Here is a 57,399-nt window from a genome sequence, read left to right as displayed (position 1 = left end):
CGCCTTCGGTTCCTGGGTCGACCTGGTCCGCGACTGACCCCACCCGTCCGGCCACGGGAGACGGCCCCGGTGAGTTATTCTGTTCCTCAGAAACTGTTACCGGCGCCACTATCGGGAGTGTCCCATGGTCCGACGAGTGTCTCCGTCCCTCGCGGCGGTGGTCGGTGCGGCCCTGCTGACCCTGGCCGGCGCCCCGTCCGCCGGAGCATCCCCCGCTGACGCCTCGGCCGGTGCCGCCGTCGGCGCCGACCCTGCCGTGGACGCCCTCGACACGGTCGTCGACGCGTTCGCCACCCCGGCGGGGGAACGGTGCCCGGAGGTCGTGGTCCTGGCCGCCCGCGGCAGCGAACAGAATTCCGGGCTGGAGCCGACCCGCTACAGCGAACAGGCCCCGTGGGTGTCGAACGGCTTCGAGGGGCCCAACCTGCGCGCCTTCCTCCAGTTCGCCGAGCAGCGCCACCTCGAGCACACCGGTGAATCCCTCCTGGCCGAGGTGCCGGTCCTCGCCCTGAACGCCGACGTCTACCCGGCCGCCCTGCCGCTGCCCGCGCTCGCCGAGCAGGGCGAGGAACTCAATCCCGTGGAGACCGCCCGGCGCCTGGGCGGGGTGCTGGAGGAGACCCCCGCCCACGTGATCGCGGGCCAGGCGCTGCACGCCTTCCGCGCCAGCGTGGAGGGGGCGGCCGCCGGGGTCGGTGGCGTGCTCGCGGACTTCGAGGCGGCGAGCGGCTGCGAACCCGGTTACCTGCTGCTCGGTTACTCCCAGGGCGCGATCGTGCTCACGCTGCAGGAGCAGTGGCTGCACGACGCCGGCCGGCTCGCCGGCGCGGTCTACCTGGGCAACCCACTGCTGGCCCCCGGTGACCCGGGGACGGTCACCGGCCCGGTGCGCGGCGGGGCGCTGCGCGCGGTGCCGCCCGGGCTGCGGCCGGGGGCCGAGGTGCCCAACCGGCTCAACTACTGCCTGCCCGGCGACTTCACCTGCGACGTGGACCTCGATTCGCTGGGCACCGCCCTGACCTCCCACGGGGGGCCGCACACCCGGTACTTCCTGGTCGAACCGGCCTCCCCGTGGGACGCGGCCGTCGCGGACCAGTTCGCCGCCTGGGTCACCGGCTATACTTCCCACCCATGAGCACGCTCAAGCGCATCGGCATCATGGGTGGGACCTTCGATCCGATCCACAACGGCCACCTGGTGGCCGCCAGCGAGGTCGCCCACTGCTTCGAGCTGGACACCGTCCTGTTCGTGCCGACGGGCCAGCCCTGGCAGAAGGCCGGCCGGCAGGTCACGGCCGCCGAGCACCGCTACCTGATGACGGTGATCGCGACGGCGTCCAACCCGCGCTTCTCCGTCAGCCGCGTCGACATCGACCGCGGGGGCGACACCTACACCGTCGACACCCTGACGGATCTGCGGGCGCAGTACCCGGACGCGGAGTTCTTCTTCATCACCGGCGCCGACGCGATGGGCTCGATCATCTCCTGGCGCGACTGGGAGGACATGTTCGAGCTGGCCCACTTCGTCGGGGTGACCCGCCCGGGTTACGCGCTCAGCGACGAGATCCTGCCGGAGGTCCACCGCGAGCGCGTCTCGCTGATCGACGTGCCGGCGATGGCGATCTCGTCGACGGACTGCCGGGAGCGCTCCGCGGAGGGCCGGCCCGTGTGGTATCTCGTACCGGACGGGGTGGTGCAGTACATCGCCAAGAATCGGTTGTACGGTTCGGACTAGCTCCGGGCGCCTCCGACTAGGATATTTCGGCCGGTTCATGGAAAACTGGACCGCAACACGCACTAACAGAAGGAAGACTGAGTGACAGTTTCTGACGAGTCCCGCCGCCTGGCCGGCATCGCCGCCCTGGCCGCCGACGAGAAGCAGGCGAGCAACATCGCGGTCATCGACGTCTCCGACGTCATGGCCATCAGCGACATCTTCGTGGTGGCCTCCGCCGACAACGAGCGCCAGGTCCGCGCCATCGTCGAGGAGGTCGAGGACCGGCTGACCGAGGCCGGCGCCGAGCCGCTGCGCCGCGAGGGCAACCGCGAGAACCGCTGGGTGCTGCTCGACTACGGCATCTTCGTCGTCCACGTCCAGCGCGAGGCCGAGCGCGAATTCTACGGCCTCGACCGCCTCTACCGCGACTGCCCGCTGATCGAGATCGAGGGCGTCGAGGTCCCCGAGCGCCCCGGCAGCTGGTCCGACGACGTCGACGTCCGCAGCGTCCGCTCCATCGACGAGATCCCGCTCGCGGACGAGGCGCCCGGCGACGACGACGAGGAGTACTAGACCGATGAGCCGTCGCCTGATCCTGATCCGCCATGGACAGACCCACTACAACGCCACGCGTCGTATGCAGGGTCAGCTGGACACGCAGCTGTCCGAGGTGGGCCGGGACCAGGCGTGGACCGCGGGCGAGAAGCTCCGCAATGCCGATATCCAGCGCATCATCGCCTCCGACCTGTCCCGCGCGCAGGACACCGCCGAGATCATCGCCGGGATCCTCGGCGTGGAGGTCGGCACGGATCCCCGCCTGCGGGAGACCCACCTCGGGCAGTGGCAGTCGAAGACGCACATGGACGTCGACGCCGAATCGCCCGGTGCCCGCGCGGTCTGGCGCCACGACGCCAGCTGGGCCCCACCGGGCGGCGAGTCCCGTCTCGACGTCGCGAAGCGCGCCCGCCCGGTCGTCGACGAGCTGATGGCCGACTACGACGGCTGGGAGGGTGGCAGCGTCCTGTTCGTCGCCCACGGCGGCACGATCTCCGCCCTGACCTCGAACCTGCTGGGTTTCGAGGCGGGGATGTACCCGATTCTCTCGGGCCTGCGCAACACCTGCTGGTCTCAGCTGACGGCGCGCCCGCGCTTCTTCCCGGGCAGCGCCGAGGCGGGTGACGAGGTGCGCCCCTCCGTGGAGTTCACCCCGGGCACCGTCGGCGATCCCCAGTGGTACCTCGACGGATGGAACATGGGATAAATGCCGGTCCGCATCGTCACCGACTCATCCTCCGGCCTGCCCGACGCGGTCGTCGAGGAACTCGGCATCACCGTCGTCGACCTGCACGTCATGGGTGGCGGCGACGAGGAGGCCTCCACCGCCGGCCTGTCGTCGCTGGAGCTGACGGCCGCCTACGCCCGCCAGCTGGAGCGCGGCGGCGACGACGGCGTGCTCGCCCTGCACCTGTCCAAGGAACTGTCCTCGACGTGGTCCTCGGCGGTCCAGGCCGCGGCCGTCTTCCCCGACACCGTCCGGGTCGTCGACACCGGCTCCGTCGGCATGGCCGTGGGCGCGGCGGCGATGGCGGCCGCCACGCTCGCGCTCGAGGGCGCGGACCTCACGGCCTGCCACGACATGGCCGTTGACATCCTGGAACGCTCGGCGACCTGGGTCTACCTCCACCGCATCGAGGAGATCCGCAAGTCCGGGCGCATGTCCGCCGCCACCACGCTGCTCTCGGCGGCCCTGCTGGCCACGAAGCCGATCATGGAGATCCGCGACGGCAAGCTGGAGTTGGCCGGCAAGACCCGCACCCAGACCAAGGCCTTCGCCCGGCTGGTCGAGCTCGTGGGCGAGCGCGCCGACGACGAGCCCGTGTTCCTGGCCATCCAGCACAACGACGCCCGGGAGGCCGCCGGGGAACTGCAGGAACTGCTCGAGGACGCCCTGCCGGACGACTCCAGCTTCATGTGCCTGGAGATGGAGAACACCCTGGCCGTGCACGTCGGCCCCGGCGCGGTCGGGGTCTCCGCCGTGTTCGCCACCGCCCCGGTGGAGTAGTCCACAGCTCGGTGATGTTTCACCGAATCCGTCCACAGGTTTTGCCGCCGACGCTCGCCCGGTGGGGGCCCGCGCCCTAGCGTGAGCGCCATGAGCGCTGTGAGCCGTCTGAAGGAACTGACCCGCCCCACCGGGGAGGAGGACCTCCTCGACGTCGCCTATCCCGCCCCCCGCTGGTCCGTCGCACCCCGCCACGCGGTCTTCGCCGCCGCCGTGGTGCTCATTCTCGTGCTCGGCTGGTTGGCCCTGCGCCCGACACCTGAGACCGGGGCTGAGTCCGGAACCGGAACCGGGACCATCGGCACCCTCGCGCCCGGGGAGCCCGCCGGCGTCGGGCTGACCGGTGTGCCCGGGTTGCCGGAGGCCACCGCCGCCGGGGAAGGGGAGGGGGAGCTGGTGGTCTCCGTCGTCGGGGAGGTCACCCGCCCGGGGTTGCTCACGCTGGCGCCCGGCGCGCGGGTCGCCGACGCCCTCGCCGAGGCCGAGCCGCTGCCCGGCGCCGAGCTGCTCGCCCTCAACCAGGCCCAGCGGCTGACCGACGGCCAGCAGCTGGTGGTGCCCGCGGCCGCCGAGGCCGGGGAACCGGACGGGCAGGCGCCGCAGGCGGCAGCGGGAGGAACCGGGGAGGGGCCGGTCTCCCTGAACTTGGCCTCCGCGGCGGAGCTGATCACCCTCGACGGGGTGGGGGAGAAGACCGCTGAGGCGATCATCGCCCACCGCGAGGCCACCGGTGGTTTCACCGCCCCGGAGCAGCTAATGGACGTCAAAGGCATCGGGCCCGCCAAATTCGAGGCGCTGCGGGACCAGGTGAGCCTGTGAGCGAACTGCGGCTCGTCCCCGCCGCACTCGTGGTCTGGGCCGTCACGCTCCTGCTGCTGCTCACCGGATCCCTTCCCGCGGCCGCCGGGCTCGTGGTGGTGGCCGCGGCCTGTCTGGCGGTGCTGCGTCAGCCGGGGCAGGCCGTGCTGGCCGCGGTATTGGGGGCCGCGGCGCTGGTGCTCACCCGCACCCGCCAGCGAGGCGCCGGAGAGGCGGAGCTCGGCGACGTCGTGACGGGCACGGTGGCCGCCCAACCCACCGGGATCGCCCCGGAGCGCCACCTGGTGCGCCTGCACGTGCCGGGCCACCCCGCGGAGCTGCCCGTGTTCACCGGGGAGCTGCCCGCGGGGGTGGTGGCCGGGGCGCGGGTCACCGCCGAGGTGGCGCTGTCGCCGTCGGACCGGCCGGGCCTCGGCGCGCACGTAGCTTCCGGTGAGCTGCGGGTGGAGGCGGAACCGGCCGGGATGGCCGCCTTCGCCGCGCATGTGCGCCAGACCTTCGGGGAGTCGGTGGCGGCGGTGGTCGGTCCCGCCTCGCAGGGGCTGGTGCCCGGAATGGTGCTCGGTGACACCTCCGGGCAGTCGGCCGCCGAACAGCAGCTCTACATCGACACCGGCCTGTCCCACCTGAGCGCGGTCAGCGGGGCGAATGTCGCGATCGTCACCACCGCCGCCGTGGTGGTCTGCCGGCTGCTGACCCTGGGCCCCCGCGTCCAGGTCGCGGCGGCCTCGGGCGCGCTGCTGGTCTTCGTCGGGCTCGTGGGCACCGAACCGAGCGTGCTGCGCGCCTCGGTCACCGGACTCGTGGGGTTGCTGGCCGTGCTGAACTCCGCGCGGATGGAACCGGTCCACGGGTTGTGCCTGGCGGTCATCGGGTTGATCCTGTGGGACCCGGATCTGGCCGTCTCCTATGGCTTCGCGTTGTCGGTGGCGGCGACCGCCGGCATCGTCGCCCTGCACCCGCTGCTCTACCGGCCGCTGGCGCGTACCCGACTGCCCGATATCCTCGTGCGCGCCCTGGCCGTGGCCGTGGCCGCCGATATCGTCACCATGCCGATCATCGCGGTGATGGCCGGGGAGGTCTCGCTGGTCTCCGTCGTGGCCAACGTGCTCGTCGCCCCCGCGGTCGCCCCGGTCACCGTCCTCGGGCTCATCGCGGCCGGTCTCTGCCTCCTGCCCGGTGGGCTGGAGATCCCGCCCCTGAAAATGCTCGAGCCGTGCACCTGGTGGATCCACACGGTGGCGCAGTGGTGCGCGCAGCTGCCGAACGCGACCGTGCCGGCCGACCCCGGCTGGGTGCTCGTGGGCTACGGCTGGGTGCTCGCGGCGGTGCTCGCCGGCCACCCGTGGAAGGTGCTGGCCGGGGTGGGGGTGTTCTTCCTCTGGTCCCTGCACGCCGGGGCGGGGACCGGCACCGGGGCCGCGGAGATCCCGCTGGAGACACTGCCGGAGCGGGCGGTCGCGGTCGTCGGCACCGTCGGGGAGGTGGACACCGCCCCACCCGGCACGCAGGTGATCATCGTCCTCGACGACACCGGGCGGGCGTCGGATCGGCCCACCGTCACCCGGGCGGGTGTGCCCGTGCTCTTCCCCCACCGCGACGGGGAGGTCAGCCTGCACCGTGACGGCACCCAGCACGCCCGCGACGGCCGGTTCTGACACCCCGGTGTGGCACGATGGAGGTCATGTCCGTGGCACCCGTTCACCTCATCCTCGGCGAGGAGGAGTTCCTCGCCGAACGCACCCGCCGCCACCTCACCGAACAGGTCCGGGCCGAGGTGCCCGAGGGCGGGGAACTGGAGATCACCACCCTGCGCGCCGTCGATCTGAGCGGCCCCGAGCTCATCGACGCCACCAGCCCGTCGCTGTTCGGCGAGGACCGCGTCGTCATCATCACGAAGACGGAGCAGGCCGGCAAGGAACCCGTCGAACTGCTGCTGCAGACCTGCCGCAATCTCGCGCCGGGCATCCATCTGATCATCCAGCACACCGGCGGCGGGCGGCAGAAGGCCCTGGTGTCGAAGTTCAAGAAGGTCGCCGAGGTCCACCCGGCCGACCCCGTCCGCCCCTCCGAGCGCGTCAGCTGGGTGACCAACGAGTTCCGCACCCACGGCGTGCGCCCGACCCCGGACGTCGTCCACGCCCTGCTCGAGGGCGTCGGTTCCGATCTGCGCGAGCTGGCCTCGGCCGTCTCCCAGCTGGTGGCCGACACCGACGGGGAGATCACCGCGGCCACCGTGCGCGAGTACTACGCCGGCGTCGCGGAGGTCTCCGGCTTCGACATCGCCGACCTGGCCGTGACGGGCCAGACCGCGCGGGCGGTGGCCAGCACCAGGCGTGCCCTGCAGCTGGGCATGCACCCGGTCATGCTCGCCTCGGCGCTGAGCTCCAAGGTGGGTACCATCGCCCGGCTGTACTCCACGCGCACCACCGATTACCGCCCGCTGGCCGGCACGCTGGGGCTGCCGCCGTTCGTCATAGAGAAGACCGCCAAGGTCGCGCGCCGCTGGTCCGGGGACGCCGTCTCGGAGGCGGTCATCGTCGTCGCCGAGCTCGACGCTGAGGTCAAGGGGCAGGGCGGCGACCCCGAGTTCGCGATCGAGCACGCGGTCCGGCGGATCAGCGAGCTTGCGGGGTAGTTGCGGTTTACACTGGCACGCATGACTGATATTCCCCAGGATGTACAGGAGCTGGCCACCCAGCTCTTCGACATGGCACGCAAAGGCCACCAGGACCTGCTCGAGATCATCGACCAGGGGCTCAACGTCGACCTGATGAACCAGGAAGGCAACACCCTGCTCATGCTCGCCGCCTACAACGGCCAGCCCACGCTGGTGCGCGGCCTCATCGAACGGGGCGCGGACATCAACAAGCTCAACGACCGCGCGCAGTCCCCGCTGGCCGGGGCGATCTTCAAGAAGGAGAACGAGGTCGTCGACGTGCTCATCGACGCCGGCGCCGATCCCACCATCGGCCACCCCACCGCCGTCGACTGCGCCCGGATGTTCGGCCGTGACGACCTGCTCGGTCGTCTCGGCGTGGAGGAGTGAACCTCGCCCAACTGGGCACCCTCGTCCTGATGAACCTGGTCGGGGCCGCCTCCCCGGGGCCCGACGTCATGTTGGTGACCCGGATGGCCACCCGTTCGCGCCGGCACGCGATGGCCACCACCCTCGGCATCCACGTGGGTGTGGTCTTCTGGTGCAGTCTCACCGTCCTCGGGGCGGCGGCGGTGCTCAACGCCTTCCCGGCGGCGCTCGGATTCGTGCAGCTGATCGGCGGCGCGTGGCTGATGTGGATGGGCCGCGGCATGCTCATCGCCGGCTGGGCGGAGCGCGGCAGCCCGCCCCGGAACCTCGAGGACGCCGCCGCCCGGCTCGGGCCGCTGCGCTCGGCGTTCTGGCGTGGGCTCACAACGAACCTGTCGAACCCGAAGATCGTGCTGTTCCTGTCCGCCATGATCGCCCCGCTGCTGCCCGCCGAACCGGGTGCCGGGGTGGCGGTCCTGGTTATTGTGGCGCTCTCACTGTCGTCGCTGGCGCTGTTCACGTTCATGTCGCTGCTGATCTCCACCCCGACGATGCGGCAGAAGCTGCTGAACGCGGGACCGTGGATCGACGTCTTCGCCGGAATCTTCTTCCTCATCGCCGGCGGCGTGCTCGCGGTGCGCGGGCTGGGGGAACTGGTCTGACGGCCCGCGTCGGCGGTTCACGCCGGATGGGCGGGGCTACCACCGACCCCGGAACGCAGAAAGTCCCCGCCCGAGGGCGGGGACTTCCGGGAAGTCAGAGGGCTGCTTAGGCCATCTTGTTCAGGGCCAGGGCCATGCTGGACTTCTTGTTGGCGGCGTTGTTGCGGTGGAACACGCCCTTGGAGACGGACTTGTCCAGCGCGCGGGAAGCAACGCGGAGCTGGGTCTCAGCGGCGGCCTTGTCGCCGGCGTCGACGGCGGCACGGAACTTGCGGATCTCGGTGCGCACGGCGGAGCGGACGGCCTGGTTACGCTGACGAGCCTTCTCGTTGGTGAGAACGCGCTTCTGCTGGGACTTGATGTTTGCCATCGTGAAATACCTCTTGGATTAGAAGGATCGGTGTCAGTGACCCACCAACCGGACATGTCCCGGACCGTGTGGCCCTTGGCGCCGGTGTTCGAAGAGCGGACCCAAGGTCCTGCCCGCCCCGACCGGTGCGCCCGGAGATGAATAACAGCGAAATTCTAGCAGGTGGGGTACCAGTTGCCCAAAAGCGCCTCACGCCCACTGGTAGGAGGAGCGCAGCTTGTTGGCGATGCGCTCGAACCGCGGTTGCGGGAACAGGGTGCCCTGTCGGCGGATGCCGCGCTCGGGGGCCTCGAGGACCCGGTCCAGCCGGATCCAGCACTGGCGGCCCGAGGCGTCCCATTCGCCGGCGCCGATGTCCAGCCAGTGCTCCTCACCGTCGTGCTCCGGATTCGGGGAGATCAACAGCCCCAGGATCGTGTGGCGGGTGCGGCCGACGACGAGGACGGCCCGCTCGCGGGGCGGATGCGCCGGGCCGTCGCTCGGCGCCCAGATCCACACGACCTCGCCGGGCTCGGCCTGGCCGTCCATGTCCGGGGCGTAGTAGATGCTGCGCGAGAGCCGGTGGGTGGGTTCGACCCGGATGGTGGTGACGGGGCGGGCGGCGTCGGACCGGGACTCGGAGTGGAGGCCAAGGCGCTCATTGATGCGGGCCAGTCCGTTGTCGAGCGACTCGCTCGGCTCGGGCGTGGACAGGCGGTTTCGCAGCTTCGCCCTAGTCTTGCCGAGCTGCTTTCTGATGCGCTGTCCGAGCCCCATGTCCTTCGATCCTATGTCCTGAAATATCGCGTAGAAATGTGACGCCTGCCGGGAGGTGCCCCTATTGTGTTGTATCGACGCGGTAGTGGAGAACGTTTCATCCGCCCCACCCGTGCCAATGGACGGGTGGGGAGACGGGTCGGGTGGGGAAGCTGCCGCTACTGCGCCTGGCGTTGACCCCATGGTAGCCCCAGACCAGAAAAGTTGAAACGTCCACTAACTGGGAACGGGGGTGGCGGGCGAGTGAGGGAAATCCCGCCGTCACACCCGGGACGGGGCGGACGGGGGAATCTGACGGAGGCGGTTGGTTGAAGCCCTGCCCGCGCACAGGCAGTGCCGTGCCGGGCTCAACGGCTGAACAGCAGGGGGCCGGTCATTCCTCCGGGAGCTCGACCCATCCGGTGTCGTGGCTGCGGAAACGCGTGAGCTTGTGCGTGCCATCGCACAACGGCTTGATGCCCGAGGCTCCGCAGCGGCACAGGGCCACCACGCGGCGGTCGGGGCGCTTCGGATCCGCGCCGGGTTCCAGGGCGATGGCGATGTCGCCGCGGACCAGCAGTGGTCCGTCGGGGCAGGCGGTGATGACGGTGGGCTGATCGTGCTCAGACATGGGTCAGGCTCCTGTTCTCTTCCCGGGATTTCAGCGCGCGCAGGGAGTGCGCCGCGGTCAGCAGGCGCGAATCGCGGTAGCGCACGCCCCCACGGGCCCGTTCGATGAGCGCGAGCCAGATGCACAGTCCACGCTCCGTGACCCACAGCGGGGCCCACAGTGCGGCGGTGCGGTCGAAGATGCGGTCACCACCGCTGCGGCGACGTCCGACCTCGGCCGCGGCGGCCGTGCCGGCGAAACCGATGAGCAGCCACACCGGGCGTCGTGAAGCGAGGAGTGCCGCGGGCAGGATCGCCAGTTCGGCCGCGAGCCGGGTGGGCTGGGCGAAGCTGTCGTAGGCCTGACGGACGCGCTGGCCGAGGAAGCCGCGGGTCGAGGGCGGGCGGCGGACGACGAAGAGGTCGTCGGCGGCCAGCTCGCGGCCGCCGCGGGCCAGGACGGTGCGGATCAGTTCGAGGTTCTCGAAGAGCAGGTCACCGTCGTAGCCGCCGGCCAGGTACTCCAGCCGCACCCCGAGCGTGCCGGGGTAGTCGGAGCCGAAGGCCCGGTTGAGGAGCGTGCGGCCGGTGTCCCAGCGGGCGTGCCAGGGCAGCGGGGAGCCGTCCGCGGTGACGAAATGGTTCTGGGGGCGGACGATGGCGTGGTCGTCGAGCGCCTCGGACATCCGGGTCAGGGTGGTGGCGGTGTAGCGCACATCGTCGTCGGCGATGATGACCTTCTCCGCGCGCAGCGTCGGGATGGCGGTGAGCACGCCGGCGACCTTGCCGTTGCGGGCCAACTCAGGGTCGGCGGGGATGACGTTGACCTCGTCCGGCAGCGCCGCCTCGTGGCGGGCGCGCGCCTCGGGGCTGGAGCCGTCGACGAGGGTGACGCGGGCGTGGGTGACCACCCGGCCCAGGTACTCGGCGAGTTCGGCGAGTTCCGCCGGATCGGCGTCGTCGCTCCACTTCAGCGGCAGGAGGTATTCGAGCACGGGTGTGGGGACGGTCATCGCGCCTCCCGCAGGGCCGAGTGGCCTTCCGTCCACGCGGTCTTCAGGTGGGCGCCGACCAGGTCGTCCATGTGCAGACTGGCGCAGGCACCGAAGACGATGTCGGCGGCCACCTCAGGATCGTCGTCGGCCAGCGAACCGGCCAGGTCACGTGCGGCGATCTGCTCGTGCACCGCGTCGGCCTCGACGTGCTCGTCGTAGTACCAGGTGACCTCGGGTCCGTGGCCGAGACGCCGGAAAGCGTTGCCGTAGTGCTTGTTCGGCAGCGAGGAGGTCATCTCGAAGGCGGCCAGGTGCCCGACGATCGCCCCGCGCAGTCGCCGGTGCAGCCCGAAGAAGCTCATTGTGTTCACCGACGCCAGTGTGACCGCCGGGACCAGGTTGAGATAGGCGTCGGGGGTGTCGCTGAGGCCCATCCCGCGCAGGGTGCGGGCGAAGATCGACGCGTGCAGCCGCTCGGGGCGTCCGCCGCCGTACTCGTCGGACTGGATCTCCACCAGCGCGGCCTTCGCCCGGCCCCGCAGCCGCGGGATGGCCCAGGAGTGCGGATCCGCCTCGCGGAGCGTGTAGATGCTGCGCAGGATCAGAAACTCCCGCAGCTGTTCATCGGTGGCGTGGCGGGCCGCCCACATGGCCAACTCCGGTCTGGCCACCTCATTCGTCAGGTCGAACAGCATCTGGGTGACCTCCGCGCCGGTGGGGGCGTTGTCGCCCCGGGCGGCGTCGGGAAGCTGCACGACCTTCCGCAGGGCGGTCTCGAACTCCGCCTCGATGCGGGCGCGGACTGCCAGCAGGCCGGGGTGCCACTCCCAGTCGCCGACCACGAAGGGCACCGGCCCGTAGTGGAGGAGATAGAGGATGAACAGGGTCAGCTGCAGGTCGTCGTCGGTGAGCAGGTCCCCGGAGTCGGCCAGGGCGCGGTCGACGGTCTCCGCGAGGTGGCTGACGTCGGAGGCGGGGGAGCCCGGCTCGCGGGACAGCAGCTCAAGCAGGATCTGGCTGGCGGTGCCGCGTGGGGCGGGTGCGGTGGTGGAGATGGTCTCGACGGTCGTCATTCTCGGTTGTCATTTCTCTGAAAGGCTGATGGGAATGCGATCAGGCGCACCGGGTCATGCGGCCTTGCGGACAGTGAGTCGGTGAGGCGGGGAGACTGCCCCACCCCGGTGCCATCGTGGGATGGGGGCGGGGCGGGGCGGTGTCGCTGAGCGTGCCTCTGGAACGGAAGTTACCGGAGGAGCCGCCCCGATTTACTCCTTATTGAACTTTTCCTGGACCCGGCCGGCCACCTTCTCCATGGTGTTGGGCAACTCGGTGGTGCCGTAGAACCGGGCGTCCGGATGGGTCGGCGGGTTCATCGGCGCTCCCTCCGGCGGGGTCTCGACGTAGGTGAAGTTGGCCAGGCCGTCCGGGGCCGGGCCCGAGGCCCAGGAGCCCTCCGCCATGTGCTCACCGTCGGAGAAGTTGATGGCCTGGTGGGAGAACTCCTCGTGCTCCTTGCTGCGCGGGAAGTTGCTCGGCACCGGCAGGTTCTCGTTGCCCTCCTTCTGCAGGTCGCGGGCGGCGGCCAGCCACTGGTTCTGGTGCATGGTGTCGCGCGCCAGCAGGAAGCCCAGCATGTCCTTCACGCCGCGGTCGTCGGTCATGTGGTACAGCCGGGCGACCTGGGTGCGACCCTGCATCTCAGCGTTGATGTTGGAGGTCATATCGGCCAGCAGATTGCCGCTGGCGGTCACGTAGGAACCGCTCCACGGGTTGCCCATGCTGTCGAAGGGACGGGCGCCGGCACCGGAGACGATGGCGTGCTGCAGGTCGGTGCCGCCGATGACCGCCGCCACCGCCGGATCATCCTGGATGGCCTTCTCGGTGATGCCCAGCGGGGAGTCCTCGAGCAGCTGGGCGACCATGGTCGCGAGCATCTCGATGTGGCCGAATTCCTCGGCGGCGGTGCTGAACAGCAGGTCGCGGTACTTGCCCGGGATGTGGGAGTTCCAGGCCTGGAAGCTGTACTGCATGGCGACGGTGATCTCGCCGTACTGGCCGCCGATCACCTCCTGGAGCTTGCGCGCGTAGTCGGCGTCGGGCTTCTCCGGCTTTGACGGGTACTGCAGTGTCTGCTTGTGAATGAACATGCGTCATCTCCTCGGTTCTCGCTTCGGACTGTCCGCGCAGCCGCCGCGGCGACGACGCGGGCAGAGTCGAGCTCGGTCCCTCTCCACCTGCCCTGATCGATTGTCTGTCAGGGGCGCCGGTTGTGAGGGGTTGATGTACGGGTCGGTCATGTCAGGCGCAACTCACTGCCTCAGTGAGTGTGGCCCATGCTATACGCGGGGCGGGCGTTCGTGCCGCGCATTTGCCGGAGCCTGATGGGGCCGGAGCCCGCCCCTGCGGTCGTCGCGATCCCCTGCGGGAGCGGGGCGCGGATGGCGGTCGGGAACGTGAAGTGCTGGTCATCGTCTTTCTGTCATCCGCTCAGGGCCCCTGTGGCATGCAGGGGTGGGCAACTGGCGGTTCTGAATCGGGTGCGGGATTTCTTATATTCTTCCGGCGCCTTCCACTCCACCCTCCGAAGTGATGGCCGCGGGCGTCGTCGTCGCGCGCCGTCCCGCAAGCCTCGGCGCTTGAGGGGGGAGCTGACGTTCCGGCGGTGCGGCTCGCCCGGTCCGCCGCGGTCCTGCATCGGGAGATGGGCACGTTTCCGCTGCTCAGCGAGGTGCGGGATGGTGGATGTGATTGCCGTGCACGTGCGTCGGGCCCGGAGATGTAACGCCAGCTGGGAAGCGGGCCAATCAGCCGGGAGGCGTCAGGTAAGGTTGGAGAAGCTATAGAGAAAGGTGCCGCCACTTACATGACCACCAACTTTGCGGAGAAGACGTTCACCGATCCGGCCCGGATCCGTAACTTCTGCATCATCGCGCACATCGACCACGGCAAGTCGACGCTCGCGGACCGCATCCTCCAGCTCTCCAATGTCGTCGCCGCGCGTGACATGCGCGACCAGTACCTCGACAACATGGACATCGAGCGCGAGCGGGGCATCACCATCAAGGCGCAGAACGTGCGCCTGCCGTGGGTTCCGCGATCCGGCCCCCACGAGGGGGAGGAGATCGTCATGCAGATGATCGACACCCCCGGCCACGTCGACTTCACCTACGAGGTCTCCCGCGCCCTGGAGGCGTGTGAGGGGGCCATCCTGCTTGTCGACGCCGCCCAGGGCATCGAGGCGCAGACGCTGGCCAACCTGTACCTGGCGATGGAGAACGACCTGGAGATCATCCCGGTCCTCAACAAGATCGATCTGCCGGCCGCGGACCCGGAGAAGTACGCCCTCGAGATCGCCAACATCATCGGCTGTGAGCCGGAGGAGGTGCTGCGCGTCTCCGGTAAGACCGGTGTGGGCGTGCCCGAGCTGCTGGACAAGGTCGCCGAGCTCGTCCCGGTCCCCAGCACCGACGCCCCCGACGACGCCCCGGCACGCGCCATGATCTTCGACTCCGTCTACGACACCTACCGTGGTGTGGTCACCTACATCCGCATGATGGACGGCCGCCTGGCCCCGCGTCAGAAGGTGCGGATGATGAACACCGGGGCCGACCACGAGATCCTCGAGATCGGCGTCGTCTCGCCGACCCCGAAGAAATGCGAGGGGCTGGGCCCCGGCGAGGTCGGTTACCTCATCACCGGTGTGAAGGACGTCCGTGAGACGAAGGTCGGTGACACCGTCACCTGGGCGAACAAGGGCGCCACCGAGCCGCTGAAGGGCTACGCCGAGCCGGTGCCGATGGTGTACTCGGGTCTGTTCCCGGTGTCCCAGGCCGACTTCCCGGCCCTGCGGGAGGCCCTGGACAAGCTGCAGCTCAACGACGCCTCCCTGACCTTCGAACCGGAGACCTCCGTGGCGCTGGGCTTCGGTTTCCGCTGCGGGTTCCTCGGACTGCTGCACATGGAGATCACCCGCGACCGCCTCGAGCGCGAGTTCGACCTCGACCTGATCTCCACCGCACCGTCGGTGACCTACCGCGTCATCGCGGAGGACGGCAGCGAGCAGCGCGTGCACAACCCCTCCGACTGGCCGGAGGGCAAGCTGCGCGAGGTCTACGAACCGATCGTGAAGATGACGCTGATCGTCCCCTCCGAGTTCGTCGGCCCGACAATGGAGCTGTGCCAGTCCAAGCGCGGCCAGATGGGCGGCATGGACTACCTGTCCGAGGACCGCGTCGAGCTGCGCTACACCATGCCGCTGGGTGAGATCATCTTCGACTTCTTCGACATGCTCAAGTCCCGCACCAAGGGCTACGCCTCCCTGAACTACGAGGAGGCCGGCGAGCAGCAGGCGGATCTGGTCAAGGTGGACATCCTGCTGCAGGGCGAGGCCGTGGACGCGTTCTCCGCGATCGTGCACCGTGATCACGCCCAGGGCTACGGCAACAAGATGACCGTCAAGCTCAAGGAGCTCATCCCGCGCCAGCAGTTCGAGGTCCCCGTCCAGGCGGCGATCGGCTCGAAGATCATCGCCCGTGAGAATATCCGTGCGCTGCGCAAGGACGTGCTGTCCAAGTGCTACGGCGGCGACATCTCCCGTAAGCGCAAGCTGCTGGAGAAGCAGAAGGCCGGCAAGAAGCGCATGAAGAACATCGGTTCCGTCTCCGTGCCGCAGGAGGCCTTCGTGGCCGCGCTCTCGACGGATGAAGGATAGGTGAAGCCCGTACTGAAATGGGCGGGTGGGAAAACGCAGCTTCTTCCTCACCTGCGCCCTTTCTTCAATCCTGAAAAACGGTACATCGAACCGTTTCTCGGTGGCGGGGCCCTGCTCTTCGACCTCATGCCGGAAGCGGCCGTGGTCAATGACAGCAACCGGGAGCTGATGGCCACGTACCGGGCGATCCGGGAGGAACCGGACGCGGTGTTCGAGGCCGTCCAGTCCCACCGCAACGAAAAGGAGTACTTCCTCGAGCTCCGCGCGGTGGACCCGGAGACCCTGGATCCCGTGGCGCTGGCCGGGCGGATGATCTTCCTCAACAAGACCTGCTTCAACGGTCTGTACCGGGTGAACAGGCAGAACCGGTTCAACGTCCCCTTCGGCAACTACCGGCGCCCGTCGTTGCCGGGTCTGGAGTACCTGCGGGAGTTGTCCGCCTTTCTCCAGCGGGTTGAGATCCACGACGGTGACTACCGCGATTTCCTCCGGAAGGTCGTGCGGCCGGGGGACCAGGTGTTCCTGGACCCGCCCTACGACCCGATCTCCCGCTACTCCGACTTTACCCGGTACACCCCGGCGAAGTTCTTCGCCGACGACCAGTCGGAGGTCGCCGAGCTGGCCCGGGAGCTGAGCGAACGGGGCGTGTTCGTGGTGATCACCAACAGCGACACCGAGCTGATCCGTTCCCTCTACGAGGGTTTCCGCATCCACGAGGTGGCGGTGCGCCGGGCAATCAACAAGGACCCGGAGAAACGGGGCGGAAGCGAGCTGATCATGGTGGGGCAGGCGGCATGACGACGACCCCCGTGTACCCGGAGACCCGCTACATGGGCTCCAAGGAGAAACTGACGGCCCGGATCATGGAGACCGCCGCGGAGTTTGGCAAGGACGTCTTCGTCGACGTCTTCTCGGGCTCCGGGGTGGTCGCCCACGCCGCGAAGCGGCACGGCTACGCCGTCCACACCAACGACTACCTGCGGTTCTGCGCCACCTACACGAAGGCCATGGTGGAGAACAGCAGCGAGCGGCTCAGCGACGAACTGGTCGAGCGCCTGGTCGCCCACCCGGATCCCGGTGACGGCTTCGTCGAACGGACCTACACGGACATCTTCTACCACCGGACCGACACCCGGGCCATCGACCGGATCCGCACCGGCATCCGGGAACTCGGGCTCAGCGAGTACGAGGCGGCGATCGCCGTGTCCGGGCTGGTGCGCGCCTGCCTCAAGAAGCGTCCCCGCGGTATCTTCACCTACACCGGGCTGCGCTACGACGACGGGCGGAGGGACCTGCGCCTGAGCATCGAGGAGCACTTCCGCATCCAGGTGGCCAAGGTCAACGCCGCGGTCTTCGACAACGGCCGGCGCTCCTACTCCACGAACCTGGACTTCCGGGAGCTCGAGGTGCCCGAGAACGCGATCCTCTACCTGGATCCGCCGTATTACTCGCCGGTCTCCGACAACCAGTACGTGCGCCGCTACCACTTCGTCGAGGGACTGTCCCGCGAGTGGCGGGACGTCGAGATGCAGCCGCACACCAAGACCAGGAAATTCGCGAACTTCCCCACGCCGTTCAGCACCCAGAACGGAACACTGGAGGCCCTGCGGGAGATTCTCTCCGCCCACCCGGGCAATGACGTGATCCTGTCCTACAGTTCCAACTCCCTGCCGACGAAGGAGGAGCTCGTCGAGCTGTTCATTCAGGTCGGCAGGACGGTCCGGGTGGCCGAGGTCAACCACCGCTACAGCTTCTCGACGCGGGAGAAGACCACCAGGAACCAGGTCAAGGAATATCTCTTCACGTCCCCGGGGGTCTGATACCTGAGCGGCGTGCACGGCAGCGCGGCACCACGGCGTCGTCACGCAACAGGCCCCGGAACCGGTGCACATCCAGTTCCGGGGCCTGTCTTCTGCGCGCGTCTCAGGCGTTGACCGGTTCCCGGACCTCCGGGAAGGGCATGTGGGAGACGTCGATGTTGGGGTCGGTGTCCTGGTGGGCGACGACCTCGCGGGCCTCGCCCGGGGTCTCCACGGTGGGGAAGGAGCCCGTCAGGGGCTTCTGGGAGAACTCCGGCAGGAAGAACAGGGCGACGCCGGCCAGCAGGGAGAAGAACATGATGTAGAAGGCCGGGACGATATCGAGGCCCGTCTTCTGCAGCAGGTACTGGGTGAACAGCGGGGTGGTGCCGCCGAAGAGGGACACGGCCACGTTGTAGCACAGGCCCATGCCGCTGAACCGGGAGGCGGTGGGGAACAGCGCCGGAAGCGCCGCGGCGGAGTGCGCAATGTACAGGGCGTAGATGAAGCCCAGAATCAGCAGGGCGACGGTCACGCTGGCCACTGTGCCGCGGTTCATGATGATGAAGGCCGGGACCAGCAGGACCAGCGCGCTGATCACCGCCGCGAGGTAGACCGGCTTGTGTCCGAAACGGTCGGTCGCCTTGCCGACCACGGGCAGGAACAGCGCTGTGGCGGCGAACACCGGCACGGTGACCGCGGCGGCGGAGATCGACCCCAGGCCGACCTGCTCCTCCAGATAGACGGGCATGTAGGCGGTCAGGGCGTAGCCGACGGTGTTGGTGGCGGCGACCAGGGCCATGCCGGTGAGCAGGGCGCGCCAGTGGTGGCGGATCACGCCGGACAGGTTGAGCCGGGCGTAGGGGTCATCCTGGTCCTCCTCGACGGGCTCGACGACGTCCTCGTCCTCCCGGGTGTTCTCGAAGGCGGGGGTCTCCGGGAGGCGGGTACGCACCCACACGGCGATGATGCCCAGCGGGATGGCGGTGAGGAAGGGGATACGCCAGCCGAAGTCCTCCATTGCGCCTGGGCCGGCGAGCGAGGTGGTGATCCAGTTGGTCAGGGCGACCACCGCCGCACCGGCGGCGAAGCCCAGCAGGGACCCCATGTCGAGGAAGGAGGTGAAGTAGCTGCGGCGTTTGTCCGGGGCGAATTCCGCCACGTAGGTGGCGGCACCGGCGTATTCGCCGCCGGTGGAGAAGCCCTGGACGAGCTTGAGGAGGTAGAGCAGCACCAGCGCCCACCCGCCGATCGCGGCGGCCGTGGGGAGCAGGCCGATCAGGGCGGTGGCGACGGCCATCATCGCCATGGTGCCGTAGAGGACCTTCTGCCGGCCGATGCGGTCGCCGAGCGGTCCTAAGACGATGCCGCCGAGCGGGCGGACCAGGTAGCTGACGGCGAAGCCGAGCAGCATCGCGAGCAGCCGCCACTGCTCGGGCAGGCCCTGGGTGAAGACGGCGGTCATCGTGACGGTCAGGTACCCGTAGATGCCGAAGTCGTACCACTCCATGAAATTGCCCACGACGGTGCCGGTGATGGCGGGCTTGAGTTTCTTCGGCGGGACGATGTTGATGTCGTCGTAGGTCAGTCGCGGGGTGGTCTCGGGGGGATATTCAATTGTGTTCTTCTGCGTGTGCTCTTCTCGCACGTGCTCTCAACCTCTCAAGGTGATCCTCAGTCGTTCTGGTGGTCTTCCAGGGTCCTGATCTGGTCCTTTCGCCGGCGAGCAGGGGTCGGGGCACGCAGGCGGCCGACCCCGGGGGTTTTGATGATGGCTGAAAAGATTACCTATGCGCGGGGTCAAAGTCAGATCGATTGTGTGATTCACGACACGGGAATCAGAGGGTAAGTGCTGGCCAACAGGGGTGCATAACATTTCTGTAACACGTCTACGGCACGGGGCGTGGACCCGGAATCCCCCTACCAAATGGGGGAGCCCCCGAGGGGCCGAGGAGGTGCTTATCGACGCCTCGGCCCGAGCGCCGCGTACAGCGCGCGGTGCCGGGCCCGCACCTGGCACCAGGAGGCGTGCGCGGCCGGGTCCGGCAGGACGGCCTCCCCGGCGGCGTTGCCCTGCACGAGCGGGGCGACACCCGTGTCTGTGAGGCCCAGCGCGTCGGTCGCGGCGAGGGCGCAACCATTGAGCGCGGCGTCGACGCCACTGATCACGCGGACCTCGCGTCCCGTGACGTCGGCGACGATCTCCATCCACGGCCGCGAGTTCGTGCCACCGCCGACCACGGGCAGGGGCCGGTCGCCGTCCTCCGGCAGGCTGTGACTCAGCCCGAGGGCCACGCCCTCCAGCACGGCGGCGTAGATGTCGATCGGTCGGGTGCCGGCGCGCATCCCGGTCACCGCCGCCCCGAGCGCGTCATCGCGGACGGGGAAGCGCTCGCCGTGGATGGACGGCAGGCTGAGCAGGCCGTGGAAGCCACGGATCCCACGTTCGACGAGCATGCGGTCGGCGTCCTCCGGTGGTAACCCACCCAGGAACGTCGACCGTGCCCACTGTGCCGTGGCTCCGGCACTGAGCACCGCGGCAATCCGCAGGATCCCGCCATCGGGCAGCGCGAGCTGGTGGACCGCGCCGGGGCCACCCATCGTGATCTCCTCCCGGACTTCCGCGTGCCAGCCACTGGAGCCCAGGTAGAGGTAGTCGTCGCCCGGAGCCACGCCCACGATTCCGGCGGTGGTGGCGGTCGCGTCCCCCGGGGCCAGGACCACCGGTACCCCGGCCGGGAGGCCGAGCAGCTCGAAGGCGCCGTCGCCCGTGTCGCCGACGTGGCCGCTGCGCACCTGCGGCAGCACGGCGGCGTCGATCCCTGCGGCGGCGGCGACCTGTCCGGAGAACCCGCGGATGCGGATGTCGAATAGTCCGGTGGTGCCGGCGGTGGTCTCGTCGACGACCGTGCCGAGGCCGAGCCGGTGGATCAGGTACCCGGCGGGGGAGAACAGCAGGGTCGCGGCCTCGGCACGCGGGTCGTTCAGCTGGGCCAGCCGGCGGAACATGGCCGCGTTGCTCGTGGCGTTGTGTTCGTTGCCGGTGATCTCCTCCCAGTCGGGTACCACCTGCGCAATCTCCGTGGCCTGCCGGCTCGCGCGGGTGTCGCTGTAGAGCACCGCGGGACCCAGCGGCCGGCCGGAGGCGTCCAGACAGATCAGATCCTGCATCTGGCCGGTCAGCGACAGCGCCGCGGGGCGCACGCCGTCCCCCAGGCATCCGGTGATCGCCGCGCGGGCCGCGTGCAACCAGTCCGCGGGATCCTGCTCCACCCCACCGCCGGGCAGGTTCCGGGTGGGGTAGGGACGGAAGGCGCTGGCGGTGGGGCGACCCGTGCGGACGTCGATCAGGGCGGCCTTCGCCCCGGAGGTCCCCAGGTCGAGGGCGAGAATCGCGGGCGTGGTCACCCTGTGGATCGTAGCAGCGGGGGAACGGGTGCACGGGCGGCCGGACAGCCCGGCCGAGGCCGCGGTGCCGTTACTGCCGCACCTTCTCCGCGGCCAGCGGGACCATCTTCTCCAGGGCGTACGGGATGGAGAGCACGGAGTTCAGCGAGTAGGCCTGGCTGATGGCCTGCTCCTCCGGATCCCCCTCGTCGAAGACGATGGCGTGGCCGCCCTCGACGGCCGGGAGGCGCTGGAATTCGGCCTGTTCGGTGACCTCGGAGGCGGGCAGGTAGATCGGGAAGACCACCAGCAGGTCGGCGTCCAGGACGTCGAGCTGCTCCTGGGAGACCGGGGCGGTGAAGCCCTGCGCGGTCAGGGCCGCGACATCCTCGGACTGCTCGAAGCCGAGCTGCTGCATGAACTGCACCCGCTCGGAGCCCTCGACATAGGCGCCCCAGCCCTCGGAGGTGAAGGAGGCGACCGCCACGGAGCTGCCCTCGAACTCGGGGTGCGCGTTGCGGGCCTGCTCGAACTGCGCATCGAGGTCGTCGAGCAGCTGCTCGCCCTCGTCCTCCTTGCCGAGTGCCGTGGCGATCATCTCCACCTGTGCGTCGAGGGGCGTCAGGTAGGAGTCCCCGCCCTCGGGCACCCCGACGGTGGGGGCGATCTGGGAGAGGCGCTCGTAGCGCTCCTGGTCCCCCGAGCTCTTGACGTCGAGGATGAGGTCCGGCTGCAGGGCGGCGATCCGCTCGTAGTCCGGCTCCAGCGTCCCGATGATCTCCGGGGGCCGGTCGTAGAGGCCCTCGGCCCAGGGGCCGACCCCGTTACCGCCGAAGTCCAGCCAGTCCGACGCCCCGACCGGCTGGACGCCGAGCGCCAGCGCCGTCTCGGCGTCGCCCCAGCCCAGCGCGACGACGCGCTCGGCGTCCTCCGGCACGGTGACGTCGCCGAACTTGGTGCTCACGGTGGCGCCGGCGGCCTGCTCCCCGGTGGAGGTGGTGTCGACGCTCGAGGTGCAACCGGTGAGCAGCAGCGCCGCCGCCCCGACCGCACCGGTGCCGACGGCCATCTTCCGGAGGGTTCGCATGATGCTGGGAGTTTTCACGGTCCGTGACCTTTCGGTAGGGACTCGCCCCACTGCTGGGCGAATTATCAAGTGTTGCCAGTCATCATATAGGGTAACCTAAGTTATTTGAGAAAAAGGCTGTGCGGGCCGCCGGCCCCCTCCCGTGCCCTCCCGCCTCCGGCCCGACCGACCTCAAGGATGAGATGTCTGCCAGCTCTGTGGCGTCGACCCACGGCACGCCCCCGACTGTCCCACCCTCCGCGGCGGGGCGGTCCACCGGCGCGCGTCTGCTGCTCGCCGCCCTGGGGGCCGTCGTGCTGCTGGTGGTCCTCGCCGCGCTGAGTCTGCTGCTCGGCTCCCGTGACCTGCCGCCGCGGGAGGTGTGGCTGGCACTGAGCGGCACCGTGACCGACGCCAACTCGGTCGTCGCCACCCTGCGCCTCCCGCGGACGGCGGCGGCGGTCTTCGCCGGCGCCTCCTTCGCCGTCGCCGGCGCCCTGATGCAGGCCCTGACCCGCAACGCCCTGGCCGAACCGGGGCTGCTGGGCGTCAACGCCGGGGCGGCGTTCGCCATCGCCCTGGGGGCGGGTTTCCTCGGAATCACCGCCACCGGCGCGCTCCTGCCGTTCGCGTTCCTCGGGGCCTTCGCCGCGGCGCTGCTCGTCTTCGTCATCGGCGGCGTCACCGGTGGGAACGCGGCCCCCGCCCGGCTGGTGCTCACCGGTGTGGCACTCGGCGCGGTGCTCTCCGGCATCACCCAGGCCCTGGTGCTCAGCGATCCGGCGTCGTTCACCGTCATGACCGCCTGGACCGCCGGATCGCTTGAGGGCCGGGCCTGGGGCGACCTCCTCCCGGCCCTGCCGCCGGCCGCGCTCGCGGCGGTCGTCGCACTCGGGATGGCACGGGCGCTCAACGTGCTCTCCCTCGGCGAGGAGTCCGCCCGGGCACTCGGCGTCAACACGGTGCTCATCCGCGCCGTCACCCTCGCCGGCATCACGGTGCTCGCCGGTTCCGGTACCGCCGTGGCCGGGCCCGTCGGCTTCGTCGGCCTGCTCGTGCCGCTGGTCGTCCGCGCGCTGGTGGGCCCGGAGCTGCTGCGCGTGCTGGCGTTGTCGCTGCTCATCGGACCGAGCGTCGTACTGGCCGCCGACATCATCGGCCGCCTGATCCTGCCCAACGGGGAGGTGCCCGTCGGCATCGTCATGGGGGTGGTCGGCGCCCCGGTGCTCATCTGGCTGTCACGCCGACGGGAGCTGGCGAAGCTGTGAGGGGGAACACCACGAAACCCGGATCCCCGGCCCGCCCGCCCCGGCACCGGTTCCCGCGCGCGGTGACCCGCAGCCGCGTCGTCACTGCGGTGCTGGCCGTCGCGGTCGTCTGCCTGGTGATCGCCGCGCTCGGGATCGGAGAATTCTACGTCGCCCCGCAGGACGTGATCCGCTCCCTGCTCGGACGGGACACCGGCTTCGCCGCCGTGGTGGTCAACGAGTGGCGCGCCCCACGGGTCGCCGCGGCCTGCCTCTTCGGGGCCGCCCTGGGAATCTCCGGCGCGTTGTTCCAGACGTTGACCGACAATGCGCTCGGCTCCCCGGACGTCGTGGGCTTCTCCACGGGGGCGTACACCGGGGCGCTGATCGCCATGACGGTGATCGGGGCGGGCGCGGGTGGGACGGCCGTCGGCGCGCTGCTGGGCGGGGTGGCCACCGCCCTGCTGGTCTACCTCTTCGCCTTCAACCGCGGGGTGGAGGGGTACCGGTTGATCATCGCGGGCATCGGCACCACCGCGGCGCTCAGCTCCGTCAATGTCTGGCTCCTGCTGCGGGTGGACGCCGGGGAGGCGATGAACGCCGCGATGTGGGGCGCCGGCACCCTGTCGGGCATCACCCTCGGGTCCGTGGCGATCGCCGCGGCCGTCATCGTGCCGGGCCTGCTCGGCACCGGTCTGATCGCCCGCCCGCTGCGTCAGCTCGAACTCGGCGACGACGCCGCCATCGCCCACGGCGTGCGCGTCGAGCCCGTCCGCCTGCTGATCATCGTCATCGCCGTCGCCCCGGTCGCCGCGGTCACCGCCTTCGCCGGACCCATCGCGTTCATCGCCCTGTCGGCCCCGCAGATCGCCCGGCGGCTGCAGCGCAGCGAGGGGCTGCCGCTGATCGGCAGCGCCCTGACCGGTGCGCTCCTGCTGCTGCTCGCCGACCTGGTCGCCCGGCACCTGCTGCCCGGCGGGGTCCCCGTGGGCACCGTCACCGTCGTCATCGGAGGTATCTATCTCATGTGGTTGCTCGTTCTCCAGACCCGACGGAGCGGAGGTCGACGGTGATCCGCCCGCAGCAGTATCCCGCCGGCCGCTCGGATGAGGGCCTGTCCGTCCGGGGCGTCAGCCTCGGCTACGGCGGGGGGACGATCGTCGACCACGTGGACCTCGACGTCGAACCCGGCTCCTTCACCAGCATCATCGGTCCCAACGGCTGCGGGAAATCCACCCTGCTCAAGGGCATGAGCAGATTGCTCACCCCCACCACCGGACAGGTGCTGCTCGACGGCTCGCCCCTGCAGAGCTGGAAACCGAAGGCCGCCGCCCGCCGGGTGGGCCTGCTGCCGCAGACCTCCAACGCACCGGACGGCTCGACGGTTTACGGGCTGGTCCGGCGCGGACGGTTCCCGCACCAGGGCTTCCTAGCACCGTGGAACGACGCCGACGAACGGGCCGTCACCGCCGCCATGGCCCGCACCGGCGTCACCGAGCTGCGCGACGCCCAAGTCGGGGAGCTCTCCGGCGGCCAGCGTCAGCGCGTGTGGGTGGCGATGACCCTGGCACAGGAGTCCGGGATCCTGCTGCTCGACGAGCCGACCACCTTCCTCGACATCGCCTACCAGCTGGAGCTTCTCGACCTGTTCGCCGAACTCCACCGCGAGGGCCGCACGATCGTCGCCGTGCTGCACGACCTCAACCTGGCGGCCCGCTACTCCACCCGGATCGCCGCTATGCGCACCGGCCGGATGCTGGCCTACGGCACCCCCGGGGACGTGATCACGGAGGAGACCATGGCCGCCGTGTACGGGGTGTCCTGTTCCGTGATCCCCGATCCGCACACCGGCGGCCCCCTGGTCGTCCCCGTCTCCCGGAGCCCACAGTGAAGCCCACAGTGAAGCCCACAGTGAAAGACGCGGTGAAGCCCGCGGCGACCGGCACCGCCCCGCCCACCGGCGGCGCCATCCTGCTCCGCAGCCTGCGCCGCCGGTGGCGCACCTGCCTGCCGGGCGCGGTCTTCCTGATGCTGTGGCAGCTCAGCGAGGCGCTCGTCCCGGTGGCCATCGGGCTGATCGTCGACCACGCCATCGGCCCGCGCGACGCCCGCGCCCTGCTCATCGGCCTGCTCGGGATGTCCGCGCTGTTCGTCGTGCTCAGCTTCGCCTATCGCTTCGGCTCCCGCGCCCTCAACCGCGCCGCCCACCACGAGGCCCACGACCTGCGCGTGGAGGTCGCCACCCACGCGATGACCGGCACCGCTACCGGGGAGCTGGTGCCGGGCGAGGTGATGTCCCGCTCCACGGCCGACGCCGACAAGACCGTCACCGTCTTCGACCAGCTCGGGATGGGGGCGTCCGCCCTGGCCGGCTTCCTCGGCGCAGCCGTCTACCTGCTGGTCACGGACTGGCTCATCGGCCTGCTCGTGCTGGTGGTGACGCCGGTGATCTCGGTGGTGATGTCGCGCTTCGGCCGGGGCATCTCCCTGCGCAGCCGTGACCAGCAGTCCGCCACCGCCGAGGCCGGGGCCCGCGCCGGGGACATCATGGCGGGGCTGCGCGTGCTCAAGGGACTGGGCGGCGAGGCCTGGGCTCGGGAGAACTACCGCGCGGCCTCGCAGGACTCCGCCCGGGCGGCGGTGGGCACGGCATCGGTCACCGGCAAGGTCGCCGGGATCGGTGAGCTTGCCGTCGCGCTGACCCTGGGGGCCGTGCTGCTCCTGGCCGGCTGGCGGGTCATCGACGGGGACCTCGGCGCCGGTCAGCTCGTGGGCATCGTCGGGGTGGCCGTGTACCTGTCCGAACCCATCCGGCTGCTCGGCAACACCATCGCCCTCACCGCCGTCGCCCACGGGGCGGCCACCCGCATCGCCGAGTTTCTGGGCCGGTCGGACCCGCGCCGGGCCGGTACCGCCCGGATCCGGCGCGGCGCGGTCACCCTCGGGCCGCCGGGGACGGGTACGCGTGTCGACCTGCCCGTCGGCGGCCTCTGCGTGCTCGACGTGCCCGACGCCGCGACCCACGACGCCGTGCTCGCGGCCATCGCCGGCACCGCCCCGGGGGCGGTCATCGACGGCCGGCCGGCCGCGGAGTTCGCCGTCGGACCGGCCGGGGGAGTGGTGCTCGCCCCGCACTCCGCCGACCTGTTCGAGGGCACCCTGCGCTCCAACATCACGCTGACCCATGACGGGAACGCCCCGGTCGACCCGGCCGTGCTCGAGGCCTCCGCGGCCCGCGAGGTGGTCGACGCCGACCCCGCTGGGCTGGACGGGGGGATCCGCGAAGCGGGGTCGAACCTCTCCGGCGGGCAGCGTCAACGCATCGCGCTCGCCCGGGCGCTGCACGCCGATCCGGTCCTCCTGGTGCTCGACGATCCCACCAGCGCAGTCGACTCCGTCACGGACCACGCCATCGCCCACGGGGTGCGCCGCCTGCGGGCCGGGCGCACCACACTGGTGATCAGCGACTCCCCGTCGTTCCGCGCGGCCGCCGACACGGTCATCGAACTCGCCGGCGCAGGCGCGGAAGGACGACGACCGTGAGCGGAATCCTGCCGGAGGCCCCGGCCCGGCGCGCCGCGCGCCGGGTGGCGGCGGATCTGCGGCCGGGGTGGCCTTATCTGGTGGCCGTGGTCGTCCTCGGCCTGGTGACCGCCGTCGCCGGGCTCGCGGGCCCGTGGGTGGTCGGACGGCTCGTCGACACCTTGTCCGTGAAGGACTCCTTCGCTGTCGTGGCGGGCGCGGCCGGCGTCGTCGTCGCCGCAGGCGTGGTTTCCGGACTGGGCACCTGGCTGGGGCAGGTTTTCCTGAGCCGGGCGCTCGAGTCGGCGATCGCCCGGCTGCGCGAGGCCGTGCTCTCCGCGGGGCTGTCGCTGGATTCCCGGGCGGTGGAGAGCACCGGCCGCGGTGACCTCGTCTCCCGCATCGCCGACGATTCCCGCGAGGTCTCGGCCGCGGCGACGACCGTCCTGCCGCTGGTGGTGCAGTCACTGTTCACCGTCGTGGTCTCCGCGGGGGGGATGACGGCGGTGGACTGGCGGCTCGGCGTGATCGGGCTGGTGGCCATCCCCCTGTACTGGTCCACCCTGCGCGCCTACCTGCCGCGGTCCGGGCCGTTGTACCGCCGGGAACGGGAGGCCTTCGGCGTGCGGACCCAGCGGCTGCTCGGCGGGATCGGCGGCGTGCGCACCCTGCGCGCCTACGGCGCCGAAGCGACGGAGCTGCGGCGCATCGACGGCGCCTCCGCGCGGGCGCGCGGCCTCTCGATCTCCGTGTTCCGGTTCGTCACCTGGGCATTCAGCCGCAATAACCGGGCCGAGGCCGTCGTGCTCGTGCTCCTCCTCGGAGCCGGCTTCCTGCTCGTGGACGCGGGCGCGGTCACCGTCGGCGCCGTCTCCACCGCGGCGCTGATCTTCCACCGCCTGTTCGGGCCGATCGGCACTCTGGTGGGCATGTTCGACCAGGTGCAGTCGGCCGGGGCGTCCCTGGTGCGCATGGTCGGGGTCATCGACGCGGCCGGGCACGCGGCGCCGTCGGGGCGGTTCACTCCCGCCCCGGCGGAGGGGCTGAGTTTGTCCGGGGTCCACCACAGCTACGACGGCGACCGTGCGGTGGTCGCGGACGTTGATCTGGCGGTGCGCCCGGGCGAGCACGTCGCGGTGGTCGGCGCCACCGGCGCGGGCAAGTCCACCGTCGCCCTGATCGCCGCGGGACTGCTCACCCCGGTCCGCGGTACCGTCCGCCTCGGTGGGGTGCCCGCCCCGCAGGTCGATCCGGTGTGCCTGCGGTCGTTCGTCGCCATGGTCAGCCAGGAGGTGCACTGCTTCCGGGGCAGCGTCCTCGACAACGTGCGCCTCGCCCGGCCGGAGGCAACCGACGCCGAGGCACACGCGGCCCTCGCCGCCGTGGGCGCGGACAGGTGGGTGGCGGGCCTCGTCGACGGCGGCGACACGGTCATCGGCGACGGCGGCCACCGCCTGACACCCGTGCAGGAGCAGATGCTGGCGCTGGCCCGCCTCCAGCTGGCCGACCCGCGGTTCGTGATCCTCGACGAGGCGACCGCGGAATCCGGATCCGGTGGTGCGGAGCGTCTCGACGCCGCGGCGGCCGCCGTGCTCGCGGGCCGGGGAGCACTCATCGTCGCCCACCGGCTGAGCCAGGCGGCGGCCGCCGACCGGGTGGTGGTGATGGACCACGGCCGGATCATCGAGGCCGGCACCCACGAGCAGCTGAGCGCCGGATCCGGCGTGTACTCGAAGCTGTGGGCGGCGTGGCAGGGCGGAACGGAAGGCCGCTGAGTGCAGGCTGCGGGTGAGGCCGGTCGCTGCGGCCCGCAGGCGGCTGGGATACTCAAGGGGTTTCCGCGCCACCCGGCAGCAACGGGGGGCGGAGCATGGGAAACGCGACGTGAGACCGGGTGTCTCACGTCGCGTTGTCAGTGGTGCGGCGGTTTCGGTCCCGCCGTCCGGTAGGGGTCGCGGTTACTTCTCGAGGCGCTTGGCCAGCAGCTCCTTGCCCTGGTCGCCGGCCTTGCGGTTGCTTTCCTGGATCTTGCGGAACCATTCCGCCAGTTCGGTGTCGCCGGCCTCCTCTGCGTCCTGGATGTAGTTCTCCATCCGGAAGACGGTGTGCAGCGAGGCCTCGAGGACCCAAATGAGGTTGTAGTTCTTGTCCTTGACGGGGCTTTGGGGTTCGGTCATCACACTCACTCCTTAAGTGGTGTCGAGATGTGCTGGTTTCCGGTCCGTTGGTTTTCCCGGTCCACTGCCCAAGCTGAGAGACGTGAATCACATTGTCAATGAACGGGGATGCTCTCTGATCCGCTCCCGGCAGATGACTAAGGGCGGGGATTGCCCTCGCCGCCGGCGGCGCCGGGGGCGTCGCGCCCCTTACCGTCCGCGACACCGGGCTCCTCGGGGCGATCCATGCTGGGGGGAGCAGCGTCATTGGTGCCCGTGGCGCCCAGCCGGTCCTCGATCGCGTCGCGGGCCTTGCCGATCTTGTCGGCCTTGTCCGCGCCGAGCCGGTCGGTGGCGGCCCGCTCCGCCTTGTCGAGGAACTCGCCCGTCTTCTGCTTGCCGGACTCGCTGTTCAGGAAGTCCTTGGCCTTGTCCATCAGTCCCATGATCTCGTCCTTTCCTCGGTACGTGTGGGTTCCGGGACAGCGTCACAGGTGTGACCCGGACACTACCGAGGGTACCGATCTTTGACTCCGGACCGGGACCTGCTGCGCAATTGGCAGGGAAAGATCAGGGGCCGCTCACCGGCCCGTCAGCCGGTGAGGCTGGCCCGTAAGGCTCAGTACAGGGCGTGCTTGACCGCGTCCCAGGCCGGCTGCAGCTGCTCGCTGTAGTTGCGCCAGTTGTGCACGCCGGGCCCCTTGTATTCGACGTCCTGGTGATTCATGCCGGCGTCGTGCATCGCGTCATCGAGGGCCTCGGTGCAGTCCAGCACCCCACGCTCGAGGACGACGCCGGCGAGCATGTTGTAGAAGGGGTCGTCGGCGTAGTCGGCGATGTCGGCCTCGGTGAGGGAACCGTTGGCCGCCGAGAGGTACACGGCCATCTCACCCAGGCCCTCGGGGTGGGAGACGACGTCGTGCTCGCGCCAGGTCTCGGAGCCGTAGGGGCCCCACATGTTCTCGGTGTCGCCGCCGCGGGAACCCACGATCAGTGAGACCGTCTGGCGGCCGATCGGATCCATCGTGGAGTAGCAGCCGGAGATGCCGATGACCGCATCGAAGAAATCCGGGTTGGTGTTGGCCAGGTGCACGGCACCGGTCGCCCCCATGGACAGCCCACCGATGCCGCGGTGCCCGTTGAAGTTCAGCTCCTCCTCGGCCTCGAGGAGGGGCGCGAGTTCCTCGGTGATGAAGGTCTCCCACATGATCCGGCCCAGGGCGGGGTCCTCCTCGAGCCAGTCGGAGTACATGGACGCCGCGGCGCCGAGCGGCATCACGACGGTGGCGTTCTCCTCGGCGAAGACCTCCGGGCCCGCGCCGTTGTTGATCCAGCCGGAGGAGCCCTTGCTGCCGCCGATGCCGTCGAGCATGTACAGCATGGGGGCAGGGGCACCCGGGTCCGCGGGCTTCAGGATCTGGACCTCGACGTTGCGCTGCATCGACGGCGAGGCGACGGTCCAGCGCTCCAGGCGCAGGTCCGCGTTCTCGATCTGCTTGTCGACGATCGCGGGGGTCTCGATCGAGGGATCCGTGTCCAGCGGGTAGCCATCCTCCGAGCTGATCAGCGGGCCCGACAGGGGGACCTCGGAGGAGCCGAGCAGGGACATCGAGCTCAGCAGGGCGTTGAGCGAGGAGCCGCTCGAGCCGGGGTCGGCGGAGGAGCCGACGATGAGATCGCGGATCGGCTCGTCCGAGGAACCGGAACTCTGGGCGGTGGCGGGGGCGGCGAGGGCGGTGGTGATGGCGGCACCGGCGATGAGGGCGCCGAAAACTGGCCTGCGCAAGGCGGTGGGACCTCCGGGAGGTGAAAGAGATGATGAACGGGGGGGAAATCTATCACGTTCCCCTTCAAATAATCCCATTCCCGGTCGACGGGGTACTCAGTCCCCGCCCAGCGCCGCCTCCGCTTCCATCCACACCGGCTCGGTGTCCCCGCGCAGCAGATCCTCCACCCGGGCGGCGGTGTGCAGCACCAGATCCCAGCGGAACTCCTCGGGCAGTGGTTCGTCGTTGCCCGAGTGCAGCCGGAACCACTCGGTGCAGGTGCGGCGGCGGGGAGCCCCCAGCCGGCCGCCGGCGAGGTAGCCCGCCGCCTCGCACTCGATGATCCGCATCGGCCCGCGGCGACGTATCACATAGGGGTTCTCCCACACCTGAGGCGAGTAACCGGAGAGAATCGAGGCGACGCACAGGCAGATCTCGGCGAAGACCTCCGGGCCCAGCTGCGGATTGAGCTCGAGGTGGTACCAGGCGTCGCGGTGCGGCAGAGCCGGGCCCGCCGGCATCCGGGATACCGCCGCGGGGTTGACCCGCTGCCGACTCGTGGCGCTTCCCAGTCCCTCGGCCCACTCGGCCACGGCCCCGATCTTCCACAGATTGCCCAGCATCGCCACGCTGTGGGCGGGCAGTTCCGCATGGAGGTCCACGTAGACGCCCGCGGCCCCCGCATCGTGGACGACCCGCCGTGACCAACCGTGGACGGCGTCGCCGGTGGCGGAGCGGAGGGAGCGGGGGGACGAGCCGGTCGTGTCTCCGGCGGCGGGGGTGCGGAGCATGTCCCGGTCGATGTAGTGGGCCTCCGTCGTCGGCTCACCCGCCGCGGGGGTCTCCCGGGGCGTCTCGAAGCGGATGGGCGTGGCGGTGGTCATCGGCCGGTGGCCGAGCATCCGCCATTCGCTCTCCGGGTACACGGGCAGACGCCAGGCCCGCTGGATGACCTGGGTCAGATCCTCGCAGCGGTGGATGTCCACGACGTCGCTGACCTGCAGGGCGACCAGCGCCGCCTGGTCCACCGGGTAGGTCGGCAGGTTGCGCACCACCTCGACGACGAACTGCTCCAGCCGCCTCCGACGCGCCGGGTCCTCCTCCTCACGCAGGCGACGGTGAATCTCGGTGAAGGTCATGACGGCTCCTACGGGTCAGGGTGGGGAAGTGCCGACTGACGCCACTTTCCACGATGCGGTCATCTACCGGCGAGGATACCGGGGAGACGGGCTCCGGCAACCACCTTTCCGGCAGGTCCCCGTCAACCGGCCCGGCGAAAAGGGGCCGCACGGTCAGTGCGGGTCGACCTGCTGACGGATGATCGTGCCGTGTCGGCGACCGTGGACGCGGACGGCGAAGGCCCCGACACTGAGGGTGACGGTCAGCGCGGCCACCACGTGCACGGCGTTGAGCCCGAGCCGGTGGTAGGCCATCGCCCCGAGGAACGCACCCGCGGTCAGCCCCGTCCACATCTTCAGGTGCCCGAGCCAGGCGGCGTGGCTGCCGCCGAAGAAGGCGTCGACGAAACGCTGGCCCATCTTCACCAGCGTGCCCGTCATGTACGTCAACGGGATGGCCACCTCTCCATCGCGTTCGAAGATGCTGTTCATGGCGCCGATGCCGAGGGAGAGCAGGACCACCGCGGTCCGGGGCAGGTCCACGAACACCAGGAGGGAGGCGAGGGCGAACAGCACGCACATATTCGCCATGACCACCTCGCGCACCCGGTGGCGCGGTAGGTGTCTCACCGCCAGGCGCCGGACCAGGGCACCCTCCATCACGCCGAGGAGGAAGAACACCACAGACGATCCGGCCAGCAGGGCCAGACCGGCATCGCCCTCCACCGTGGAGGTGGCGATGCGGGTGGTGTTGCCCGACATGAAGGACAGGAACACACCCCCGAGGAAGAGAAAACCGATCGAGTCCACGAAGCCGGCGATGAACGCGTAACTGGCGGCCAGATTCCGTTCGCCGGCGCTGTACCTCAGCAACCCAACGCTCCTTAACACTCCCGCCGGGCCCGGATCCGGGAATTGATCCGCTGCTCACGGCGCCCCTGTAAGTATCGCCCGTCGTGGCCGCGGCGGGGTGGATTATGCCGAGAGGGGGTGTGCGGGGTGGCGGTACTCACCCCTGTCGTGGGAGCGTGCCGATCTCGCGGCCTGCCGCGTCGAAGCAGTGCATCGTGTCGTCGTCGATGGTCGCGGTCGCGGCGTCGGCGAACCAGTCGTCCACGTTTTCGCAGGCCATGAGCGTGCTCGTCATGTCGACGAAGGTGATCTCGGTGTCCGCGAGATACCAGGAGCCGGTGAACTGGTTGCACCCGTCGGTGCCGTGGGCGCGGCCGTCGGCCTCCAGGGTGAGCTCGGGGTGGCCGGGCTCCCGGCTACCCCAGGTGCCCTCCGGGTCAGGCGCGTCTTCGCCCGGCGGGGAATCGCACCCGCACAGCAGGAGAGCGCCCGCCGCGGCTCCCACGGCCACCAACACCGTCCTCGTAGTCATGAAGACATGCCTGCCCGGTCCGGGCGGGAGCCGGAAGTCGGACCGCCGGCTGCGGCCCGCCGGCCCCGCCGCGGCCTACGCCGTTGCCGTCACCGTCACCGGGGCGGTGTCGCCGCGGAGCAGGTCCTCGATCTGGGCGGCGGCCTCGAAGACCACGTTCCAGCGGAACTCCTCGGGCATCGGCTCGCCGGAGACGTACTTGTGGAACCACTCGGTGCGCTTCGAGCGCATGGGCACCCAGAGTCGCTCGAGGGCGATGTAGGCCGCGGCCTCGGATTCCGGGCCGCGCAGCGAGCCCGCCGGTACCGGGCGATCCCAGAGCTGGTCGACGTAGCCGCAGAAGATCTCGCCGAGGCAGCGGGCGATCTCGACGAAACCGTCGCGGCCGACCTCGTGGTGGATCCGCAGGCGGTACCAGGCGTCGAGTTCACTCATCATCAGGTAGGGCGCGGCGCCCGTCTCGGGACGGTTGTCGATGTAGCACCAGGAGGTCGCTCCCTCCCAGTCGTGCTCCCAGGTGGCCACCGCTCCGATCTTCCACAGGTTGCCCAGCATCTCGATGCGCCGCAGCGGGCGGCCGGCCCCGAATTCGAGGTAGGCCATGGACGGTTCCGTGACATATCCCAGGCGCTTACGCCAACCGCCCACCGCGTCGCGGTAGGCGGGCAGATGCACCTGGGAGTGGTGGATGCGCTTCATGTCGGAGGCCAGATAGTGGTCCTCGAACTGGATGCGGTCGCGCCCCTCCCGCCCCTCCTGGGGCATCTCGAGCCGGACGACGGCGGCGTCGGGTTTCGGCTCGTAGCCGAAGAACTCCCATTCGGAGGCCGGGCGTAGCTGGAGCTGACTGACCATGCCGATCACGGCCCCGAAGTCCTCGTAGCGGGAGATCTCGACGGCGTCGACGAGTTGCATGGCGGCGGACACCGCCTGCGGGACGGTGAGCTGGGGCATGGCGCGGACGAGCTCGGCGGTGAACTGATCGGTGCGGGCACGCAGTTGGAGGTCCATGGTTGTCTCCCTTCCGGGATGATGGTTGAGTGGTGCTCCTCGCGGCGAAGATTCGTAATGTGGATCACACTTTACTGTGAAGTAGGTCCCACGTAAAGGATGCGATGACAGGATGGAGGGTTATCTCTCCAGGTAACAGACGGATCACGGAAACGGCCAAACCGTTATGAGTTGGCGCCCACCCGAGGACGGCCGAAGCCCGGGACACGAATGTCGTGTCCCGGGCTTCGGTCATGTCACCGGTTCCGTGCGTGGGGCGAACGGCGCGAGGTCCACCCGGCTCCTACCCGCGTGATGACGTCCGCGTCGTGCCGTCACCGTCTTCGTCGGCGTCACCAGTGTCACCGCCGCCCTCGCTGCCGGGGAGCGTGGCGGTGTCGGGGTCCTTGTCGTCATCGTCCTGAGAGGTCCATCCGTCGGCCCACTCGCCGGTGCTGTAGTCGTAGTCGACCTCGTTGCCCTCCTCGTCGGTGCGCTGGTACCACCGCGTGACGCGGTCGGAGGTCGAGTCGAAGTCCGCTCCGGCGCCGCGGCCCTCCGGGGCGGGGGAGACGCTGAGCTCGAAGTCGTCGCCGTGCTCCTCGAGGCCGCGGACGACGGCGTTCTCGACGGCCGTGCGGGCGTAGGTGCGGCGGATGGCCACCGGATCCGTGGCCAGGTCCCGGAGGAAGGCCACGATCATGAGGATCAGCACCGCCGAGAACGGCAGCGCGATGAGGATGGTGAGGTTCTGCAGGCCACTGAGTGCGGTCTCCCCACCGGCGAGCAGCATGACGACGGCGATGCCCATCATGCACAGGCCCCAGAACACCACGACGAGCTTGCTCGGGGCCGGGTCGCCCTTCGACGACATGGTGCCCATGACCACCGAGGCGGAATCGGCGGAGGTGACGAAGAAGATCGCCAGCACCAGGATGAGGATGAACGGGGTGACCGCACTGAGCGGCAGCTGGTCGAACAGGGCGAACAGCACCTGTTCATTGCTGGCGGTGCCGTCGAAGGCGTCGACGCCCTCGCGGTGGAAGCTGATGGCTGCGCCGCCGAAGATGGTGAACGCCAGGATGAGAATGAAGGTGGGCACCGCCATGGTCACCAGCGCGAACTCACGCAGGGTGCGACCGCGGGAGATACGCGCGATGAACATGCCCACGAACGGGGTCCAGGCGATCCACCAGGCCCAGTAGAAGGCCGTCCACCAGCCCTGGAACTCCAGGGTCTCCTCGCCCCAGGACAGGGACTTGCCCATCATCGGCAGCATCTCGTCGAGGTAGGTGGCCACACCCGAGGGGATGAGGTTGAGCAGGAAGAGGCTGGGGCCGAAGACGAACACGAAGGCCACCAGGGCCAGGGTGAGCGTGATGTTGATGTTGGACAGGTAGCGGATGCCACGGGCCACGCCCGAGACGGCGCTGATGATGAACGCCACCCCCAGCACGGCAATGATCACCAGGATGGTGTTGTTGGCCAGGGGTCCGGCCCCGGAGATGATCTCCATGCCCTGGCTGATCTGCACGGCGGACAGGCCGAGGGTGGCGGCGGTGCCGAACAGCGTGGCGATGATCGCCAGCATGTCGATGATGCGCCCCGCCAGGCCGTCGGTCTGCTTGGCGCCGAACAGCGGGCGGAACACGGAGCTGAGCAGGGAGACCCGGCCGCGTCGGTAGGTGGAGTAGGCCAGTGCGCCGCCGACGAGGGCGTACAGACCCCAGGCGGACAGACCCCAGTGGAAGTGGGACTGGGCCACGGCCTGGTGGAGGGCCTCCGGGGTGCCCGCCTCGACGGTGTGCGGGGGCGGGGAGAGGAAGTACGACAGTGGCTCGGAGGGACCGAAGAAGAAGATGCCCACGCCGATACCGGCGCCGAACATCATGGCGATCCAGGAGAAGCGGGAGAACTCCGGCTCCTCGTCGTCCCGACCCAGCGTAATCCGGCCCTTGCGGGAGAACGCCAGGTAGATCATGACGCCCAGGCCGAGGATCATCACCAGGTTGAGCAGCCAGCCGGTGTTTTTCATGCCCCAGTCGAAGGCGGTGGAGGAGACCTCGGAGACGGACTCCGGGTTGGTCACGCCCCAGATGATGAAGGCCACGATGAGCGCGGCGGTGACGAAGAAGAGACCGCGGTCCAGGCCGAAGCGGTTGCGCTGCTCGTCCACGCTGATGCCGGGGACCAGGCCGGGGTGGATGTCGTGCGGGTAGATGCCCACGGACGCGCCGCGCGTGGGGCCGAACAGCCGGCGGGAGAGGCCGCCGGCGAGGGTCTCGTTCGAGGGATTGGGGGGATGGTCAGTACTACTGTCGGACTGATCGGACACGGGGGTGTTTCCCTTCACTGCCCGTTCCCACGGCCAGATTTGGAGGTGAATTCTCAAGAATCGGAAGTTGTCGGACATTATTCAGCCGTTCCCCCGCTCCGGCAAATCCAGTGACCCGGGATCCGGGCGGGAACAAAGTGCTGAGCGGGGGTGTTGAATATTACTGTGAGAATCGATATCTGGTCCGATTACGTCTGTCCGTTCTGCACCGTCGGCGAGCGCCATCTCTCCCTGGCGCTGGAGAATCACCCGGCCCGGGAGGGCGTCGAGATCGTCTGGCGCAGCTTCCAGCTCGACCCGGATGCCCCGACTGAACCGGAGGGCACGATGGTCGAGTACCTGTCGCAGTCCAAGGGCATGCCGGTCGGGCAGGTCGAGGCGATGAACGCCTCCCTGGCCCAGCGCGCCGCGGCCGTCGGCCTGGAGTTCAACTGGCGCGAGGCGGTCAACGCCAACACCAGGGACGCCCACCGCCTCGGCCACCTGGCCCGCGGGCGCGGCCTGGGCACGGCATGGGACGACACCGTGAAGTCCGGCTACTTCACCCAGGGGAAGAACGTCGCCGACCACGACCAGCTGCGCGTCTTCGCCGAGCAGGTCGGCCTGGAGCGCGCGGAGGTTGACCGGGTGCTCGCCTCCGACGAGTACGCCGACGCCGTCGCCGAGGAGATCGCCCTCGCCCGGCAGATCGGGGTGCAGGGCGTGCCCTTCTTCGTCTTCGACGGCAGACTCGCCGTCTCCGGCGCGCAGCCGGTGGAGGTCTTCACCCAGGCCCTGGACCAAGCGGACCAGGCGGACCAAGCGGACCAGGCCGGGCAGAGCGTCCGGGACGACCAGTGACGGTCTGGTTCACCTCGGACCTGCACCTGGGCCACCGCTTCGTGGCCCGTACGCGCGGGATGGAGGTCGACGACCATGATGAACTGGTGCTCGCCAATCTCGCCGCGCTGCCGGCCGGCGACCGCCTGTGGGTGCTCGGCGACCTCTCACGCGGTGCCCCGGAGGACGAACAGCGGGCGCTGCGGTTGATCGCCGAGCACGCCGCGCACCTGGAGATTCATCTGGTCCCGGGCAACCACGACTCGTGCCACCCGCTGCACAAGTCGGCCTTCCGCATGCAGCCGAAGTTCCTGGAGGTCTTCGCCTCGGTGCAGCCGTATCAGAAGCTGCGCTGGGAGGGACGTGCCGTCTACCTCAGCCACTTCCCGCGTCCGGGGCAGGACCACGAAAGGACGGAGTCGCGCCACGACGACGTGCGGCTCGACGTCGACTGGCTCGTCCACGGGCACCTGCATTCGACGTCGCCGGTGAGCTGCCCCGGGCAGGTGGATGTCGGCCTGGACGCCTGGGGGATGCGGCCGGTGCCGCAGCCCCGGGTCCAGGAACTGTTGTTCCGGCCCGAGGCCGGCTAGGGCGTGTCTGACAATTAGGGGGGAAGCGCGGCATGGGATCCTCGATCCCATGCCGCGCTTCATAGTTTTATGAGACACGCCCTCAAACCAATGCCATACCAGGCGAAGCTCGAAGGAAAAATAAGGCTACCAGCAAGTTCCAGCGGTCGACTCCCCGTTCAGATATTCTCGCTCGAACGCTTCCTTAGAAGAACAGTGACCGTTAAATACCCCCGCATTAACGGCATCTTCCGCTGTCGCTCCCGGGGCAAGTTCTGCCCATACGCCAGGCGCAACCGCTACAGCCTCTCCAGTGCCTGTTCCCTCAAATGCCCACTGCATGTTTTCGGGAAGCTCCGAGATCGGGACAATCTGCGGGTAGCCTTCTGGCAAAGTGACCGTCTCTGCCGGCGCCTCAGCAACGGTCTCCGCTGGCACCTCAGTAACCGTCTGCTCACCCTCGGGGCTCGAACAGCCCGCCAACACCAAAGCCGTCGCACAGATGACGAGAATTTTCTTCACAACGCAACCATATCTCGAATAGCAGTGCTGAATGTCGAAACGCCGCCCGGAAACGCAAGGGCTCGAAGGGCGGGAGGCCACCGTCTTTCAATGCGGAGTCCTGCAAGGGGCGCAACGTGGTGGGACGGTTCTTCGACAACCTCAAGCAGTGGCGCGGGCTGGCCGCCCGGTTCGACAAACTCGTGGTTGTCTACCGGGCTGGCCTGGTGACCGTCGCGGTCGTGATGTGGCTGAGGAGATTGCTAAACACGCCCTAGCGGTATTCCGCGGCGGCGCGGACCCGGCCCGCCAGGACGACGATCTCCTCCGGGGTCATCGGTCGGCCGGGGTGGGCTGCGGCGGAGTCCAGCAACCCGTAGCCGGCCATCTGCACGGCCAGGTGCGTCTCCCAGCGCTTCTTCGCCAGCTCGGGGTGGTTGTTGGCCAGGGAGTGGGCGGCGCGGCGCTCGCTGAGCAGCTCGTACTGCAGGTCGCGCCGCTCGGTCAGGGCGTCGGCGGGGCTGGTCACCATCAGCGCGCCGAGCAGGGAGCCCATCGCGTCGAAGCTGCGCTGGACCAGGCGGGCGTGGTGGCGCGGCTCCGAGTTGGCGAACCAGACCCACAGCAGCAGGATGCCGAAGATGATCGACAGGGCCACCTCCAGGGAACGGGAGACCACCACGTCGCCGAGCGGATCCGCGATCGAGTTGCCCATCAGCAGCGCCAGCGGCGTGGTGAAGATGACGGCGAAGGCGTAGTTGCGGACGACGAAGAACTCGGCGAAGAACTGGCAGACCGCCAGCGCCAGCAGCAGGGTCACGCCCTCCACCTGCAGCAGGTGGAAGACCGCGAACAGGCCGATGCCCGCCACGGAGCCGACCAGGCGGTGCAGGCCACGGATCGTGCCCGGCACCCGGTCGGGGCCCCACTGGAGGATCAGCAGCGCGGACACGATCGCCCAGTCCGGGCGGTCGAGGCCGAAGGCGATGCCGACGGTGCTGGCCAGCAGGGTGGCCACCAGGATCCTGCCCGCCGTCAGGGAGGCGTGGCTGTACGGGTGCATCGAACGGTAGAGCCGGTAGGCGATCGTCGGCCGCGCGTGCGGGATGGAGGTGCGCGAGAGGTCGATGTAGTTCGGGGTGTCCGTCAGTTCCTCGACGGTGCCGTCGTTCGGCAGCATTACGCTGGCGTTGACCAACCGGTGATGGGCGGCCGTGGTGCGGCGGACGAGATCCTCCTGCCGGTGGTCGATGACGCGGCCGTCGCGGAGCACTCCGGCGTCCGCGAGCGAGGCCCAGGCATTGGCCAGGGCGGTCTTGGCCTGGTGATTCTTCGCCACGGCGGGCTGCGGGGCGTTCTCGAAGTCGGCGACGGCCTTCTCGAGGGTGCCGACGGCCTGCTCCTGGGGGCGGCGCGCGTTGAGCAGCGCCGGGGCCATGCCGATGATGACGCCCGAGGCGACGCCGACCAGGGCCCAGGCGCCCACCTCGACCGGGTTCAGGCCCAGTCGGGCGACGACGGTGGAACCGCCGGAGACCATGACGATGAAGAAGGAACCCGGCGGATTCAGTCGTAACGCGTTCTGGATGAACCCGCCGCCCGTGGCGATCAGTGAGGTGTAGACCGCGGCGAGCATCAGCCACCAGTGGGAGCCGCCGGCGTCGATGTTCTGCCAGACGAAGGTGCCCACGAAAGCGCCGGTGGTGGCACCGGCGGCGATCAGCAGACCGGCGGTGAGCATGATCCGCCACCGGGCGCGGAAGGGGTGGCCCTCGCCGTAGATGACGGTGAAACCGCCGGCGGCGATGAGCAGCATCTCGTTCTCCAGCCCGAACGTCAGCGCGATCAGGCCGGGGATCGTCAGCGCGAGTGCAGCCCGCAGCGAGCCCGGCCAGCGGGGGCCGGTGGAATGGAAGGCGGTCAACAGCTGCCAGGCGCGCGGGCGGGCGGGCAGGGGCTCCGTCTCGACGTTCGCGCGCTCGGTGTTGCGCGGGGCGGTGTGCGGGACAGGCTCCCGCGGGGCCGTCTCGTGCGATGACTCATCTTCCGGACGTGAATCGGACACCAGATGCTCTCCCTTTCAGTTGTGCGGTGCCCCGACTCCGCGCGTCGTGCGGAGTGCGACACGGCGAACCGCGGAAACGGATGCTTCTTCCCCCACCTTAAGCCGGGGTGGCCACGGGAGATGCCCCGGAAGTGGCGTTTCAGCAGGTGACACCACGCGGTCGCCGCCCCTGGAGTGCGCCACCTCATGGGCAGACGGCCGGGAGAAACACTTGGTCTAAACGGGGTAGACAAGACAGTCTGTCATGCTCTAGGATTCGTCACATCAACGGACACCTGAATATAAACTGGAGAAATTCATGATCCTGACCGGCCTGGCCCTCGGCGCCGTGCTCGGCATCGTCATGCAGCGCGGCCGGTTCTGTGTCACCGGCATGCTGCGCGACATCTTCCTGCAGCGCACCTGGCGCAGCTTCGTCGCCCTGCTCATCGTCATCGCCGTTCACGCCGTCGGGCTCGCCGCCCTGACCTCCACCGGCGTGATCTCCCCGAACTACAGCACCTTCGCCCCCGCGGCCATCGTCATCGGTGGCTTCGTCTTCGGCCTCGGCATCATCCTCGCCGGCGGCTGCGCCTCCGGCACCTGGTACCGCAGTGGTGAGGGGCTCGTCGGCTCCTGGATCGCGCTGATCATGTACGGCCTGTCCGCCGCCGCGATGAAGACCGGTGCGCTGAGCGGCTTCAACGGCTGGATGAAGTCCTGGGAGACGAGCGCGACCACCGTGCCCGAGACCCTGGGCGTCTCCCCGTGGTGGTTCGCCATCGCCCTGGCCGTGGTCACCTTCTTCCTGGCCCGCCACTTCCTGGCCAAGGACGCCGCCCGCCCGAAGGTCACCCTCAACCAGCCGTGGTGGAGGAAGCCGCTGCACATGTACACCGCCGGCGCGGTCATCGGCCTGATCGGAGTGATCGCCTGGCCGCTGTCGGCGGCCACCGGCCGCAACTCCGGCCTGGGCATCACCACCCCGACCTCGGACGTGGTCAACTACACCACCACCGGCGACACCGCCCACATCAACTGGGGCACCATGCTGGTGCTCGGCCTGCTGGTCGGTTCCTTCCTCGCCGCCAAGGCCACCGGTGAGTTCCGCGTGCGCGTCCCCGACGCCACCACCACCGTGCGCTCCGTCTTCGGCGGGGCCATGATGGGCGTGGGCGCCTCCCTGGCCGGCGGCTGCACCGTCGGCAACGGTATGGTCCAGACCTCCCTGTTCAGCTACCAGGGCTGGGTCGCGCTGCTGTTCATCGCGCTCGGCGTGGGCGCCGGCGCGAAGCTGTGGCTGAAGCCGAAGAAGGTCGTCACCCCGGAGCCGACCGAGACCTACACCACCGAGGAGTCCGTCCACCACACCGGCGCGGTCTCCGCCGAGGACGCGGTGCTCAATCCGACCTCCGGCGACATCGACGGCGACATCGACGGCGGCACCGAGGGCGGCGTCGTCACGAAGCCCTCCTTCGCCGTGGCCACCGGTACGGTCGCGCTCAAGGCCCCGAAGCCGGCGCGCAAGGCGCAGCCGTTGGGGGAGGGGCGCTACCTGCTCGACGCCATGGGCGCGGTCTGCCCCTTCCCGGTCATCGAGGCCAAGGACGCCATCCAGGAGATCGACACCGGCGAGGCGCTGGTGATCGACTTCGACTGCACCCAGGGCACGGAGTCCATCCCGCAGTGGGCCGTGGACAACGGCCACGAGGTCACCGACTTCCACCAGAAGGGCGAGTCCGCCTGGCAGATCACGGTGGTCAAGGGCTAACCGCCGCTGGCCGCCGCCTGTTCCGCGCCTTCCATGACACCGGGGCCCCGGGGAGTTCACTCTCCCCGGGGCCCCGGTGTCATCTGCCTCGAGGTCAGCTGCCCGTCCCGGACGCGGAAACCGTCATCCCCAGCTGCAGATCCTCGCCCGGTGCGAGCTCCACGCCGCGCTGGCGGGCACCCAGCAGCGCCGGTTCCACGCACACGAAGCGCTGCCACTCGCCGGGGCCGATGTCGGGCAGCGTGTCGGCGAGTTCGGCGCCCGGGTTCCACACGACGGTGGAGTCGGTGCCGTCCGGGGTGACGGTGATGGTGCGGTCGCGGTCGACGATCGTGACCTCCGGCGTGCCGAGCGCGATGCGGTCGAACTCGCCGTCGAAGGTGATGTCGCCCTTCTGCCGGGAGGCCTGGCCGGTCAGCCGGTCGAGCACGTCCACGCCGTCCAGGCCGCGGACCGAGATCTCCGCGACGTCGGAGACCGCGAAGTAGGGGTGGAAGGCCAGCTGCACGGTCTTCGTCTCATCGGACTCGTTGGCGGCGGACAGCTGCAGGTGCACGCCGTCGGACAGCTCGATGCCGAGCAGCTGGAGGGCGAGCCCGTCGCGGGTGAGGGAGGCGCGGAAACCGCCCTTTCCCGTGCCGGTGTCCCATTCGCTGCGGCGCGCCCAGCCGTGCTTCGGCTCAAGTCCGAGCAGGTCCGCGAACCAGGGGGCGATGACGGGCACGCCGCCGCGGATGGATTCGCCCACTCCGTAGCGGCTGGTGGAGCTGAGGTAGAACAGCTCGCCGTGCGTGGTGTCGGCACTGGTCAGATGCGCGCCGACGGGGGAGATGGTCAGTCGTCCGGAGGTGAGGAGATCACTCATGACCCCAGCCTAACGACGTTTCGCGCAGCCGGTGGTGGTGTCCGGACGGCCGCTAGACTGTCCTGAATGGAACCTGGCCACACCCCCGTTGACCTGCAGACCACGACCCGCCGCGCGTTCGGTCTGTCCGTGCGCGAACACACCATGACCGTGCCCTGGGACTGGCACAACCCGGGCGGAACGCTCGAGGTCTTCGCCCGCGAGCTCGCCGCCGAGGACGCCGGCCCGGACACCCCGGTCCTGCTCTTCCTCCAGGGTGGGCCCGGCAACCCCGCCCCGCGGCCCGTGGAACTGGGCGGCTGGCTCGGGGAGGCGCTGCGGCATCACCGCATCCTCCTCCTCGACCAGCGCGGCACGGGACGCTCCACCCGCCTGGACCGGCACGCCGACGAGACGCTTCTCGACGCCGCGCATCTGTCGCTGCTGCGCGCCGACAGCATCGTCGCCGACGCGGAGGCCCTGCGTGCGGGGCTGGGCGTCGACCGCTGGGACGTGCTCGGCCAGTCCTTCGGCGGGTTCTGCATCACCACCTACCTCTCCCGCCACCCGGAGTCGATCCGCTACGCCTACTTCACCGGCGGACTGCCGGCCATCGACGTCCACGCCGACGAGGTCTACCGCGCGACCTTCGCCAGGCTCGCCGCCCGGCACGAGGCCTTCTACCGCACCGTGCCCTGGGCGGAGCGGCGCATCCGGGAGATCTGCCACCACCTCAACAACTCCGACGAGCGCCTGCCCACCGGCGAGCGGCTGAGCTCCCGGCGCTTCCGCACCATCGGCATCGAGCTCGGCCGCGCCACCGGCTTCCACTCCCTGGCGCACCTGCTCGACGCCCCCTTCCATGATGTGCGCGGGGAGAAGCGCCTGCGCGGCGACACCCTGGCGGAGCTGGGTCAGCGGTTGTCCTTCGAGGCCAACCCCCTTTACGCGGTGGTCCACGAGTCGATCTACGGCGGTTCCACCCCCGGTCCGACCGCCTGGGCCGCCAACTGCGTGCGCGAGGAGGTCGAGGGTTTCGAGGAGAACCTCGACCCTGTCCGCGACGAGAAGTTCCACCTCACCGGCGAGCACATCTTCCCCTGGCAGTTCGAGGAGGATCCGGCGCTCGTGCCGTTCCGGCGCGTTGCGGAGGACCTCGCGCAGCGGGAGTGGCCGCGGCTCTACGACGAGGCGTCGCTCGCCGGAGCCCCCGCCACCGGCGCCGCGGCCGTCTACGTCGACGACATCTACGTGCCCATGGAGCACTCCCTGGCGACGGCCGCCCGCATTCGCGACCTGCGCCCCTGGATCACCAATGAGCACCAGCACGACGGGCTGCGCGCCGACGGGGAGAACATCTTCCGCCGCCTCCACGCGATGGTGCGGGGGTGACCGCTTTCACAAAGCGTGACGTGTGACCTATAGTGCACACGTCTCCCCACCATCCGAGACGCACCCACTGTGCCGCGCCCACCCGTGTGCGGCCTGCCGTTGTAGGCCCACGTTCTCGGAGATTCCGCCATGTCCACCACCAGTCAGTCAGCCACACCGCCCGGTACCGCCGCCGCGAAGGAGGACCGGTCCGCCGCCATCGCGGTGACCGCGTTCCCGTTGTTCATCCTCGCGGGCACCGCGCTGGCGTTCTTCTTCCCGGCGCCGTTCCTGCCGCTGTCGGGCTACATCACGTACTTCCTGATGATCATCATGTTCGCGATGGGTCTGACGCTGACCATCCCGGACTTCCGCGAGATCGCCCGTCGGCCGCTGCCGGTGCTGCTCGGTGTCATCGCCCAGTTCGTGATCATGCCCCTGAGTGCCATCCTGGTGGCCCGGGTGCTCGGCCTGAACCCCGCGCTGGCCGTCGGCCTGCTCATGCTGGGCTCGGTGCCGGGCGGGACGTCGTCCAACGTCATCACCTACCTGGCCAAGGGCGACGTCGCGCTGTCCGTGGCCATGACGAGCGTGTCGACGCTGCTCTCGCCGATCATCACCCCGATGCTCATGCTGCTGCTGGCCGACACCCGCACCGACGTCGACGGGTGGGGCATGGCGCTCACCCTCGTCCAGACCGTGCTCCTGCCGGTCGTCGGCGGCCTGGCCATCCGCTACTTCGCGGACAAGTGGATCGGCCTGGTCACCCCGGTCCTGCCGTGGATCTCCATCCTGGGCATCGGCGGTGTGGTCTTCCCCGCCGTGGCGGGCAACGCCGAGCGGCTGGCCTCCGTCGGACTGATCGTCTTCGCCGCCGTCCTCGCCCACAACGTCTTCGGCTACGCCCTCGGCTACGTCGCCGGCCGCGTGTTCGGCCTGCCCGGCTCCGCCAACCGCACGATGGCCGTGGAGATCGGCACCCAGTCCGCGGGCCTGGCCTCGGGCATGTCGGCGAAGTTCTTCTCCCCGGAGGCCGCCCTGCCGGGGGCGGTGGCCGCGGTGCTGCACAACATCACCGGTGCCGTCTACGCCTCCATCGCCCGGAAGTTCCCGCTGCCGGAGGAGGAAAAGGGCGAGGCTGCTCCCGCCGCCACCGCCGAGGAGAAGGTCACGGTCTCCTGAGCCGGTGAGGGGCGGCGGGAATTGCTTCGCACATTCTTTCCCGGGCCGGTGTCGTGGTCTAAGATCATGCTCAACTGTTATCGGGTCAGTCGACCGGAAGGTGCGGTGATAACCATGCAGATGCCGGACAACCGTGAACATGTGGCCCTGTCTGTCGAGGAGAGCTCGGAGTTCTCCCGCCTGACCGCCATTTTCGAGGTCGTCGAGGAACACGTGCTTGATCCCGAGCTCCTGCTCCAGGTCTATTCGGGGTAGTGGCTGCCGGTCCCGGGCCGGATGCCGGTACCGGAAAGGCCCCTCAGCGCTGGAAGTGCTGAGGGGCCTTGGTGATCCTCGCCGACCGGCGGGATGGAATTGCCCGCTGGTGGGGGAGTTCATCCGGCGGTGAGCCGGGGAGGTGGCGGGTCCGCCGCGAACCCCACCAGGTGTCCCGGCCGTGGGGTAGCGCCCGCACTTCGCATAATGATGCACAGCGGTCATGGGCGGCAGCACGATGCACTGCGGTTCGGTGGAACGCGGATTGGCAATCCTCGCAAGCGGGGGCACTTCAGTGTCGTACATCATGAAGTGATCGTATTGTGATGTAAGTCATTTATACGCGCCTGCTGACCTGTGAGGAGAGGATGACATGACCGCCGTCATCGATACAAAGGAGACCGCCACCCGGTGGCTCGCCGCGCTCGAGGAAGCGACCTCGGGCCCGGACGCTGATTCCGTCGCCGAGGCCGTCGGGAACCTGTTCGAGACCGAGGGCTACTGGCGGGATCTGCTCGCCTTCACCTGGAACCTCACCACGGCGGAGGGGGTCGATGACATCCGGGAGATGATCCGCGGAACCTGGCCGGCCAGCCAGCTCACTGACATCAAACTCGACGGTGAACCCGTCGACGAGGGCGACGGTGTCACCCGGGTGCAGTTCACCTGCCATTCCCGGGATTTCCGCTGCACGGGAATCGTCCGGCTGCGCGGGGGCAAAGCGTGGACGATGTTGACCTCGGCCCGCGAGCTCATCGAGCATCCGGAGCCGAAGGGGCGCAGGCGTCCGCTGGGGGCCGAGCACGGCCAGCGCACCGACAAGCGCAACTGGGCGGACCGGAAGGCCGACCGGCAGGCGGCCCTCGGTGCCACGGAACAGCCGTACGTCCTCATCGTCGGCGGCGGGCAGGGTGGCATCGCCCTCGGCGCGCGCCTGAAGCGGCTCGGGGTGCCCACGCTCATCGTCGACAAGGCGGCCCGCCCCGGTGACCAGTGGCGCGGCCGCTACCACTCCCTGTGCCTGCACGACCCCGTCTGGTACGACCATCTGCCGTACCTGCCCTTCCCGGACGACTGGCCGGTGTTCACACCGAAGGACAAGATGGGCGACTGGCTCGAGCACTACGTCGGGGTGATGGATCTGGACTACTGGACCGGTGCGGAGTGCGTGCGAGCGAGCTTCGACGAGTCGGAGAAGCGCTGGAACGTCGAGATCGACCGGGAGGGGGAGCCGTTCCTGCTGCACCCCACCCAGCTGGTGCTGGCCACCGGCATGTCCGGGGTGCCCAACCGGCCGCATCTGCCGGGCGAGGAGAACTTCGCCGGGGAGGTCCGGCACTCCTCGGAGCACCCCGGCGGGGACGTCGACCGCGGGAAGAACGTCGTGGTCCTCGGCGCGAACAACTCCGCCCACGACATCTGCGCCGACCTGTACGAGAATGGCGCCAAACCGGTGATGATCCAGCGCTCCTCGAGCCACATCGTCCGCTCCGATTCCCTGATGAAGGAGGTCTTCGGGCCCCTCTACTCGGAGGACGCGCTCGAGGCGGGCATCGACACCGACACCGCGGATCTGCTGTTCGCCTCCTGGCCGTACAAGGTCCTGCCCGGGGTGCAGAAACAGGCCTTCGACAAGATCCGGGAGGACGACAAGGAGTTCTACGACAAGCTCGAGAACGCTGGCTTCCTCCTCGACTTCGGTGACGATGACTCCGGTCTGTTCCTGAAGTACCTGCGCCGCGGCTCCGGTTACTACATCGATGTCGGCGCCTCTCAGCTCGTTGCCGACGGTGAGATCCCGGTGCGCTCGGGCGTGGGCATCGACCACGTCAGGGAGAATTCGGTGGTGCTCACCGACGGCAGCGAGCTGCCCGCCGACGTCATCGTGCTCGCCACCGGCTACGGCTCGATGAACGGCTGGGCCGCCCAGCTGATCAGCCCCGAGGTGGCCGACCAGGTGGGCCGGTGCTGGGGCCTGGGATCGGACACGACCAAGGACCCGGGTCCGTGGGAGGGCGAGCTGCGCAACATGTGGAAGCCGACGAACGTCGAGGCGCTGTGGTTCCACGGCGGCAACCTCCACCAGTCGCGCCACTACTCGCGCTACCTTTCTCTGCAGCTCAAGGCCCGCTACGAGGGGTTGGACACCCCCGTCTACAAGATGGCGGAGGTCCACCACACCGGGTAGCTGCTCCCCCTGACGGCGAACGCCCCGGCAGCTTCACGGTTGTGATGCTGCCGGGACGTTCCGATTCTCCGGGAGAGTCGCGGTTCGCGCGGGCTCAGCCCCGTGGCGGAGGGGGCGGAACCGGAGCGCCCTGAGGAGGTGTGATCTTCGGGTACGTGCGTGAGGCGGCGGTGGGGCCGGCCGCCGCTGCCTCCGAGGAGCTGGCACCCTTCGGGTTCGGGCGGTGGGGAGTGGGATCCCAGTTGCCGTCGACGAGCTTCTTCTGGGTCCAGATACCGACTCCGAGGACGGCGGCGCCGATGAGCAGGATGAGGATGAGTCCGGCCACGGAGCCGAGCTGTGCCGCGGAGCCGATGAGGATGCCGAACCAGCCGAAGTCGGCGTCGCCGAAGGTGGTGTTCTCGGAGCCGAAGGCGCCGAGCACCTGCAGGAGGAACGCCGGCAGGAAGGTGATCAGCAGACCGTTGACGAAGCCGCCGGCCACGGCGCCGCGTCGTCCGCCGGTGGCGTTGCCGTAGACGCCGGCCGCACCGCCGGTGAAGAAGTGGGGCACCAGCCCCGGCAGGATCAGGGCGATGCCGAAGGCCGGATTGAGCCACAGGGACAGCACCGCGAGGCCGACGAGACCACCGGCGAAGGAGGTGATGAAGCCGATGAGCACCGCGTTCTGGGCGAAGGGGAAGACGATCGGGGCATCCAGGGCCGGGATGGCCCCGGGGACGACCTTTGCGGCGATGCCCTGGAAGGCGGGCACCAGTTCGCCGAGGATGGTGCGGACGCCGAAGAGGATGACGGCGACGGCCACGCCGAACTGCAGACCCTGCGTCACGGACTGCATCAGGTAGTTGCCGACGCCCGTGGCGCCTCCGGCGAAGGCGGTGTAGGCATCCTCGGTGCCGGCGCGCAGCATGAACAGGACGGCGAGGATAACGTACATCAGGGCCATCGACAGGGCGGTGGCGACCATGGAGTCGCGCAGGAAGCGCAGGCCCTCCGGCAGCTTGAGCTCCTCGGTGGAGGCGCTGGCCTTCTCCCCCTTGCCGCCGACGAGCTTGCCGACGGCGCCGGCCGCGACATAACCGGCGGTGCCGAAGTGACCGATGGCGATCGAGTCATCGCCGGTGATACGGCGGGTCCACGGATGCGCGATGGCGGGCAGTGACACCATGAGGATGCCCAGCAGCACGGCCCCGAGCACGATGACGATCCAGCTGTTGAAACCCGCGGTGACCAGGACGATCGTGAGCATCGTGGCCATGAACAGCACATGGTGCCCGGTGAGGAAGACGTAGTGCAGCGGGGTGAACCGCGCCAGGATGAGCGAGACGGCGAATCCGAGGATCATCAGCCAGGCGACCTGGGAGCCGTACTCCTGCTGGGCGATGCCCGCGATGGCCTCATTGGTGGGAACGACTCCCCGGGCGCCGGTCGCGCCCTGGATCATGGCGCCGAGTGGATCGAGGGCGGCGACGACGAGGCTGGCGCCGGCGTTGATGAGCAGGAAACCGAGGGTGGCCTTGATGGCACCGCCGATGACCTGGCCGGTGGGCCGCCGCAGTGCGGCGAGCCCCACGGCCGTGATGATGCCGATGAGGAAGGCGGGAACGGAGAGAATCTCGTTGACGAGAAACTGGGGGATGGCGACGAGCCAGTCCATGTGGTGGTCCTTCCCGGCGGTCAGATGTCGTAGAGATCGCGCATGGCCGCGTCGATCTCGGTGGTGGACGTGAAGTTCTCTATGACGTGGACGGGAACCCCGACATCACCCAGGGTGCGGGCGATCTCCCCGGAGGTGAGGATGAGATCCGACTCCTTGGCCTTGCCCTTCGCGGAGATGGTGTCGGTGGCCTCGACGGTGATGTACGGGGTCCAGCCCCAGGTGTCGAGGACCTGCTCCAGCGTGTTCTTGAGGAACAGCGAGGTACCCAGCCCGTTACCACACACGGTGAGAATCTTGTTCCGCGTTCGGGCGGCGGCCTCCGCGTCATCGGTCTCCGGCGGAGCGGAGGCCGCCGTCCCGGTGAGGATCTGTCTCAACTCGGTGACCGAGTCGGCCCGGTCCAGAGCCTCCCGCTTGCCGCGGTTGCCCAGGAGACGCGCAAGTTCCGCCATGGCGGAGGTGTGGGCCCTGGAATCGACGGCCGCGAGGGCGACGACGAGGGACACAGGGTCGTTTTTCTCGTGACCGAACTCGACGGGCTCGGCCAGCCGCAGCCAGGACAGGGAGGTTTCCTTCACCGCCTCCGAGGGGCGGGCGTGGGCGAAGGCGAAACCGGGGGAGATGACGATGTACGGGCCGTTGGTGTGGACGCTGTCGATCATCGCCCGGGTATAGGCGGGCTCAATGGTTCCGGCCCGCTCCAGCAGCCGACCGGCCTGGGTGACCGCGTCCTCCCAACCGGAGGCGCGGGCATCGAGATCGACCGCTTCATCGGCGAGTAACTCGTTGATGGTGGACATGGAAAAATCGTACCGAGGCAACCGTCCCGGGCCGCGGTCCACACCATGTCAGCCCACTATCGTGATGAAGCCGTGACTACACCTCCGGCAGCATGTCCCCGGCGGTGGGGTAGGAGTTCTGGGCGCCCTTCCGGGTGACACTGAACGCCCCGACCCGGGCCGCGTACTTCGCGGCGTCGACCAGCCCGTCCCCGGCGACGATCCGGTGGCAGAACGCGCCCGCGAAGGCGTCCCCGGCGCCCACGGTGCTGATGGCCCCGACCTTCGGTGTCGGGATCTGCACCAGTTCCTCCCCGGTGGCCACCAGCGCGCCCTGCGCGCCGATGGTCAGCACCACGGAGGGGAAGCCGGCGTCGAGAAGCGCTTTCGCCAGCTCCCGCGGCTCCGAGGAGACGGTGTCCACACCGAGCTGGGCGAGGATGAGCCCGGCCTCGTGCTCGTTGGCCATCAGCGGATCGGCCTTGAGCAGAGTTGCGGCGTCGACCTCGATGACGGGCGCGAGATTGACCACCACCCGCCCCCGCGCCAGGCGCACCGCCTCGGCGAAACCGTCGGCCGGGACCTCGCCCTGCAGCAGGACGACGTCCGCGTCGCCGATCAGCTCCGCGTGTTGCGCGACGTACTCCGCGCCGACGGTCGCGTTCGCGCCGGGCACGACGACGATGGTGTTCTCGCCGCGGGCGTCGACGGTGATCACGGCCAGGCCGGTGACCTCGTCGGTCTCCGCGACGGCGGACAGGTCCGTGCCCGAGGCCCGCAGGTGCTCCGTGGCCGGTCCCGCGTACGGATCGCGGCCGACGGCGCCGACCAGCGCGACGTCCGCCCCGAGGCGCGCGGCGGCCACCGCCTGGTTGGCGCCCTTGCCGCCGGCGGAGATGTCCCCGCCGGCGCCGAGCAGCGTTTCGCCCGGCCGCGGGTGGCGGTCGACGGTGACGGACAGGTCGGCGTTGATCGAGCCGACGACGACGATTCCCATGGCAGAGACTCCTAACCTCGTGGAAGGATGACCCCACCAAGATTAGAGGGTGGGGTGCCCGGCACGACCCGGGGCTGCAGTGTTTGCGGCGGCGCCTAGAACGGCACCCCGCTGTGGAATACGGCGTTGGCGTACGGGGTGGTTTCACCGGAGCGGATGACGAAGGAGGCCGAGGCGACCATCTTCTTCAGCTCCTCGTGGCTGACCTCCCGGGGCTCGCCGGGCAACAGGTCGCGGATCTCGGCGGGCGTCTGATGGGCGATGGTCACCGTCTCGACGACGACCTCGGCCAGCACCGCCTCTACGACCTCGCGGAACCGGGGGATCCCGAACACCAGCGCCAGATCGACCACCGGCACGGTGGCCGGGACGGGCAGGCCACAGTCAGCGATGACGAAAGTGTCCGTGTGCCCGAGCCGGTTGATCCGGGCGGCCAGGTCCGGGTTGAGGATGCCGGAGCTACGCACGACCGCACCATCCCCGGACGGGAGCCTGATTCCGTTCGGTCACAGGAATTCCCCGACGTTGTCGCGGGTCACCGTGACGACCTCGACCGGCACCTCTTCCTCGGGGGTCTCCTCGTCGAGGAGCTTCGCGGCCTGCTCCACCGCCTGGGCGCCCAGCTCAGAGGGTTGCTGGGCGATGGTGGCGACCATGCGGCCGTCGTCGACCGCCTGGAGACCGTCGTCCGTGCCGTCGAAGCCGACGACGAAGACCTCGGAGCCGGCCCGGTCTCCCAGGGCCTCCAGGGCGCCCAGGGCCATCTCGTCGTTCTCCGCGAAGATGGCCTTGACGTTCGGGTGCGCCTGCAGCAGGTTGGTGGCCACGTTCAGGCCCTGGGTGCGGTCGAAACCGGCGGTCTGCTGGGCGACGACGTCGATATTCGGGTAAGCGGCGATTCCCTCAGTGAAGCCCTGACCGCGGTCACGGGAGGCGGAGGAGCCGGCGATGCCCTGGAGGACGAGGACCTCGCCTTCTTCCCCGATGGCGGCGGCGAGGGCGTCAGCGGCCTGCTTGCCGCCGGCGACGTTGTCGGAGGCGATGAAGGAGGCGATGTCCCCGCCGTTGGAGGAGCGGTCCACGGCGACGACCGGGATGTCCGCGTTGTTGAGGGATTCGACGGCGGGTACGACGGCGTCGGAGTCGGTCGGGTTGACGATGACCACGTCAGTGCCCGAGGTGGCGGCGTTATTGAGTTGGTTGATCTGGGCGGACGGATCGTCGGAAGCGTCCTGGATGTTCAGGTTGATCCCGAGCTCGTCGGCCTTGTCCTGCGCACCGTCCCGCAGCTCGACGAAGAAGGGGTTGGTCTGCGTGGACAGGGCCAGGGTGACGGTTCCCTCTCCGGCGGAGTCGCGGTTGCAGGCGGTCAGGCCGAAGGCGAGGGCGGCGGTGGCGGTGATGGCGATGGACTTGCGGAGGATGGACATGACGTTCTTCTTTCTGGGAGAGGGGGGTTAGGTGGTGGTCTTCTTGCGGAGGACGTCGAATCCCACGGCGAAGGCGATGACGAGACCGATGACGATCTGCTGCCAGAAGGACGAGACGTTGAGCAGGTTGAGTCCGTTGCGGATGACGGCCAGGAGGATGGCGCCGATGAGCGTGCCGGTGGCCTTACCGGTACCGCCGGCCAGCGACGCGCCGCCGATGACGACGGCCGCGATGGCGTCGAGCTCGTAGCCCACCCCGGCTTGCGGCTGCGCAGAGGACAGGCGTCCGGCCATCACCAGACCGGCGAGCCCGGCGAACAGACCTGACAACGCGTAGACGGTCACCAGGATCTTCTTGACCGGCAGACCGGACAGGCGCGCCGCCTCCATGTTTCCGCCGATGGCGTACATGGAGCGGCCGATGACGGTGCGGGAGAGAATGAACCAGCACAGCAGGCCAGCGATGACCATCATGACGATGGGGATCGGGATCCCGGCCACGGTGGAACCGAGCCAGTTGACGGACGGGGCCGTGGCGATCGGCGAACCCTGGGAGATCACCAGGGTCGCTCCCCGGGCGATGGACATCATCGCCAGCGTGGCGATGAACGCGGGAAGCTTGCCGTAGGCGGTGGCCAGGCCGCTGATTGCTCCGGCTGCCAGGCCGGTGAGCAGGCCCGCCAGGAGCGTGAGCCACCCGGGCAGTCCCGCATCCGTCCAGAAGTAGGCCGAGACCATCGCACCCAGGGCGGCGACGGCACCGACGGACAGGTCGATACCCGCGGTGACAATCACGAACGTCATGCCGAAGGCGAGGATGGCCACGGTGGCGGCCTGGATGCCGATGTTGATCAGATTGTTGACGGTCAAAAAGTGCGGGGTGGCGATGAACAGGGCGACGCACAGGACGACCAGGCCCACGAGGGCACCGTTGTTCATCACCCAGTTCACTACCGTGCGGCCGGTCCCAGTGGTGTGGCCGTTCGCGCCTTGCTTCGTTTGCGTCGCTTTTGTCGCGGTGGTCATGGGGTTTCCTTGTCTGAACGGGAGGTGTCATGCTCGAGGTGGCCGATGGCGTTCTCGGTGAGCGAGTCGTCGACGTGGGAGACGGCGAGCGCCATCACCTCGTCCTGGGTGGCGGTGCGGGGCAGTTCCCCGGCGAGTCGTCCACCCGACATCACGAGGATGCGATCGGACATTCCGAGGACCTCGGGTAGTTCGCTGGAGACCATGAGCACCGCGCCACCTGCGGCGGTGATCTCGTTGATGATGTTGTAGATTTCGACCTTCGCGCCGACATCGACGCCGCGGGTTGGTTCATCCAGCAGCAGGACCTTCGAGCCCGCCAGGACCCAGCGGCCGAACACCGCCTTCTGCTGATTGCCGCCCGAGAGGTTGCGGATGGGCTGGTCGAGATCGGCCATCCGGATGCGCAGCTTCTCGGCCACCTCACCGGCCCGGCGGCGTTGCCCCGCCCGGTCGGCCAGGCCCAGCCGTGAGGTCGAACGCAGGGTGGCCAGGCCGAGGTTCTCGCCCACCGAACCGTCGAGGACCAGGCCCTGGGACTTGCGACTCTCCGGCACATGGCCGATACCGCGCCGGATTGCCTCCGCGATATTGCGCAGGGGGAGCGGCCTGCCGTCGACGCGCACCGCGCCGGAATCGATCGCGTCGGCTCCGGCGAGGGCGCGGACCACCTCGGTGCGCCCCGCGCCGACGAGCCCGGCCAGCCCCACGACCTCCCCGGCCCGGACCGTGAAGCTGACATCCTCGAATTTCCCGTGGGAGGACAGGGTGTCGACCTCGAGGATCGGCTCGCCGATCCGCGGGGTCTGGCGCGGGAACTGGTTGTCGATGTCGCGGCCGACCATGAGCCGGACGAGCTCGTCCTCTTCTGTGTCCGCCGGGACCTCGGCGACGAACTCGCCGTCGCGCAGCACCGAGACGCTGTCGGCGATCCGGGCGATCTCGTCGAGGTGATGGGAGATGAACACCATGCCCACCCCCTTGGCCTTGAGGTCGTCGACCACGCGGAAGAGCTGGTCGATCTCATGTCCGGTCAGGGCGGCGGTGGGCTCGTCGAGAATGAGCATCCGGGCGTCCATGGACAGCGCTTTGGCGATCTCGACGAGCTGCTGGCGGGCGATGCCCAGCTCCCCGACGGGGGTGTCGAGGTCGACGTCGACGCCGATGACCTCAAGGGCGGCGCGGGCGTCGCGACGCAGTCTCGGATAGTTGACCAGGCCGAATCTGCGGGGAGTCCGGCCGAGCAGCACGTTCTCGGCCACCGACATGGAGGGCACCAGGTTGAGTTCCTGGTGGATGGTGGCGATGCCCAATGCTTCGGCGGCCTTGGTGTTGGGCAGGACAGTTTCCCTGCCGTCGACGAGGATGCGGCCTCCGTCCGGCTGGTGGACGCCGGACATCATCTTGATCAGGGTGGATTTGCCGGCACCGTTCTCGCCGAGCAGGGCCTGGACCTTGCCCGGGCGGATGGAGACACTGACCTGTTTGATGACATTGACGGGGCCGAAGGACTTCGAGACTTTGTCGAGCTCCAGGATCGTGTCGCTCACGACGTAGCCTCCTTTGCGGGGGAAGTGAAGTTGGATGAGGGCCGGATGATCAAGGTGCTGGGGGTGTGGACGGAAGCAGGCGGTGATGCACCGGCGATCAGCTCGAAGAGCAGGTGGAACGCGGTTCGTCCCAGCTCGGCGACCTGTTGGTCGATGACCGAGACCGGGCAGGCCTGCAGGCGCAGCACGGGATGGTCGTCGTAGCCGATCAGCGCCAGATCGCGGCCGATGGCCACGCCCCGGGCGTGGCAGGCCTCGAGGGCGCCGATGGACATCATCGTGTCGCCGGCGATGATCGACCTCACCCCGCCGTCGATGAGCTGACCCGTGCCGCGGTAACCCTCCTCACGGTCGTAGCCGCCGCGGTAGACCGGCTGCTCCGGCAACCCCAGCTCTCGGCAGGCGGTGAGGAAGGCCGCCAGGCGCCTGCTCCCCGTCGAGGTGTTCATGGGGCCGGAGAGGTAGCCGACCGGCAGGTGGCCGAGTTTCGCGAGGTGGGCGACCGCCGCCTTCAGACTCGGCCCAGGGTCGGAGGCGACGGTGACCAGGTCGGTGCCGGGCAGCTCGCGGTCGACCAGGACCACCGGCAGGCCCGACTCCTGTAGCTCCGTGAGCACTTTCTCCGTACCGCGGTAGGGGACGGCGAGGATGCCGTCGACCCGCAGGTCGGCGAGGACCTCGAGGGAGTCGCTGAGTTGGGCGGGGTCCTCGGAGGTGCTCGAGATAATGGTGGAGAACCCCTGGGAGGTGGCCTCGAGCTGGATGGCGGCGGCCATCTCCGCAAAAAACGGGTTGACCAGGCTGGGAATCGCCACCCCGATGATATTGGTGCGGGAGCTGCGCAACGCCCGGGCCTGCGCGTTGGGGCGGTAGTTCAGATCGATGGCGCGCTGCTGCACCCGGTCCCGGGTCTCCTGGGAGATCACGGGGTTGCCGGCCAGCGCGCGGGAGGCCGTGGACACGGACACCCCAGCGGCGGCGGCCACGTCCTTGAGGGTGGGGATCGGGAAATTCACGGATACCTCGGGTCGGGGTTTATGCAATCGATTGCAAAGTAGGATTGAAGTAAAACTAAGGTGATGCCCCGCACACTGTCAAGTGCCCCGCATCACTGCAGATTTCTTAGGTGCCTGGGGCCACGTCATCTCCCGCGGTGGGGGAGGCAACCCGATTCACGATGAGAAGTCCGTCCCGCCAAACCCGGGCAGCGGGTAGCGTCGGATGCCATGGACACCCCTCCGCTGCTCCCGGACTGGCTGGCCGAACAGGTCGACGCCGGGCGCACCGACCTGCAGGAGCTTTTGGGCACCAGCCCGTTCTCCGGGCCCGCGCTGCGCACCGTGGCCGAATCCGGGGATTTCGAGGTCGTCGACGGTGAGGTCCGGCGGGTCACCGAGCCCACCCCGGCCACCTGGTTCGTGCAGTCCGAACCGTCCCTGCGCGCCGAGGACCCGGGGACGGGCATCTACTCGATGGCGCTCACCGTCACCACCGAGATGCTCGCTGACGCCGCCGTGACCGTCCCGCGCGCGGTGGCCGCCCTGCTCAAGGTCCCGCGCCTGTGCCACCGCAGTCTCCACTCCCGTCTCGGCCCGCAGGCGATCCACCTGGGCCAGGAGGATGCGCGCATCGGCTCCATCCGCCGCTTCCTTGAGGACCTCGGGGTGGGGGCGGGGGAGACCGTCCTCCTCATCTTCGACCGCACCGGAAGCTTTGACGTCCAATATGTCCCACGCTGACCACGAACCCGCCGACCTGATCCTGGTGGAGGGCGCCGACGGCATCCTCGCCATCGGCACGGCCTCGCAGCTCGACGAGTGGGAGGCCTCCGCCGGAAACAGCGGCGCCGGTCGGGCCATCCGCTCAGGGAACCCCGACGCCCGCACGCGCGAGCTCGCCGGGGAGCTGCTGCCCGCCGCCACCGAGGTGGCGA

57 protein-coding genes (2 of these 57 only partly in view) are annotated in these 57,399 nt (G+C 69.4%); 29 read left to right on the top strand and 28 right to left on the bottom strand.

Annotation, left to right across the window (positions count from 1 at the left end):
• From A605_RS11040 to A605_RS10990, 11 genes are all read left to right on the top strand, one after another.
• On the top strand, positions 1-37 hold the end of the coding sequence (locus tag A605_RS11040) for a hypothetical protein (protein ID WP_015401599.1). It extends 962 nt beyond the left edge of the window; 37 of the gene's 999 nt are visible here — the last part of the coding sequence; the start codon falls outside the window, past its left edge; the stop codon is at positions 35-37.
• Positions 38-136: 99 nt separating this feature from the next.
• Complete coding sequence (locus A605_RS11035; RefSeq protein ID WP_015401598.1) at positions 137-1,135, top strand: hypothetical protein; 999 nt, start codon at positions 137-139, stop codon at positions 1,133-1,135.
• Positions 1,132-1,734: a nicotinate-nucleotide adenylyltransferase gene (nadD, locus tag A605_RS11030; protein WP_027004276.1), complete on the top strand. Its 603-nt coding sequence runs from the start codon at positions 1,132-1,134 to the stop codon at positions 1,732-1,734. Before A605_RS11035 ends, nadD begins: the two co-directional genes overlap by 4 nt.
• Before the next feature lie 81 nt (positions 1,735-1,815).
• A complete protein-coding gene (gene rsfS, locus A605_RS11025) occupies positions 1,816-2,289 on the top strand; it encodes a ribosome silencing factor (RefSeq protein WP_015401596.1) in 474 nt (157 codons plus the stop codon).
• 4 nt (positions 2,290-2,293) lie between these two features.
• Positions 2,294-2,977, top strand: a complete 684-nt coding sequence (locus A605_RS11020) for a histidine phosphatase family protein (protein WP_015401595.1) — start codon at positions 2,294-2,296, stop codon at positions 2,975-2,977.
• Entirely contained in the window at positions 2,978-3,778 is an 801-nt protein-coding gene (locus A605_RS11015) for a DegV family protein (protein WP_015401594.1), read from the top strand.
• Between the two features lie 90 nt (positions 3,779-3,868).
• A complete protein-coding gene (locus A605_RS11010) occupies positions 3,869-4,597 on the top strand; it encodes a ComEA family DNA-binding protein (RefSeq protein WP_027004277.1) in 729 nt (242 codons plus the stop codon).
• Entirely contained in the window at positions 4,594-6,255 is a 1,662-nt protein-coding gene (locus tag A605_RS11005; RefSeq protein WP_015401592.1) for a ComEC/Rec2 family competence protein, read from the top strand. Before A605_RS11010 ends, A605_RS11005 begins: the two co-directional genes overlap by 4 nt.
• A 26-nt stretch (positions 6,256-6,281) precedes the next feature.
• Positions 6,282-7,235 (top strand): DNA polymerase III subunit delta, encoded by a 954-nt coding sequence (holA, locus tag A605_RS11000; RefSeq protein ID WP_034990632.1) that lies wholly within the window; start codon positions 6,282-6,284, stop codon positions 7,233-7,235.
• A gap of 21 nt (positions 7,236-7,256) precedes the next feature.
• Positions 7,257-7,646, top strand: coding sequence for an ankyrin repeat domain-containing protein (locus A605_RS10995; RefSeq protein WP_015401590.1), 390 nt, complete (start codon positions 7,257-7,259; stop codon positions 7,644-7,646).
• Positions 7,643-8,287 carry a LysE family translocator gene (locus A605_RS10990; protein WP_015401589.1) on the top strand — a complete coding sequence of 215 codons (645 nt, stop codon included), beginning with the start codon at positions 7,643-7,645 and terminating at the stop codon, positions 8,285-8,287. Before A605_RS10995 ends, A605_RS10990 begins: the two co-directional genes overlap by 4 nt.
• Before the next feature lie 106 nt (positions 8,288-8,393).
• On the opposite strand, the gene rpsT is transcribed toward A605_RS10990, so the two are convergent.
• From rpsT to A605_RS10960, 6 genes are all read right to left on the bottom strand, one after another.
• Positions 8,394-8,657 (bottom strand): 30S ribosomal protein S20, encoded by a 264-nt coding sequence (gene rpsT / locus A605_RS10985; RefSeq protein ID WP_015401588.1) that lies wholly within the window; start codon positions 8,655-8,657, stop codon positions 8,394-8,396.
• 189 nt (positions 8,658-8,846) lie between these two features.
• Positions 8,847-9,413, bottom strand: coding sequence for a type II toxin-antitoxin system PemK/MazF family toxin (locus A605_RS10980; RefSeq protein WP_015401587.1), 567 nt, complete (start codon positions 9,411-9,413; stop codon positions 8,847-8,849).
• Positions 9,414-9,786: 373 nt separating this feature from the next.
• Positions 9,787-10,023: a CDGSH iron-sulfur domain-containing protein gene (locus A605_RS10975; RefSeq protein ID WP_015401586.1), complete on the bottom strand. Its 237-nt coding sequence runs from the start codon at positions 10,021-10,023 to the stop codon at positions 9,787-9,789.
• Positions 10,016-11,014, bottom strand: a complete 999-nt coding sequence (locus A605_RS10970; RefSeq protein WP_015401585.1) for a glycosyltransferase family 2 protein — start codon at positions 11,012-11,014, stop codon at positions 10,016-10,018. Before A605_RS10970 ends, A605_RS10975 begins: the two co-directional genes overlap by 8 nt.
• Positions 11,011-12,069 (bottom strand): iron-containing redox enzyme family protein, encoded by a 1,059-nt coding sequence (locus tag A605_RS10965; protein ID WP_015401584.1) that lies wholly within the window; start codon positions 12,067-12,069, stop codon positions 11,011-11,013. Before A605_RS10965 ends, A605_RS10970 begins: the two co-directional genes overlap by 4 nt.
• A gap of 192 nt (positions 12,070-12,261) precedes the next feature.
• A complete protein-coding gene (locus A605_RS10960) occupies positions 12,262-13,143 on the bottom strand; it encodes a manganese catalase (RefSeq protein ID WP_015401583.1) in 882 nt (293 codons plus the stop codon).
• Positions 13,144-13,859: 716 nt separating this feature from the next.
• Between A605_RS10960 and lepA the strand changes: the two genes are divergently transcribed.
• The 3 genes from lepA to A605_RS10945 are packed head-to-tail and all read left to right on the top strand — an operon-like array spanning position 13,860 to position 17,527.
• Entirely contained in the window at positions 13,860-15,707 is a 1,848-nt protein-coding gene (gene lepA, locus A605_RS10955; protein ID WP_015401582.1) for a translation elongation factor 4, read from the top strand.
• Positions 15,708-16,505 (top strand): DNA adenine methylase, encoded by a 798-nt coding sequence (locus tag A605_RS10950; protein ID WP_015401581.1) that lies wholly within the window; start codon positions 15,708-15,710, stop codon positions 16,503-16,505.
• Complete coding sequence (locus A605_RS10945) at positions 16,502-17,527, top strand: DNA adenine methylase (RefSeq protein WP_015401580.1); 1,026 nt, start codon at positions 16,502-16,504, stop codon at positions 17,525-17,527. Before A605_RS10950 ends, A605_RS10945 begins: the two co-directional genes overlap by 4 nt.
• Before the next feature lie 103 nt (positions 17,528-17,630).
• Here A605_RS10945 and A605_RS10940 read toward each other — a convergent pair whose 3' ends face one another.
• From A605_RS10940 to A605_RS10930, 3 genes are all read right to left on the bottom strand, one after another.
• Complete coding sequence (locus A605_RS10940) at positions 17,631-19,154, bottom strand: MFS transporter (protein ID WP_015401579.1); 1,524 nt, start codon at positions 19,152-19,154, stop codon at positions 17,631-17,633.
• 311 nt (positions 19,155-19,465) lie between these two features.
• Positions 19,466-20,914 (bottom strand): FGGY family carbohydrate kinase, encoded by a 1,449-nt coding sequence (locus A605_RS10935; RefSeq protein WP_015401578.1) that lies wholly within the window; start codon positions 20,912-20,914, stop codon positions 19,466-19,468.
• A 70-nt stretch (positions 20,915-20,984) separates the two neighbouring features.
• A complete protein-coding gene (locus tag A605_RS10930) occupies positions 20,985-21,980 on the bottom strand; it encodes an iron-siderophore ABC transporter substrate-binding protein (protein WP_042440143.1) in 996 nt (331 codons plus the stop codon).
• A gap of 182 nt (positions 21,981-22,162) precedes the next feature.
• On the opposite strand from A605_RS10930, the gene A605_RS10925 reads away from it, so the two are divergent.
• The 5 genes from A605_RS10925 to A605_RS10905 all read left to right on the top strand — a co-directional run bounded on the left by A605_RS10925 (position 22,163) and on the right by A605_RS10905 (position 28,503).
• A complete protein-coding gene (locus tag A605_RS10925; protein ID WP_027004282.1) occupies positions 22,163-23,227 on the top strand; it encodes a FecCD family ABC transporter permease in 1,065 nt (354 codons plus the stop codon).
• 62 nt (positions 23,228-23,289) lie between these two features.
• On the top strand, positions 23,290-24,279 hold the full coding sequence (locus A605_RS10920) for a FecCD family ABC transporter permease (protein WP_015401575.1): 990 nt from the start codon (positions 23,290-23,292) through the stop codon (positions 24,277-24,279).
• Complete coding sequence (locus A605_RS10915) at positions 24,276-25,097, top strand: ABC transporter ATP-binding protein (RefSeq protein WP_015401574.1); 822 nt, start codon at positions 24,276-24,278, stop codon at positions 25,095-25,097. The genes A605_RS10920 and A605_RS10915 overlap by 4 nt, the downstream gene beginning before the upstream one ends.
• 20 nt (positions 25,098-25,117) lie before the next feature.
• Positions 25,118-26,749: an ABC transporter transmembrane domain-containing protein gene (locus tag A605_RS15880; RefSeq protein WP_244428980.1), complete on the top strand. Its 1,632-nt coding sequence runs from the start codon at positions 25,118-25,120 to the stop codon at positions 26,747-26,749.
• Positions 26,746-28,503, top strand: a complete 1,758-nt coding sequence (locus A605_RS10905) for an ABC transporter ATP-binding protein (protein ID WP_015401572.1) — start codon at positions 26,746-26,748, stop codon at positions 28,501-28,503. The genes A605_RS15880 and A605_RS10905 overlap by 4 nt, the downstream gene beginning before the upstream one ends.
• Positions 28,504-28,686: 183 nt before the next feature.
• On the opposite strand, the gene A605_RS10900 is transcribed toward A605_RS10905, so the two are convergent.
• The 8 genes from A605_RS10900 to A605_RS10865 form a co-directional block, all read right to left on the bottom strand.
• Entirely contained in the window at positions 28,687-28,905 is a 219-nt protein-coding gene (locus A605_RS10900; protein WP_015401571.1) for a hypothetical protein, read from the bottom strand.
• Positions 28,906-29,042: 137 nt separating this feature from the next.
• Positions 29,043-29,330, bottom strand: a complete 288-nt coding sequence (locus A605_RS15990; protein ID WP_015401570.1) for an antitoxin — start codon at positions 29,328-29,330, stop codon at positions 29,043-29,045.
• A 173-nt stretch (positions 29,331-29,503) separates the two neighbouring features.
• Positions 29,504-30,670 (bottom strand): alpha/beta hydrolase, encoded by a 1,167-nt coding sequence (locus tag A605_RS10890; protein ID WP_015401569.1) that lies wholly within the window; start codon positions 30,668-30,670, stop codon positions 29,504-29,506.
• A 96-nt stretch (positions 30,671-30,766) separates the two neighbouring features.
• Complete coding sequence (locus A605_RS14840; RefSeq protein ID WP_015401568.1) at positions 30,767-31,789, bottom strand: hypothetical protein; 1,023 nt, start codon at positions 31,787-31,789, stop codon at positions 30,767-30,769.
• Between the two features lie 153 nt (positions 31,790-31,942).
• On the bottom strand, positions 31,943-32,641 hold the full coding sequence (locus A605_RS10880) for a YoaK family protein (protein ID WP_015401567.1): 699 nt from the start codon (positions 32,639-32,641) through the stop codon (positions 31,943-31,945).
• Between the two features lie 136 nt (positions 32,642-32,777).
• On the bottom strand, positions 32,778-33,152 hold the full coding sequence (locus A605_RS10875; RefSeq protein ID WP_081602131.1) for an META domain-containing protein: 375 nt from the start codon (positions 33,150-33,152) through the stop codon (positions 32,778-32,780).
• Positions 33,153-33,227: 75 nt separating this feature from the next.
• Complete coding sequence (locus A605_RS15530; RefSeq protein WP_015401565.1) at positions 33,228-34,163, bottom strand: hypothetical protein; 936 nt, start codon at positions 34,161-34,163, stop codon at positions 33,228-33,230.
• Between the two features lie 283 nt (positions 34,164-34,446).
• Entirely contained in the window at positions 34,447-36,396 is a 1,950-nt protein-coding gene (locus tag A605_RS10865) for a BCCT family transporter (RefSeq protein WP_149029515.1), read from the bottom strand.
• 246 nt (positions 36,397-36,642) lie between these two features.
• On the opposite strand from A605_RS10865, the gene A605_RS10860 reads away from it, so the two are divergent.
• The gene (locus A605_RS10860) at positions 36,643-37,317 is read left to right on the top strand and encodes a DsbA family oxidoreductase (protein ID WP_015401563.1); all 675 of its coding nucleotides are present in this window, start codon (positions 36,643-36,645) and stop codon (positions 37,315-37,317) included.
• On the top strand, positions 37,314-37,889 hold the full coding sequence (locus A605_RS10855) for a metallophosphoesterase (RefSeq protein WP_015401562.1): 576 nt from the start codon (positions 37,314-37,316) through the stop codon (positions 37,887-37,889). The genes A605_RS10860 and A605_RS10855 overlap by 4 nt, the downstream gene beginning before the upstream one ends.
• 126 nt (positions 37,890-38,015) lie before the next feature.
• On the opposite strand, the gene A605_RS15375 is transcribed toward A605_RS10855, so the two are convergent.
• On the bottom strand, positions 38,016-38,390 hold the full coding sequence (locus A605_RS15375) for a hypothetical protein (protein WP_149029428.1): 375 nt from the start codon (positions 38,388-38,390) through the stop codon (positions 38,016-38,018).
• Positions 38,391-38,506: 116 nt separating this feature from the next.
• Here A605_RS15375 and A605_RS15870 point away from each other — a divergent pair, with 116 nt between their 5' ends.
• Positions 38,507-38,647: a transposase gene (locus tag A605_RS15870; RefSeq protein WP_015401561.1), complete on the top strand. Its 141-nt coding sequence runs from the start codon at positions 38,507-38,509 to the stop codon at positions 38,645-38,647.
• Here A605_RS15870 and A605_RS10845 read toward each other — a convergent pair.
• On the bottom strand, positions 38,644-40,434 hold the full coding sequence (locus A605_RS10845) for an FUSC family protein (protein WP_015401560.1): 1,791 nt from the start codon (positions 40,432-40,434) through the stop codon (positions 38,644-38,646). The two genes, A605_RS15870 and A605_RS10845, sit on opposite strands and share 4 nt — an antisense overlap.
• Positions 40,435-40,732: 298 nt before the next feature.
• Here A605_RS10845 and A605_RS10840 point away from each other — a divergent pair, with 298 nt between their 5' ends.
• Positions 40,733-42,184 (top strand): YeeE/YedE thiosulfate transporter family protein, encoded by a 1,452-nt coding sequence (locus tag A605_RS10840; protein ID WP_015401559.1) that lies wholly within the window; start codon positions 40,733-40,735, stop codon positions 42,182-42,184.
• A 94-nt stretch (positions 42,185-42,278) separates the two neighbouring features.
• Here the strand turns inward: A605_RS10840 and A605_RS10835 are convergent, their stop codons facing one another.
• Positions 42,279-43,049, bottom strand: coding sequence for an aldose epimerase family protein (locus A605_RS10835; protein ID WP_015401558.1), 771 nt, complete (start codon positions 43,047-43,049; stop codon positions 42,279-42,281).
• A 66-nt stretch (positions 43,050-43,115) separates the two neighbouring features.
• On the opposite strand from A605_RS10835, the gene A605_RS10830 reads away from it, so the two are divergent.
• The 4 genes from A605_RS10830 to A605_RS10820 all read left to right on the top strand — a co-directional run bounded on the left by A605_RS10830 (position 43,116) and on the right by A605_RS10820 (position 48,024).
• Entirely contained in the window at positions 43,116-44,420 is a 1,305-nt protein-coding gene (locus A605_RS10830) for an alpha/beta fold hydrolase (protein ID WP_015401557.1), read from the top strand.
• Between the two features lie 129 nt (positions 44,421-44,549).
• Positions 44,550-45,581 (top strand): bile acid:sodium symporter family protein, encoded by a 1,032-nt coding sequence (locus tag A605_RS10825; protein ID WP_015401556.1) that lies wholly within the window; start codon positions 44,550-44,552, stop codon positions 45,579-45,581.
• Positions 45,582-45,695: 114 nt separating this feature from the next.
• Positions 45,696-45,836 (top strand): hypothetical protein, encoded by a 141-nt coding sequence (locus A605_RS15660; RefSeq protein ID WP_169331443.1) that lies wholly within the window; start codon positions 45,696-45,698, stop codon positions 45,834-45,836.
• Positions 45,837-46,209: 373 nt separating this feature from the next.
• Complete coding sequence (locus A605_RS10820) at positions 46,210-48,024, top strand: flavin-containing monooxygenase (RefSeq protein ID WP_015401555.1); 1,815 nt, start codon at positions 46,210-46,212, stop codon at positions 48,022-48,024.
• Positions 48,025-48,118: 94 nt separating this feature from the next.
• Here the strand turns inward: A605_RS10820 and A605_RS10815 are convergent, their stop codons facing one another.
• The 8 genes from A605_RS10815 to A605_RS10780 form a co-directional block, all read right to left on the bottom strand.
• Positions 48,119-49,681: a PTS ascorbate transporter subunit IIC gene (locus A605_RS10815; RefSeq protein ID WP_015401554.1), complete on the bottom strand. Its 1,563-nt coding sequence runs from the start codon at positions 49,679-49,681 to the stop codon at positions 48,119-48,121.
• 20 nt (positions 49,682-49,701) lie between these two features.
• The gene (locus A605_RS10810; RefSeq protein WP_015401553.1) at positions 49,702-50,484 is read right to left on the bottom strand and encodes a PTS sugar transporter subunit IIAB; all 783 of its coding nucleotides are present in this window, start codon (positions 50,482-50,484) and stop codon (positions 49,702-49,704) included.
• A gap of 76 nt (positions 50,485-50,560) precedes the next feature.
• Positions 50,561-51,460, bottom strand: a complete 900-nt coding sequence (locus A605_RS10805) for a ribokinase (protein ID WP_015401552.1) — start codon at positions 51,458-51,460, stop codon at positions 50,561-50,563.
• A 95-nt stretch (positions 51,461-51,555) separates the two neighbouring features.
• Complete coding sequence (gene rbsD / locus A605_RS10800) at positions 51,556-51,927, bottom strand: D-ribose pyranase (protein ID WP_015401551.1); 372 nt, start codon at positions 51,925-51,927, stop codon at positions 51,556-51,558.
• A 39-nt stretch (positions 51,928-51,966) separates the two neighbouring features.
• Entirely contained in the window at positions 51,967-52,890 is a 924-nt protein-coding gene (locus A605_RS10795; protein ID WP_015401550.1) for a D-ribose ABC transporter substrate-binding protein, read from the bottom strand.
• A 27-nt stretch (positions 52,891-52,917) separates the two neighbouring features.
• Positions 52,918-53,829, bottom strand: coding sequence for an ABC transporter permease (locus A605_RS10790; RefSeq protein WP_015401549.1), 912 nt, complete (start codon positions 53,827-53,829; stop codon positions 52,918-52,920).
• An 83-nt stretch (positions 53,830-53,912) separates the two neighbouring features.
• On the bottom strand, positions 53,913-55,466 hold the full coding sequence (locus tag A605_RS10785) for a sugar ABC transporter ATP-binding protein (protein ID WP_015401548.1): 1,554 nt from the start codon (positions 55,464-55,466) through the stop codon (positions 53,913-53,915).
• Positions 55,463-56,482 carry a LacI family DNA-binding transcriptional regulator gene (locus tag A605_RS10780; protein ID WP_015401547.1) on the bottom strand — a complete coding sequence of 340 codons (1,020 nt, stop codon included), beginning with the start codon at positions 56,480-56,482 and terminating at the stop codon, positions 55,463-55,465. Before A605_RS10780 ends, A605_RS10785 begins: the two co-directional genes overlap by 4 nt.
• 210 nt (positions 56,483-56,692) lie before the next feature.
• Between A605_RS10780 and A605_RS14835 the strand changes: the two genes are divergently transcribed.
• Both A605_RS14835 and A605_RS10770 read left to right on the top strand, forming a co-directional pair.
• Positions 56,693-57,205: a hypothetical protein gene (locus tag A605_RS14835; protein ID WP_015401546.1), complete on the top strand. Its 513-nt coding sequence runs from the start codon at positions 56,693-56,695 to the stop codon at positions 57,203-57,205.
• On the top strand, positions 57,192-57,399 hold the start of the coding sequence (locus A605_RS10770; protein ID WP_015401545.1) for a hypothetical protein. The gene runs 950 nt beyond the window's last position; the window shows 208 of its 1,158 coding nt (coding positions 1-208); its start codon is at positions 57,192-57,194; its stop codon lies beyond the right edge, outside the window. The genes A605_RS14835 and A605_RS10770 overlap by 14 nt, the downstream gene beginning before the upstream one ends.

The sequence above is a fragment of the Corynebacterium halotolerans YIM 70093 = DSM 44683 genome (assembly GCF_000341345.1).
GTDB classification, from domain to species: Bacteria; Actinomycetota; Actinomycetes; order Mycobacteriales; family Mycobacteriaceae; genus Corynebacterium; species Corynebacterium halotolerans.
The sequence above is the reverse complement of the archived record's forward strand: the minus strand, read 5'-3'. Positions and strand labels throughout refer to the sequence as shown.

Coding starts and splice junctions, on each gene's coding strand:
- A605_RS10820 (WP_015401555.1), top strand. CDS start 46,210: ATGACCGCCGTCATCGATACAAAGGAGACCGCCACCCGGTGGCTCGCC.
- A605_RS14835 (WP_015401546.1), top strand. CDS start 56,693: ATGGACACCCCTCCGCTGCTCCCGGACTGGCTGGCCGAACAGGTCGAC.
- A605_RS15660 (WP_169331443.1), top strand. CDS start 45,696: ATGCAGATGCCGGACAACCGTGAACATGTGGCCCTGTCTGTCGAGGAG.
- A605_RS10900 (WP_015401571.1), bottom strand. CDS start 28,905: ATGACCGAACCCCAAAGCCCCGTCAAGGACAAGAACTACAACCTCATT.
- A605_RS10810 (WP_015401553.1), bottom strand. CDS start 50,484: ATGTCCACCATCAACGAGTTACTCGCCGATGAAGCGGTCGATCTCGAT.
- A605_RS10795 (WP_015401550.1), bottom strand. CDS start 52,890: ATGTCCATCCTCCGCAAGTCCATCGCCATCACCGCCACCGCCGCCCTC.
- rpsT (WP_015401588.1), bottom strand. CDS start 8,657: ATGGCAAACATCAAGTCCCAGCAGAAGCGCGTTCTCACCAACGAGAAG.
- A605_RS10875 (WP_081602131.1), bottom strand. CDS start 33,152: ATGACTACGAGGACGGTGTTGGTGGCCGTGGGAGCCGCGGCGGGCGCT.
- A605_RS10930 (WP_042440143.1), bottom strand. CDS start 21,980: ATGCGAACCCTCCGGAAGATGGCCGTCGGCACCGGTGCGGTCGGGGCG.
- A605_RS10980 (WP_015401587.1), bottom strand. CDS start 9,413: ATGGGGCTCGGACAGCGCATCAGAAAGCAGCTCGGCAAGACTAGGGCG.
- A605_RS11010 (WP_027004277.1), top strand. CDS start 3,869: ATGAGCGCTGTGAGCCGTCTGAAGGAACTGACCCGCCCCACCGGGGAG.
- A605_RS11015 (WP_015401594.1), top strand. CDS start 2,978: ATGCCGGTCCGCATCGTCACCGACTCATCCTCCGGCCTGCCCGACGCG.
- A605_RS10830 (WP_015401557.1), top strand. CDS start 43,116: ATGGAACCTGGCCACACCCCCGTTGACCTGCAGACCACGACCCGCCGC.
- A605_RS11020 (WP_015401595.1), top strand. CDS start 2,294: ATGAGCCGTCGCCTGATCCTGATCCGCCATGGACAGACCCACTACAAC.
- A605_RS10975 (WP_015401586.1), bottom strand. CDS start 10,023: ATGTCTGAGCACGATCAGCCCACCGTCATCACCGCCTGCCCCGACGGA.
- A605_RS10805 (WP_015401552.1), bottom strand. CDS start 51,460: ATGGGAATCGTCGTCGTCGGCTCGATCAACGCCGACCTGTCCGTCACC.
- A605_RS10995 (WP_015401590.1), top strand. CDS start 7,257: ATGACTGATATTCCCCAGGATGTACAGGAGCTGGCCACCCAGCTCTTC.
- A605_RS10835 (WP_015401558.1), bottom strand. CDS start 43,049: ATGAGTGATCTCCTCACCTCCGGACGACTGACCATCTCCCCCGTCGGC.
- lepA (WP_015401582.1), top strand. CDS start 13,860: ATGACCACCAACTTTGCGGAGAAGACGTTCACCGATCCGGCCCGGATC.
- nadD (WP_027004276.1), top strand. CDS start 1,132: ATGAGCACGCTCAAGCGCATCGGCATCATGGGTGGGACCTTCGATCCG.
- A605_RS10960 (WP_015401583.1), bottom strand. CDS start 13,143: ATGTTCATTCACAAGCAGACACTGCAGTACCCGTCAAAGCCGGAGAAG.
- A605_RS10970 (WP_015401585.1), bottom strand. CDS start 11,014: ATGACCGTCCCCACACCCGTGCTCGAATACCTCCTGCCGCTGAAGTGG.
- A605_RS10840 (WP_015401559.1), top strand. CDS start 40,733: ATGATCCTGACCGGCCTGGCCCTCGGCGCCGTGCTCGGCATCGTCATG.
- A605_RS10815 (WP_015401554.1), bottom strand. CDS start 49,681: ATGGACTGGCTCGTCGCCATCCCCCAGTTTCTCGTCAACGAGATTCTC.
- A605_RS14840 (WP_015401568.1), bottom strand. CDS start 31,789: ATGACCTTCACCGAGATTCACCGTCGCCTGCGTGAGGAGGAGGACCCG.
- holA (WP_034990632.1), top strand. CDS start 6,282: ATGTCCGTGGCACCCGTTCACCTCATCCTCGGCGAGGAGGAGTTCCTC.
- A605_RS10945 (WP_015401580.1), top strand. CDS start 16,502: ATGACGACGACCCCCGTGTACCCGGAGACCCGCTACATGGGCTCCAAG.
- A605_RS15990 (WP_015401570.1), bottom strand. CDS start 29,330: ATGGGACTGATGGACAAGGCCAAGGACTTCCTGAACAGCGAGTCCGGC.
- A605_RS10965 (WP_015401584.1), bottom strand. CDS start 12,069: ATGACGACCGTCGAGACCATCTCCACCACCGCACCCGCCCCACGCGGC.
- A605_RS10925 (WP_027004282.1), top strand. CDS start 22,163: ATGTCTGCCAGCTCTGTGGCGTCGACCCACGGCACGCCCCCGACTGTC.
- A605_RS10825 (WP_015401556.1), top strand. CDS start 44,550: ATGTCCACCACCAGTCAGTCAGCCACACCGCCCGGTACCGCCGCCGCG.
- A605_RS15530 (WP_015401565.1), bottom strand. CDS start 34,163: ATGGACCTCCAACTGCGTGCCCGCACCGATCAGTTCACCGCCGAGCTC.
- A605_RS10790 (WP_015401549.1), bottom strand. CDS start 53,829: ATGAACAACGGTGCCCTCGTGGGCCTGGTCGTCCTGTGCGTCGCCCTG.